Genomic DNA, 56,029 nt, shown 5'->3' with positions numbered 1-56,029 from the left:
CAGCAGGGTCACGTGAGCGACGATACCGGCCAGGTCGATGGCAGCCTCGACACCGGAGTTACCGCCGCCGATCACCGCCACGCGCTTGCCCTTGAACAGCGGACCGTCGCAGTGCGGGCAGAAGCACACACCCTTGGCCTTGTATTCCTGCTCGCCCGGCACCCCCATTTCGCGCCAGCGGGCGCCGGTGGCCAGAATCACGGTCTTGGCCTTGAGCGAAGCGCCGCTCTCGAACTTGACCTCGTGCAGACCGCCTTCGGCAGCCGCCGGCACCAGGGCCGAGGCGCGTTGCAGGTTCATGATGTCGACTTCGTATTCCTTGACGTGCTCTTCGAGGGCACGCACCAGTTTCGGGCCTTCAGTCTCCTTGACGGAGATGAAGTTCTCGATGGCCATGGTGTCGAGCACCTGACCGCCGAAGCGCTCGGCGGCAACACCGGTACGGATGCCCTTGCGCGCAGCGTAGATCGCAGCAGCAGCACCCGCCGGGCCACCACCGACCACCAGCACGTCGAAGGCGTCTTTGGCGCTCATCTTCTCGGCGTCGCGGTTGGCGGCACCGGTATCGATCTTGGCGAGGATTTCCTTCACCTCCATACGGCCGGAGGCGAACACCTCACCATTCAGGTAGATACTCGGCACGGCCATGATCTGGCGACGCTCGACTTCTTCCTGGAACAGCGCGCCGTCGATGGAGACGTTGCGGATATTGGGATTGAGCACTGCCATCAGGTTCAGTGCCTGCACCACGTCCGGGCAGTTCTGGCAGCTCAGCGAGAAGTAGGTCTCGAACTCGAACTTGCCTTCGATGCTCTTGATCTGCGCAATGGTGTCGGCGTCCAGCTTGGACGGGTGGCCGCCCACTTGCAGCAACGCCAGTACCAGCGAGGTGAACTCATGGCCCATGGGGATGCCGGCGAACGTCAGGCCGATATCCGCACCAGGGCGATTCAGCGAGAACGACGGACGACGGGCGTCGTTGCCATCGGTCTTCAGGGTGATCTTGTCGGTCAGGCCGACGATGTCTTGCAGCAGCCCGAGCAGCTCCTGGGATTTCGCGCCGTCATCGAGGGACGCAACGATCTCGAACGGCAGGGTGACCTTTTCCAGGTAGGCCTTCAACTGGGCTTTAAGATTGGCGTCCAACATGGCGGAAATTCCTCAAATACAAAAATTCGGGCAATAAAATGCCCGGACGGATCGCGCCCGGGCATCGGGCACCACAAGGGCCGGTTGATGGCCCAAACAGCGCAGGTAGCAATTGCAAAACGGATTTCAGAGCGTCGCGAGCGACGGCTAGACAAGGCGTAATCTGCTGAGGGCCAAGCCCTAGTCTGATTACAACGCTGCCTAGCCGAGCGCAGCAGCTCTGAAGCCGTTTTTAGATCTTGCCAACCAGATCCAGCGAAGGAGCCAGAGTGGCTTCGCCTTCTTTCCACTTGGCCGGGCAGACTTGACCCGGGTTAGCGGCGGTGTACTGAGCGGCCTTCAGCTTGCGCAGGGTCTCGGAAACGTCACGAGCGATTTCGTTCGAGTGGATTTCCAGAGTCTTGATCACGCCTTCCGGGTTGATCACGAAGGTGCCACGCAGTGCCAGACCTTCTTCCGGAATGTGCACGCCGAAAGCGTTGGTCAGCTGGTGGGTCGGGTCACCGATCAGCGGGAACTGGGCTTTGCCAACGGCAGGCGAAGTTTCGTGCCATACCTTGTGCGAGAAGTGGGTGTCGGTGGTCACGATGTAGACCTCGGCACCGGCCTTCTGGAACTCGGCATAGTTGTTGGCAGCGTCTTCGATCTCAGTCGGGCAGTTGAAGGTAAAGGCAGCCGGCATGAAGATCAGCACGGACCACTTGCCCAGCAGGGACTGCTCGGTGAGCTCGACGAACTCGCCAGCGTGGAAAGCGTTGACCTTGAACGGTTGCACTTGAGTGTTGATGAGGGACATTGCTGACTCCTTCTGAGGTTTCTGTGAGGGGTTGAAAATCTACAGGTGCTATCTTAGCTACCTAACAGAAAAATGCTTATTGATTACGGCCATGATATCGATTGAATACGCCAATCGATGGAAAAGCCCGCGCCAGACGCGGGCTGGAGACCTGAATCAAACCTGATCGGCATCGATCAGCAGCGCCAGTTTACCTGCCACTTGGTTACCAGCGAGTGTCTCGAATGCCGCTTCACTGTCTTTGATCGCAAAACTGCGCTCCAGTTGCGGCTTTAATCGCCCCTCGGCGAACAGCGGCCAGACATGCTGCTGCAGATCGCGCAACAGATCGGCCTTGAACTGGTCATCACGATTGCGCAGGGTCGAGCCGATCAGCTGAATGCGCTTGCCCAATACCTGCGCCAGATCCAGCGTGGCTTCGCGGCCGCCCATCAGCCCGATGTTGATCCAACGCCCATCACGCGCCAGCAGTTCGAGGTTGAGCTGCGCATATTGCCCACCTACCGGATCGAGAATCACGTCGAAGGGGCCGAAGTCGCGCAGGCTTTGCAGATCCTCGCCACGCAGCGCGCCACCCTGGGCACCGAGCGCCTCGCAGTAAGCCAGACGTTCGGCCGAACCGACGCTGACCCAGCACGGGCTGCCGAATGCCTTGCACAATTGAATACCAGCAGAGCCGACGCCGCTGGCTCCGGCATGCAACAACACCTTCTCACCTGGCCGCAGGCCGCCGAGCTGGAACAGGTTGAGCCAGGCGGTGGCATAGACCTCCGGCAATACAGCCGCCTCCACCAGGCTGACACCTTCGGGCACCGGCAATGCATGGCGTGCATCGAGCACCACCTCTTCGGCCATGCCGCCGCCAGCCAGCAAACAACAGACCTGATCGCCAACCTGCCAGGCACTACCGGCGCCAACTTCGATGACCACACCGGAGCATTCCAACCCAAGCGCCTGGCTGGCACCTGGCGGTGGTGGATACAGGCCGGCGCGCTGCAGAAGGTCGGCGCGGTTGAGCCCAGCGGCGGCCACCTTGACCCTGATCTGCCCCGCATCACATGCCAGTGCCGGTTGCTCCAGCCATTCCGCACGCCCTTCGACGCCTTGCAATGCCTTCATGCTGCCTCCATAGTGCAAGTGAACGAGCCCGACGCTGACCGTCGGGCTTTCGCTTAGCGCCAACGGAACCTGGCGCCCTCAATTACGGCCTAATATGCGTTATCACTTGCCACTACGTCGAATCAGCATGAAGCGCTCTCTCGCAAGCACCGCCCTCGCCCTTGTCCTTGGCCTCAGCGCTCTACCGCTGGCCGCCAAGACCACCACTGCCGCCAGCTGGGAATATCTGCAGCCAGATCGCGAGCAGGTGATTGCCAGCCTCAACGTGGTGGAGCTGCTGCGGCGGCATCACTACAACAAGCCGCCGCTGAACGACGAACGCTCGATCCAGATCTACGACAACTACCTGAAGTTGCTCGATCCGACGCGCAGCTATTTCACCGCGGCCGACATCGCCGAATTCAACCAGTGGCGCACCAAGTTCGATGACCTGCTGAAAAGCGGCGACCTCGAACCCGGTTTCGCCATCTATCGCCGTCACCTGACGCGCCTGCAGGAGCGGATCGACTTCGCCCTGGCAGAGCTCGCCAAGGGCGTCGACAAGATCGACTTCAGCATCGACGAAACCTTGGAAGTGGATCGCGAGAAAGCGCCCTGGGCGAAAAACCGCGCCGAACTCGATGACCTGTGGCGCAAACGCGTCAAGGACGAAGTACTGCGCCTGAAGATCGCCGGCAAGGACACCAAGGATATTCAGGAACTGCTGACCAAGCGCTACAAGAATCAGGCAGCGCGCCTCAAGCAGACCCGTGGCGAAGATGTGTTCCAGGCCTACATCAACGCCTTCGCCACCACCTACGACCCGCACACCACCTACCTCTCGCCGGACAACGCGGAAAACTTCGATATCAACATGAGCCTGTCGCTCGAAGGTATCGGCGCCGTTCTGCAGAGTGACAACGAGCACGTCAAGGTCGTACGCCTGGTGCCAGCTGGCCCGGCTGAAAAGAGCAAGCAGATCGCCCCGGCCGACAAGATCGTCGGCGTCGCTCAGGGTACTGGTGAAATGGTCGACGTGATCGGCTGGCGCCTGGATGAAGTGGTCAAACTTATCCGTGGCCCGAAAGGTTCGACCGTGCGCCTGGAAGTGATCCCGGCGAGCAATCCGCCCAGTGACCAGACCAGCAAGGTCGTCACCATCACCCGTGAAGCGGTCAAGCTGGAAGAGCAGGCTGCCAAGAAGAAGGTGCTGAACCTGCAGCACGATGGTCGTGACTACAAGCTCGGCGTGATCGAACTGCCGGCCTTCTACCTCGACTTCAAGGCCTTCCGTGCCGGCGATCCGAACTACAAGAGCACCACCCGCGACGTCAAACGCCTGCTCGACGAACTGCAGGCCGAGAAAGTCGATGGCGTGGTCATCGACCTGCGCAACAACGGCGGCGGCTCCCTGCAGGAGGCCACCGAACTGACCAGCCTGTTCATCGAACAAGGCCCAACCGTACTGGTGCGCAACGCCGACGGCCGTGTCGATGTGCTCGCCGACGAGAACAAGGGCATCTACTACAATGGCCCACTCGCCGTTCTGGTGAACCGCCTGTCCGCCTCCGCCTCGGAGATTTTCGCAGGCGCCATGCAGGACTATCACCGTGCGCTGATCCTCGGCGGTCAGACCTTCGGTAAAGGCACCGTGCAGACCATCCAGCCGCTCAACCATGGCGAGCTGAAGCTGACCCTGGCCAAGTTCTACCGCGTTTCCGGCCAGAGCACCCAGCACCAGGGCGTGATCCCCGACATCCTCTACCCGGATGTCATGGACACCAAGGACATCGGCGAAAGCGCCCTGCCCGCCGCCCTGCCCTGGGACAGCATTCGCCCGGCCATCACGCCCGAGCTGGATCCGATCAAGCCGTTCCTCAGCGAGCTCAAGGCGCGCCATGACCAGCGCACCGCCAAGGATCCGGACTTCGTCTTCACCCGTGACCGCCTGACCCTGGCCAAGAAGCTGATGGCCGAAACCACCGTCAGCCTCAACGAGAAGACGCGCCGTGCGCGCCAGGCGGAAGTCGAGGCCAAGCAATTGGCACTGGAGAACAACCGTCGCGAGGCCAAGGGCGAAGAACCGCTCAAGGAACTGGCGAAAGAAGACGAGGATGCACTGCCAGTCGCCGACGAGAAGAGCACACCGGAAGACGACGCCTACCTGGCCGAGTCCGGCCGTATCCTGCTCGACTACCTGGGGTTGAACCCGTCGCTGGCGCTGCACTGACAGGCAAGTAGTCTAACGTCATCAAATCGTCATCGAACTGTCGTGAAATGCAGGGGCCGGCCAAAAACCGGCCCCTTCGTTTTCCGGCAGATCGAGAACACCATGACCGTCACCGAGCAGTTGAGCGCACTGGGTAACATCCTCGCTCACGGCGACCTCAGCAGCCTGTTCCAGCCCATCGTTTCGCTTTCCGAGCAACGCATTCTCGGCTATGAAGCCTTGACTCGCGGCCCCTCGAACAGTCCGCTGCACTCACCGCTGACGCTGTTCGCCGTGGCCCGCCACGCCGGGCGCCTGAGCGAACTGGAAATGGCCTGTCGCAAGAGCGCCTGCAGAGGCTTCAGCGCCCAGGGCCTGGACGGCAAGCTGTTTCTCAACGTCTCGCCAGAGTCGTTGCTCGACCCCAGCCACCAGCCGGGACGCACCCTGAAACTGCTGCAGGCCTTCGGCATCCCGCCCAGCCAGGTGGTGATCGAACTCACCGAGCAATCGCCCACCGAAGACTTCGGCCTGCTCGACAACGCCCTGCACCACTACCGCGCCATGGGATTTTCCATCGCCCTCGATGATCTCGGCGCCGGTTATTCCAGCCTGCGTCTGTGGTCGGAACTGCGCCCAGACTACGTGAAAATCGATCGCCATTTCATCGATGGCATCCACCTGGACGCAGTGAAGCGCGAATTCGTCGGCTCCATCCTGAAAATGGCCGCGGCCTCTCGCGCCCAGGTGATCGCCGAAGGTATCGAGCAAGCTGAAGAACTGGCGGTACTGGCGGAAATGGGCGTTGACCTGGTGCAGGGTTATCTACTCAGCAGGCCGCAGGAAAAGCCGCCGCGTGACGCCCGGCAACTGCTACCGAGACTGCAAAGCAGCCAGACCAGCCTCGGCGAGGAAAGTCACGACCTCAGTGCCCTGCTCAACGAGCAGCCTGCGGTCGACCAGCACACGGCCATCGCCGAGGTGTTGGACGCATTCCGCGCTCAGGCCAATCTCAACTCGTTGGCGGTGCTGGATCAGCATAACCAGCCAGTCGGTATCGTCCACCGTCACTCGCTCTCCGAAGCCCTGCTCAAACCCTTCGCCACCGACCTGTTCGCCCGCAAGCCGATCAGCCGCCTGATGAGCCAGGACTTTCTCGCCGTGGAGCTGACGCAATCGCTGCAGAAGGTCAGCCGCCTGCTCACCAGCCGAGCGCGCCAGCGCATCGAAGAAGACTTCATCATCATCCAGGGCGGGCGCTACCGGGGCCTGGGCCGCGTCATCGATGTGCTCAAGCTAATCACCGAGCAAAAACTGCAACAGGCGCGCCACGCCAACCCACTGACCTTGCTACCGGGCAACGTACCGATCCAGCAGTGCCTCACTCGCCTGCTGCAACAACAGCGCGAGGCGGCGGTGTGTTACGTCGATATCGACAGCTTCAAACCCTTCAACGATATCTATGGCTATGCCAAGGGCGACGAGGTGCTGCTGTGCCTGGCCCAGTGCCTGAACGACAAGGTGGATCCCGCGCGTGACTTCGTCGGCCATATCGGCGGCGACGACTTCATGCTGGTGCTCGGTACCAGCGATTGGCGCGACAAGCTTGGCCGTCTGATCGAGGATTTCCAGGGTCAGTGCCGGCGGTTCTATCGGGAAGAACACCTGCAGGCCGGCTGCTTCAGCGCACACAATCGACAGGGCCAGCGCCAGGAGTATGCGCTGCTGTCACTCTCCATCGGTGTGGTCTACCTGCACAGCGATGATTGCGCGCAACTGGACGCCTCGAGGTTGGCGGAGCTTGCCTCCGAAGCCAAGCGTCATGCCAAGGCGATACCGGGTTACAGCCTGCATATTCTCGATGGATCAGTGGCCTGAACGAGATACATCGTCCGCTTGCGCCGCATAACGCTCGGCCACTGTGGGATCGGCCGCAACACCGGGCGCACCGTCACGGTACAGCTGACTGAGACGACTGGCAGCGAGCGGGTGCCCGGCCGCCAGCGCTTGCGTCCAGTAGCGCACAGCCTCCTGGCCATCCGGTGCCTGTCGGGTGTTGCCTTGCAGGGCCTGAACCCCCAACTGGTAGGCAGCCTTGCCATCACCCCCGGCAGCAGCCAGGCGCAGCAGACGCAGCCCCTCCTCGCGCGCGCCCAGCCCTTGCCCGCGAAACAGCAGGATATGGCCATAAAAACTCTGCGCCGAAGTGTCGCCCAGGTTGGCCATGCGTCCGTACTGGCCCTGCATCCACTGCCAGGCACGCGGCTGACGCATCACCCATGGCCAATGGAACAGCCGTCGGGCCAACCAGTAACCCAGCCGAGCGCGTAGCCGCCAGAGCAGCCTAGACATCGGCGGGATAATCGAATTCGAACACACGCACCACCTCTGCTGCGTGCCAGGACGCCGCAGCGACACCATCGGAAGCGCCACTGAAACGCCCCAGACGCGTTACGCAGTCGAAGAAACCGGTACGTGGCAAACGGCTGGCCCCCTGACTGATCACCAACGCGCTGCGCAGGGGACGCTCGGCACGGGCATCGAGCGCAGCCAGATGTTCAAGTGCCGCAGTGAGGGTCTGCATGGCCGGCGTCGGGAGATCGAGGCGCTCGATCAGCGCACGATAGGTCAGCAGATGACGTTGGCGGCGGGCATCATCCAACTCTGCGAGCAGGGCCTGCCAGTGCTGGCGACTGATGCGCACGCTCAAGACCAGCCCTCCAGGCCCAGCTCCCAAGCCAACGAACGCAGGATTGCGGCATCGGGTTGGCGCTCACCGCTTTCGATCATGGCCAGATAGTGGGGGCTGATGCCCACACTGCGGGCCAGTGCTTCCGGGCTCAAGCCCTTGGCCTCACGCAGCGTTTGCAGTTGTTCCAGAGGCGCACGCTTGGCTGTCGGAGCAGGCGTGGGGGCCGCGGTTACGGCAGGTTCCTGGCGCCCTGCCGCCTTCAACAAGGCCTGGTAATCGGCCCAGGGCAGTACGGCGTATTCCGGTTCACCGTCGCGGGCAATGATTTGCACAGTCATGGAGCTCTCCATCTCAATAACGCCGTTGGAAAGCAGGATCGACGATCTCGGCACCTTCCTTGCGAACTGCCATCTTAACAGGCACCCGCCCAGCAGAGCGTGCTCAATAGCACTGAGCGCGATGCATAACCACAGGCATCGCTCCCGCTGCGCACTGCGTCTCTAAGAGCGCGCTCAAAGTCTGCTGCGCGTCGGCCATGCAGCGTTGAAATCAAGCTGGAACGCCAGCCCGGTCAGAATGCTCATTTAAAGCTCGTAAAGTCGAACGCGACTCCGAGCGTTCTTCGCTCGATTCGCGGGGCCGCCATCGGTATTGCCTGGCTCTAGCTCGCGAGACTTTGAATAGGCTCTAAGGGTGAACCGTCTGCTCGTCAGCCGGCAAATGTTCGATAAGCGCCAGACGCTCCGGGCTCTGCCTGTCGCGCCAGGCCTTGAAGGCCTCCAGTTCGGCGTGCCAGGTGCGCATCACCCAGGCCAGAACGGCCAGATCATCGACGAAGCCGACGCCCACCAACCAGTCAGGGATCGCATCCAGCGGGCTCAGGAAGTACAGAAGCGCCGCCACCACCATTAGCAAGGCCTGGCTGCTGATCTGCCGATACTCACCTTTGAACCAGGCCAGGCAGAGTGCGCGCAGCAGACGCAGATCCTCTTTGAGCGCTGCGAAACGCTCGCCCTGCGGCGTACGCTTGTCACCCAACGCACGGAGCAATTCCGGTAGACGTCCCTCACGCAGGAAGCGCGCCGCCAGGGGCAGGTAACCGGTCAGTTTCCATGGAGCTTTCATCGGCCCTCCTCGGCAAGCCAGGCAGTATCTGGGCTTGCCTCGCTTATCCACCGAAGCTGTGGATAACTCTGTGAAAATACCTTCAACAAGCTTACCAAAGCCCCGTGGCATGGGGCCTTCGCTCAGATCGGGCATTTTTTATACAGCACATAAAACTCATGAAAATCAATAAGTTGCTGATTGACACAAGCCGGCTGCAGATGTAGCCGGTACTTATTGGGAATGCTTCCCATAATGTGCATAAGCGTAACACTCAAGCACCAGCGCGATACCCGATACCCTCCAGAAACGACAACGCCCCGTCAAGACGGGGCGTTGTGCTGACACGCGAAAGTGTTACTCGGCAGCCGGCTCGGCGGCCTTCTGATCCTTGATGCCGATCAGCTCCAGATCGAACACCAGTACCGAGTTGGCCGGAATCGCCGGAGACGGGCTCTGCTCGCCGTAAGCCAATTCGCTGGGGATGTACAGCTTGTACTTCTCGCCAACGTGCATCAGTTGCAGACCTTCGACCCAACCCGGAATCACGCCGCCAACCGGCAGATCGATGGGGCTGCCACGGGCGACGGAGCTGTCAAATACGGTGCCATCGGTCAGCTTGCCTTCGTAGTGAACGGTCACTACGTCGCTTTCTTTCGGCTGTGCGCCGTCAGCCTTCTTCACCACTTCGTACTGCAGACCGGACTCGGTGGTCACGACGCCTTCACGCTTGCCGTTCTCTTCGAGGAATTTCTTGCCAGCTTCGGCCGCTTCCTTGTTCAGTGCAACCATGCGCTCTTCGGCACGCGTCTGCAGGAAGGAGAAGGCCTCGATCATGTCTTCGTCCTTGATGCGTGGCTCCTTCTTCGCCAGCGCGTCTTCGATACCCTGGGCGACGGCCTTGGAATCCAGATCGTCCATGCCTTCTTCGGACAGGCTGCGGCCCATGTTCAGGCCAATGCCATAGGAGGCTTTCTGCGCCGGGCTCTTGAGTTCGACTTCGCTGGTTTGCGAATCGCAACCGGCTAGCACCAGACCCACCAGGGCAACTGCCGCCGCCAAACGATGCTGTTTCATGCTTGTTCCTTGTAGATGCGCCCGAAGGCCGTCGTGTGAAAGCGCGAGCTTAGCAGTCCGCCACGATAACTGGCTACGGCATAGGAGCCGAGCAGTGCGCATAAGTTCAAGCAAACAAAGGAATTTTCTGGAGTTTTCGGCGAATGCCGGAGGATTGTCACAGGAGGGGATGAAGCGAGTAGAGAAATGGCGCAGCGGACGGGACTCGAACCCGCGACCCCCGGCGTGACAGGCCGGTATTCTAACCGACTGAACTACCGCTGCGCGTAACTGCGAGATTGGTGGGTGATGACGGGATCGAACCGCCGACCCTCTGCTTGTAAGGCAGATGCTCTCCCGGCTGAGCTAATCACCCTTCACTCTCGAAGTGGGGCGCATTCTAGAGAGCGATCCGGGCCTTGGCAAGCCCCTCATGCAAAAAAATTCATCGGCCCAGCAAGAACTTAGGCGATACCGGCGAATTTTCTCACAGGCTCGTGGTCAGGGTTGGCCTGAGCTCGCCAGCGGAGAATAATGCGCGCTCTGTGCCGATGGACGAATCGCGATAGCGCAAACTGTCCACTCCCTTACATCCGTCGCAGCCCCCGCCCTTTCCAAGCGAGAAAGCCCAGGAAGACGCTGTCTGCGACCTCAATACCAATGGAGAGTCACCCGCTCATGTGGTTCCGTAACCTGCTGGTCTACCGCCTCACTCAGGACATTCCCTTCGACGCCGAAGCACTGGAGACCGCACTGGCCAGCAAGCCGGCCCGCCCCTGCGCTACCCAAGAGCTGACCACCTATGGTTTCACCGCCCCCTTCGGCAAAGGCGCCGACGCACCTCTGGTGCACGTCAGCGGCGACTTCCTGCTGATTGGCACGCGCAAGGAAGAGCGCATCCTGCCGGGCTCGGTAGTACGCGACGCACTGAAGGAGAAGGTCGACGAGATCGAGAACACCCAGATGCGCAAGGTGTACAAGAAAGAGCGCGACCAGATCAAAGACGAGATCGTGCAGGCATTCCTGCCGCGCGCCTTCATTCGCAAATCCGGCACCTTCGCCGCCATCGCGCCGAAGCAGGGCCTGATCCTGGTGGACAGCGCCAGCGCCAAGAAAGCCGAAGACCTGCTCTCCACCCTGCGCGAAGCCATGGGCTCGCTGCCGGTGCGCCCGCTGTCGGTGAAGATCGCGCCGACTGCCACGCTGACCGACTGGCTGAAAACCCAGAAAGCCGCCGAAGGCTTCTTCGTTCTGGACGAATGCGAGCTGCGCGACACTCATGAAGACGGTGGCGTGGTGCGCTGCAAGCGCCAGGATCTGACCAGTGAGGAAATCCAGTTGCACCTGTCCACCGGCAAGCAGGTCACCCAGCTGTCGCTGGCCTGGCAGGACAAATTGTCTTTCGTGCTCGACGACAAGCTGACCATCAAACGCCTGCGCTTCGAAGACGTTCTGCAGGAACAGGCCGAACAGGACGGTGGCGACGATGCGCTGGCCCAGCAGGATGCCAGCTTCATCCTGATGATGATGACCCTGGTGGAGTTCCTGCCGGAGCTGTTCACCGCTCTGGGCGGCGAAGAGATCCCACAGGGAATCTGAGTGCAGGACGGATGCAACTCGCCAGAGGGCTTGGCGGGTTGCACCCGCCCTACAGGCCCAACCGAACTGCGCCGGGCCTCAGGTCAACGATTCAAGACTGGCGGTAAAGGCACTGGCGCCCCGCTCCGCCGTGCTGAAGTTGTGACGCATGAAGGCGAACAACTCGCGCCCACAGCCTATGGCCGGGGCCGGCGCCTCGGCCAACTCGCGTGACGCCAGCTCGTTCTCGTCAACCCTCAGCAGCAGTTCCCCGCTCTGGCCGTCCACGCGCAGCAGGTCGCCGTCGCGTACCCGCGCCAACGGCCCACCATCGAAAGCCTCGGGGCAGACATGGATGGCAGCCGGAATCTTGCCGGAAGCACCGGACATACGCCCGTCGGTCACCAGCGCCACCTTGAAGCCACGATCCTGCAGCACCCCGAGATAAGGCGTCATCTTGTGCAGCTCGGGCATACCATTGCTGCGCGGCCCCTGAAAACGCACCACGGCAACGAAATCGCGCTCCAGCTTGCCAGCCTTGAACGCCTCGACCAGCTCCAGCTGATCTTCGAAAACCAGCGCAGGCGCCTCCACTACCTGGTGCTCCGGCGCCACGGCTGAGACCTTCATCACTCCGCGCCCGAGATTGCCTTGCATCAAGCGCAGGCCGCCCTCTGCCGAGAATGGCCGGGCAACGGGGCGCAATACGCTTTCCTCCAGGCTTTCGCGCGGGCCGTCGCGCCACACCAGCTTGCCGCCATCAAGGAAGGGTTCACGGGTATAGCGCGACAGACCATGTCCCGCCACGGTGTTGACATCTTCGTGCAGCAGACCCGCTTCGAGCAGCTCGCGAATCAGCAGCGCCATACCGCCAGCAGCCTGGAAGTGATTGATATCGGCCTTGCCGTTGGGATAGACGTGGGCCAAGGTCGGCACCACCTCGGACAGATCGGCCATGTCTTGCCAGGTCAGCAGAATACCGGCCGCACGGGCAATGGCCGGCATGTGCAGGGTGTGATTGGTCGAGCCACCCGTGGCATGCAGGGCGACGATGGAGTTGACCAGGCAACGCTCGTCGACGATCTCACCAACGGGCATGAACTGGCCGCTCTGCTTGGTCAGGCGGGTGACCTGCTGCGCGGCTTCACGGGTCAATGCATCGCGCAGCGGCGTCCCCGGATTGATGAACGAGGCACCCGGCAGGTGCAGCCCCATCACTTCCATCAACAGCTGGTTGGTATTGGCGGTGCCATAGAACGTACAGGTGCCAGGGCCGTGATAGGCGGCCATTTCGGCAGCCAGCAACTCTTCGCGCGAGGCCTTGCCTTCCGCGTAGCGCTGGCGCACATCGGCCTTTTCCTTGTTCGACAACCCCGAAGTCATCGGCCCCGCCGGCACGAACAACGAAGGCAGATGACCGAAGCGCAGCGCCCCCATCAGCAGGCCCGGCACGATCTTGTCGCATACGCCCAGGTACAGCGCGGCATCGAACATGTTGTGCGACAGCGCCACCGCAGTGGACATGGCGATCACCTCACGACTGGCGATGCCCAGCTCCATACCCGGCTCGCCCTGGGTGACGCCGTCGCACATGGCTGGCACACCACCGGCGAACTGCCCCACCGAACCCAGCTCACGCAGCGCCTGCTTGATCTGCTCGGGGAAGGCTTCATAAGGCTGGTGAGCCGACAGCATGTCGTTATAAGCAGAAACGATGGCGACGTTGGCAGCATCCATCAGGCGTAGCGTCTGCTTGTCGTGCCCGCTGCAACCGGCCACGCCATGAGCGAAGTTGGCGCACTGCAACTTGCCACGTTGCGGCCCTTCGCTGGCGGCCGCACGAATCATCGCCAGGTAGCGCTGGCGCGTGGCACGACTGCGCTCGATCAGACGGTCAGTGACTTCTACGACGCGGGGATGCATGGGCTTCTCCAGGCTTGCGACTAACATTTATTTGCTTTTACAACAAAACACTGCCAGTCGCTGAATTTGATTTCTAGATTAATCGGCATAATCTTGTAATTAAAACAACAAAAGTACAGGAACCTCACCATGACACTACGAATTGCCATCAATGGCTTTGGCCGTATCGGCCGCAACGTGCTACGCGCACTCTATACCCAGAATTATCGCCAACATCTGCAGGTCGTGGCGATCAACGATCTGGGCGATAGCGCGATCAATGCCCACCTTCTGCAATATGACAGCGTGCACGGCCACTTTGCCGAAACGGTCAAGGTCGACGGCGAAAGCCTATGGGTCAGGGACGATAAAATCGCCGTCAGCGCCATTCGCAACCCAGCCGAATTGCCGTGGAAAACTCATCAGGTCGACGTGGTGCTGGAATGCACCGGGCTGTTCACCGAACGCGACAAGGCAGCCGCCCATCTCACGGCAGGTGCCCGCAAGGTACTGATCTCAGCCCCCGCCAAAGGCGCCGATGCCACACTGGTATTCGGCGTCAACGAGCACGTGCTGACGCCGGACATGCAGATACTCTCCAACGCCTCCTGCACGACCAACTGCCTGGCTCCAGTCGCTCAGGTTCTGCATCGCGAGCTGGGCATCGAGCAAGGGCTGATGACCACCATCCACGCCTATACCAACGACCAGAATCTCTCCGACGTGTACCACAGCGACCCGTACCGCGCGCGCTCGGCCACCCAATCGATGATCCCGACCAAAACCGGCGCCGCTGAGGCCGTCGGCCTGGTGCTGCCGGAACTGGCCGGAAAGCTTACGGGCATGGCGGTACGGGTACCGGTGATCAACGTGTCATTGGTCGACCTGACACTGCAACTCCAGCGCGAGACCGATGCGGCAGAGGTCAACGCCCTGCTCAAGGCTGCCAGCGAGCAGTCGCCGGTGCTGGGTTACAACGCCCTGCCGCTGGTGTCCTGCGATTTCAACCACAACCCGCTGTCGTCGATCTTCGATGCCAACCACACCAAGGCCAGCGGCAAGCTGCTCAAGGTCATGGCCTGGTACGACAACGAGTGGGGCTTTTCCAACCGCATGCTGGACAACTGCCTGATCCTGGCGCGTATGGCCTGAATGAGGAGGCTCGGTGAGCCGCAACCGCATGAAGGCGCTGCTGCGCGTGGCTGCGGTATGGAACATCCCGGCGGCCTGCAACGAGAGCAGAGCCGACTATCAGGCCTAGCTGGCCGGATGCGGGTAGAGTGTCACGGGGCCGCCTAGGCCGCGCGTAGCAGAGAACAGCATCGATCACCCAGGTGCGCACGGCGCACCCTACAGCCGCCGGCAACTGACTGCTGACACACCACTAGAAGTCCACCTTGCCCCTTCCCGCCTTGATCGCCCCGCGTTTGCTCTTGCCGTCGAGACGACGTGTTTTCGAGCCCAGGGTCGGCTTGGTTGGACGGCGCTTCTTCTCCACCTTGCCCGCGCTGCGAATCAGCTCAGCCAGCCGCTCCAGGGCGTCGGCGCGATTCTGATCCTGAGTGCGATACTGCTGCGCCTTGATGATCACCACCCCGTCGCTGGTAATGCGACTATCGGAAAGCGCCAGCAGGCGCTCCTTGTAGAACGGCGGCAGAGACGAGGCCTGACTGTCGAAACGCAGGTGCACCGCACTGGACACCTTGTTGACGTTCTGCCCACCAGCGCCCTGGGCGCGTATGGCAGTCAGCTCGATTTCATCATCCGGCAAGTGGACGCTGTTGGAGACGATTAGCATGGGCATGGTTTCGTATGGGTCATGACCATCAGGATACCCGCCGAAGCTGTAATCTTTGCTTGAAATTTCCCCACGGCATTCGCCCAGCGCCTCGGCTAACGTAGCGGCCTGTATTTTTTCGGAAGCACTAGATGGACTCCATAACCCAGGCGGTACTCGGCGCCAGCATCCAGGGCGCGCTGCTCGGTCGCTGGCAAGGGCGTAAGGCGCTGCTCTATGGCGCCATGCTCGCCACCGTTCCCGATCTGGACGTGGTCATCGAGTACGGCGACGCCGTCGCCAACATGACCTACCACCGCGGCTTCAGCCATTCGCTGTTCGTGCTCAGCGGTTTCGCCCTGCTGCTGACCTGGCTGGCCAGGCGTTTTCGCCCACATCCAGGCTATTCGGCCAATCGCTTGATGCTCACGCTCTGGCTGGTGCTGATCACCCACCCGCTGCTGGACGCCTTCACCAGCTACGGCACCCAGCTGTTCTGGCCACTGATGCCAACACCCACGGCCTGGTCGAGCCTGTTCATCATCGATCCGCTGTACACCGTGCCGTTGATAGTCGCCGTGGCCGTCAGCCTGTTCACCGGCCTGCGCGAACAGACCTGGCGAGTTCCCGCTGCGGCCCTGGCGCTGTCGACGCTGTATATCGGTTTCAGCCTGGCCGGCAAGTTCATGGCCGAGCAGCGTGTAGAGCGCGAACTGGCGCGCCAGGGCATCCAGGCCGAACAGCTGTTCACCACTCCCACGCCATTCAACACCCTGCTGTGGCGCGTGATCGTGCTCGACGGCGAGGACTACCACGAGGCCCTGGTCGGCTGGTTCGATACGGCACCACCACAATTGCAGCGTCTGCCACGCGGCACCGAACTGCGCAAACAGCTGACCGACTCCCCCATGCATGAACGGCTGGACTGGTTCACCGGTGGCGTGCTGCGTTACGACCAGGTCGATGAGCGCCTGATCGTCACGGATCTACGCCTGGGCATGACCGGCTTCCACCCCTTCCGCTTCGACTTCGCCCATCTGCAGGATGGCCAGTGGCGGGTACATGAATACATCGATCGCCTGCCCTTCGAGCGCGGCGAAGTCGAGCACCTGGTTCTGCTGCTCAAGCGCATCTGGCAACCGGATCTGCAAATCCCTCTGCTGGCCTGGGCTGGCGAACTGCAAAAACCGCTTTTAACTGAGACCCGCTCGCACTAGGGAGGTTACTATCGGCGTCCCTTCCCACGAGGCAGGACGCCTGCAATGTTGTTTCGCCGCTTCGAATCCCTGATCGACGTCTTCAAACCCAGCCCGGACGTCGCCCCACCAGCCGGCATGCTGCGCTTCTATGGCCACTACCTGAAACAGGTATGGCCACTGATGATCGCGGTATTGATCATCGGCTTCTTCGCCGCCGTGATCGAAGTGGCGCTGTTCAGCTTCCTCGGCCAGTTGATCGACATGGCCCAGGCCAGCACAGATGCCAGCAGTTTCTTTACCGAGCATCAGAACGCGCTGCTGTGGATGCTACTGGTGGCACTGATCATCCGCCCCATCGTGTTCGGCCTGCACAACCTGCTTACGCACCAGGCGATCAACCCGGGGCTGACCAACCTGGTTCGCTGGCAGAATCACCGCTACGTGCTCAAACAGAGCCTGAGTTTCTTCCAGAACGACTTTGCCGGCCGCATCGCCCAGCGCGTGATGCAGACCGGCCCCTCGCTGCGCGACTCGGCCATGCAGGTGATCGATGCACTCTGGCACGTGGTGGTCTATGCCGGCAGCGCCTTGTATCTGTTCGCCGCCGCCGACCTGCGCCTCGTCGTGCCGCTGGCCCTGTGGATCGTCGGGTACAGCGCCGCGCTGTGGTACTTCGTGCCGCGCATCAAGGCACGCTCCGCTGCGGCATCCTCCGCACGCTCGAAAGTCATGGGCCGGGTGGTCGACGGCTACAGCAACATCGCCACGCTCAAGCTGTTCGCTCATTCGCAGGAGGAGGAAAGCTACGCCCGCGAAGCCATGCAGGATCTGCTCGACAAGTTCCGCCTGCAGTCGCGCACCATCACCGCGCTGGACTTTCTGATCACCTGCCTGAACGGCGTGCTGATCGTCGGCACTGGCGCGCTGGCACTGTGGCTGTGGAGCCAGTCGCTGATCACCACCGGCGCCATCGCCCTGGCCCTCGGCCTGGTGATCCGCATCAACAACATGGCCGAGTGGATCATGTGGGTGGTCAACGGCATCTTCGAAAACGTCGGCACCGTGCAGGATGGCATGCAGACCATCGTCCAGCCGCGCCAGGTACTCGACCACGACGGCGCCAAGCCGATCCAGGTGCCGCAGGGCGCCGTGCGTTTCGAGGACATCCACTTCCATTACGGCAAGAAAGGCGGCGTGATTGCCGGCCTCAGCCTCGACATCCGCCCAGGCGAGAAGATCGGCCTGGTCGGCCCGTCCGGCGCCGGCAAATCGACCCTGGTCAACCTGTTGCTGCGCCTCTACGACCTGGAGAGCGGCCGCATCCTGGTCGACGGCCAGGACATCGCCACGGTGACCCAGGAAAGCTTGCGGGCTCATATCGGTGTGGTGACGCAAGACACCTCGCTGCTGCACCGCTCGATCCGCGACAACCTGCGTTACGGCAACCCCGGCGCCAGCGATGGGCAGCTCTGGGAAGCGGTGCGCAAGGCTCGTGCCGACGCCTTCATCCCCACCCTCGACGATAGCCAGGGCGGCCATGGCATGGATGCTCAGGTTGGTGAACGCGGAGTGAAACTGTCCGGCGGCCAGCGCCAGCGTATCGCCATCGCCCGCGTCCTGCTCAAGGACGCACCGATCCTGGTGCTGGACGAAGCCACCTCGGCACTGGACTCGGAAGTCGAAGCGGCGATTCAGGAAAGCCTGGATAGCCTGATGGAAGGCAAGACGGTGATCGCCATCGCCCACCGCCTGTCGACCATCGCGCGGATGGATCGCCTGGTGGTGATCGACCAGGGCCAGCTCATCGAAACCGGCACCCACGCCGAACTGATCGCCCATGGCGGCTTGTATGCGCGCCTGTGGCAACACCAGACCGGTGGTTTCGTCGGGGTGGATTGAGGGCCCCCCCTCTCCGCTTGCGGGAGAGGGGGCAGACTGTGCATAAACGAAGCTATTTAGCCCAGTAGGTCAGATCACTCCGCCGCTGGCTTCTTGCGTTTGAGCGGCGCACTGCCATCTTCGCTGACCAGCGACGAGGGCTTGCCGGCTGGGCGCGGGCCGGTCTTGCGCTTGGGAGCGGCGGCTTTCTTCGGATCTTTCTTGTCGGTCTTTTTCTTCTTGCTGCCGGCGGCCTTGCCCGAGGCCTTGAGGTTCTTCGGCCCCTGGTAGACGCCTTTCAGTTCCTTGATGGTGCGACGTTCGAAGCGCTGCTTGAGGTAGCGCTCGATGCTCGACATCAGGTTCCAGTCAGTATGGCAGATCAACGATACCGCCAGGCCTTCGCCCCCGGCGCGGCCGGTACGCCCAATGCGGTGCACGTACTCATCGCCGGAACGCGGCATATCGAAGTTGATCACCAGATCCAGGCCTTCGACGTCCAGGCCGCGCGCCGCCACGTCGGTGGCCACCAGCACCTTGACCGCGCCCTGACGCAGACGCTCGATGGCCAGCTTGCGGTCCTTCTGATCCTTCTCGCCGTGCAACACGAACGTCTTGACCCCTGCCGCCACCAGCTTGCCGTAGAGACGATCAGCCTGGACGCGGGTGTTGGTGAAGACGATGGCCTTGTCGTAGGTCTCGTTGGCCAACAACCAGTCCACAAGCTGTTCCTTGTGGTAGTTGTGGTCGGCCGTGATGATTTGCTGGCGAGTGCCCTCGTTGAGCTGGCTGACGCTGTTGAGCATCAGGTGCTGCGGCTCCTTGAGCACCTTGGCGACCATCTCGCGCAGGCCATTGCCGCCGGTGGTGGCGGAAAACAGCAGCGTCTGGTGCGGGCCACAGGCCTCGGCCAGGCGCTGGGCGTCCTCGGCAAAGCCCATGTCGAGCATACGGTCGGCTTCGTCGAACACCAGCACCTCGACCTCATCCAGCGGCAGATTACCGGCGTTGGCATGCTCGATCAGCCGGCCCGGCGTACCGATCAGAATGTCGATCTTGCGCATCATCGCGGCCTGCACCTTGAAGTCCTCACCACCGGTGACCAGACCGGCTTTGAGGAAGGTGAACTGGGCGAAGCGCTCGACTTCCTTGAGCGTCTGCTGCGCCAGTTCACGGGTCGGTAGCAGAATCAGCGCGCGAATGCTCAAGCGTTGCTTGGAGTTGCCGTCGCCAAGCAGCCGATTGAGCAGAGGCAGCACGAAAGCAGCGGTCTTGCCGCTGCCGGTCTGGGCAATCACCCGCAGATCCTTGCCCTCCAGCGCGGGCGGAATCGCTGCCGCCTGCACCGGAGTCGGCTCGACGAAATTAAGCTCGGCCACGGCTTTCAGCAGGCGTTCATGCAGGGCGAATTGGGCAAACACGGGGGCACTACCTCGAAAAATCGACAAAACGGTGCATAGCCTAACGGTTTCCGGCGTCGGAACCGAGTTTCTTTGCATTACACCGGCATTCGGGCAGCGAAGGACGTTCACCTGAAGGCACCATCGCACACCGGCGGCCGGGAACCGAAACGGCTGAATGGCGATCCTATTTGCATCACCACCCAAGGAGTGCTGCGCCATGCTCAACAAATCCCAGGCGCCCCTCAGCATCGGCCTGTGCATCCTGCTGGCGGCAGCGCCAGTGTTCGCCAACCCGCCTGCCGGTAAAGGCAAACCGAACCATCATGAGGGCGGCGTACAGATCGACATGCGCGGCCCGACCGTGGACATCGGCCAGGTGCGCATCATCCTGGGCGACAACCGCCAGTTGATCGGCCCGACCTCAGCCCTGCCACCCGGCATCGCCAAGAACCTGGCTCGTGGCAAGCCGTTGCCACCGGGCATCGCAAAGAATTTCGACAACCGCCTGAATACGCGCCTGCCGTACTACGATGGCTATGAATGGAAACAGGTCGGCCGCGATGTGGTACTGGTCGCCATTGCCACGGGAATCGTCTACGAAATTCTGCGCAACGTGCTGGACTGACCCTCCACAGGGCGCAATCCGACCGGTGGCATCGCACCGGGCGAACTTGTCAGCGGCGCAGTGCTCTATCTGTCAGATAAGCCGCATGCGGAGGCACCATGAACGCTTCGCTGATTTACCACGTCACTTCAAGTCTGGATGGGTATATCGCTCGCCCTGACGGCCGACTCGACTGGTTCGATTCACTCCGTCAGGCGGATGAGGAATACAGCTTCCAGTATTTCTACTCGGGCATCGACGCCCTGCTGATGGGCCGTGGCACCTATGAGGCCCTGCTGGCGCGTGGCGGTTCCTGGCCTTATCCCGGCAAGCCTTGTGTGGTACTCACACGCCTCGCGCTACCACGCGCCGCCGATGAAATACAGCTCACCCATTGCACGCCCGCCCAGGCAGTGGCCGCACTCGAAGAGGCCGGCTTTCATCGCATCTGGCTGGTGGGCGGCAGTCTGCTGGCTGGCAACTGCTACACCGCCGGACTGATCGATGAAGTGATCATCAATCTGGCACCCCACCTGCTCGGCGCTGGCGTCCCAATGCTGGCTACGGGGATGGAACGCGGCCTGACGCTGAACGAGCAGCGACGCTTCAACAGCGGCACGCTGCAGTTGCACTATCAGGTGCAGAAACAGGCCAGCCAGCCCACGCAGATTCCGTCTCCACGCGTCAACGCGGCCTGATCAACGCTCGCGCTGTTGCTTGCGCAACAGCCGGGCGCTGTCCCACCCCACCAGCAGCACCGCCAGCCAGATTGGCAGGTAGGTCAGCCATTGCCCAGCATCGAAGCTCTCGCCCAACACCAGCAAGGCCACGGCGAACAACAGCACTGGCTCGACATAGCTGAGAATGCCGAATAGCCCCAGCGGCAGCAGCCGGCTGGAGGCCATATAGGCAGCAAACGCCAGCGTACCGATCAACGCCATACCCGGTACCAGCAGCCAGAGCGCAGGACGCCCATCGAACGCACCAGCCGGCCCGTAAGCGACGATCAGCCAGATCGCCAATGGCGCCAGCATCAGCATTTCCAGTACGAACCCGGACAACGCATCCAGGCGCATCCAGCGGCGCAGCATGAAATAAGGCGGATAGCCCAATGCCGTGATCAACGTCAGCCAGGAAAACGCCTGGGTGCGCCATAACTCGTGCAATACCCCAAGCATGGCGCAAGTCACCGCCAATCGCTGCAACGGACGCAGACGCTCGCCATAGAACAAGCGCCCAGTCAGCACCATCGCCAGCGGCAGCAGGAAGTACCCCATGGACACCTCCAGCATGTGCCCTGCCAGCGGCGCCCAGAGAAAGATCCCCCACTGCAGGCCGATCAGCGCTGCTGCCAACGGGCAGGTCGCCAAAAGAAGCGGCTCGCGACGCAGGCGCATGAAGCTCTCCCGCAGCAACCCGGTCTGCCGAGCCAACACCACCAGCAGCAATACCAGCGGAATCGACCAGAGCACTCGCTGGGCGAAAATCTGCACGCCATCCAGCGGCGCGAGCCACTGCACGTAACCGGGCAGCACCGCGAACAACACCGACGCTCCTACCGACAACGCTACCCCACGCCCCGACAGCTGCATCAGACAGCCCTCCCTTGCACTTGCCGCGTCCGTCCAAGCCTCACCAGTGGCAATGACGCAACGATCACCGCACCGCCCAGCGCCAGGCGTAGCAGATTCGCGTCGTGATTCCAGATCAACAGATTGACCAGCAGCCCCGCTGGCACCAGGGCATTGTTCATCACCGCCAGAGTGCCGCCATCGACCAGGCTGGCGCCCTTGTTCCACCAGTACAACCCCAGCCCCGAAGCGACCACGCCGAGCCAGCCGAGCACGCTCCACTGCAGCGCCGTGGCAGGCAAACGCTCGCCATTACCCAGCAGCAAGAAGGCCGGCAGCGCCACCAGCAGCGCCCCCAGATAGAAGAAGCCGAAGCGCTTGTATTGCGGCTCCGTCGACGGATGTTGACGCAGCAAGTGCTTGTACAGCACCTGCCCAGCGGCGAAGGTGAAGTTGGCGATTTGCAGCAGCACGAAGCCCAGCATGAAGCCGCTGCTGATGCCGTCATAGCGAATGATGCCGGCACCCAGTACCGCTACCACTGCTGCCACCAGGGCCCAGGGGTTGAAACGCCGATTGAGGGCATCCTCGATCAGCGTCACGTGCAGCGGCGTGAGGATGGTGAACAGCAGCACCTCCGGCACGGTCAGTACCGAGAAACTCAGGTACAGGCAGACGTAGGTGACCCCGAACTGCAGCGCCCCAATCAGCAACATGCCGCGTACGAAAGACGGTGCGTGGCCGCGCCAGCGGGTCAGAGGGACAAACAGCAGCCCGGCGATGACGATGCGCGTCAGCACTGCAAAATAGCTGTCGACCCGACCGGCCAGATATTCGCCGATCAGACTGAAGGAAAAAGCCCACAGCAGGGTCACGATCAACAGATAGCGCATGGTCACCTCAGGAACAGGCGGCGACCTTAGCGCGTTCATCGCAGGCGTACAATCGACGGCAGGCGAAGCCCGCCGGCCTCACGTGAAAGCCGTCGTCACCGGGCAAGAGCGCGTCGCTAGGTTCACGCAAAAAAGCCGGTCATTACTTGCGCAATGCCCGGCAGGAGCGCCCAGGAGCCCAGGCGCCAGGAGAGTTTCGGATCAGGCCACTTCAGCCAGCTTGGCCTTGGCCTGCGCCAGACCTTTTTCGCTGAACTCGGCGCCCATGTTCAGGCCCTCGGCATGGATGAACTGCACGTCGTGGATGCCGATAAATGCCAGTGCCTGACGCAGATAGGGTTCCTGATGATCCAGGCCGCTGCCGGCATAGATGCCACCACGGGCGGTGAGCACGAAGGCGCGCTTGCCAGTCAGCAGACCCTGCGGGCCGGTGTCGGTGTACTTGAACGTGACGCCAGCGCGCAGCACGTGATCCAACCAGGCCTTCAGGGTGCTGGGGATGGCGAAGTTGTACATCGGCGCAGCCAGTACCAGTACATCGGCGGCCAGCAACTCGTCGGTCAGTTGGTTGGAACGCGCCAGCGCGGCCTTCTCGGCCTCGCTCTGCTGCTCACTCGGCGTCATCCAGCCGCCCAGCAGGGTGGCATCCAGGTGTGGTACCGGATCGCTGGCGAGGTCGCGAACCTGAACCTGGTCAGCCGGATGGGCTGCCTGCCAGTTGGCGATGAATTGCTGGGTCAGGTCACGGGAAACCGAACCTTGTTGGCGGGCGCTGCTTTCGATAACCAGGACACGGGACATGTTTGAGACTCCATAGAAGTGGGTGAAGGTCGATGGAGCACAGACTAGATTCGCAACGATCGATTAAAAAGCGCAAATATCCGCTTACATATATCGACAAAGTTGATTTATGGAGACCCCGTGGCTAGGCTTTGCCTACTTGAGCCCGCAGGTCAGGCTGATTCGCAGGCGGATCACGCTACGCGTGAACTTGACGGTCATGTTGTTGCTGGCGCCAGGAGCCAGGACGGTGCGCCGGGTGCGCGGCGCCTCAGGACCATTGCGGAATACCGCTCTGCATTCGGCTTCGCTCTGACCGTAGTTGTAGAGCATCAACGCCGCCATGTTGTGGTCGATCTCTTGAGTGGTAGCAGAGACCTCGGCGCCGTTGAACTGCTTCTCCACCTCGATGGGATAGGCGTAGGCCCCCAGCGGCAGGCAAGTGAACAGCAGGCAGATTATTTTTTTCATAGGTGCTCTCCAACATGGGATCGCCAGTGTAAGTCGAGATCGTCGGCGATAACAGGTCGATACAGGCAGGATGATGTGATGAAAGCCCCCCGCGTAACCCTGGATCAATGGCGCACGCTGCAAGCCGTGGTGGATCAGGGCGGCTTCGCCCAGGCAGCCGAAGTGCTGCACCGTTCGCAGTCCTCGGTCAGCTATACCGTGGCGCGCATGCAGGAGCAGCTCGGCGTGCCACTGCTGCGCATCGACGGCCGCAAGGCCGTACTGACCGAAGCTGGCGACGTGCTGTTGCGGCGCTCGCGACAACTGGTCAAGCAGGCCAGCCAGCTGGAAGACCTAGCCCACCATATGGAACAGGGTTGGGAAGCCGAGGTGCGCCTGGTGGTGGATGCGGCCTACCCCACGGCCAATATCGTCCGTGCGCTGACCGCCTTCATGCCGCAAAGCCGCGGCTGTCGTGTACGCCTGCGTGAAGAGGTGCTGTCCGGCGTCGAGGAGGTGCTGCTCGAAGGTACCGCCGACCTGGCCATCAGCGCACTGAACATCACCGGCCATCTCGGTATCGAGCTCAATGAAGTGGAGTTCGTCGCCGTCGCCAACCCGGAACACCCGCTGCATCGCCTGCAACGCGAGCTGAGCTTCCAGGATCTGGAAGGCCAGATGCAGGTAGTGACGCGCGACAGTGGCCGTCTGCAGCCGCGTGATGCCGGCTGGCTGGGCGCGGAACAACGCTGGACGGTAGGCAGCCTGCCGACCGCGCGCACCTTCGTCAGCAGCGGCCTGGGCTTCGCCTGGCTGCCCCGCCACCTGATCACCCGCGAACTGCAGGAAGGTCAGCTCAAGCTTCTTCCGCTGACCCAGGGCGGCGTGCGCAAGCCCCGCTTCTTCCTCTACAGCAACAAGGATCGCGTGCTCGGCCCGGCGACACAGATCCTCATCGAACTGATCAAGAACTTCGATGCTGCGCCGCTGGACGCCGCCTTCGCCGCGCCACAGTCGCCCAACTGAGACCTGCCCATGCCCTACTTCGATAACGATGGCTGCCAACTGCATTACGAAGACTATGGCCATGGCACGCCACTGCTGCTGGTGCATGGTCTGGGCTCGAGCACGCGCGACTGGGAGTACCAGATCCCGGTGCTCAGCCAGCACTACCGGGTAATCGCGCTCGACGTGCGCGGCCACGGCCGCTCGGACAAACCCCGCGAGGCCTATCGCATTGCCGATTTTGCCAGTGATGTGGCCGCACTGATCGAGTACCTGCAGCTGCCGCCCGTGCATCTGGTGGGCATCTCCATGGGCGGCATGATCGGCTTTCAGCTCGGCGTCGACCGCCCCGAACTGCTGCGCAGCCTGACCATCGTCAACAGCGGCCCCGAAGTGAAGGCCAAGAGTGCACGGGACTGGCTGGAGATAGGCAAACGCTGGACGCTATCGCGCCTGCTCAGCCTGGAGACCATCGCCAAGGCGCTGGCCAAGCTGCTGTTCCCCAAACCAGAGCAGGCCGAATTGAGGCGCAAGGTCGAGGAACGCTGGCCGCAGAATGACAAGCGCGCCTACCTCGCCAGCCTCGACGCCATCATCGGCTGGGGCGTGCGGGAACGCCTCAATCGCATCACCTGTCCTACGCTGGTGATCACCGCGGATCGTGACTACACCCCGGTCGAACGCAAGCGCGAATACGTGGCAGAAATGTCCAACGCGCGCCTGCTGGTGATCGAAAATTCGCGCCACGCCACACCACTGGATCAACCGGAACACTTTAATAACGCCCTGCTCGCCTTCCTCGGCGAGACTGCCAACAAGGAAAACTGACCATCATGCTCAAGCAACTCGTTCTTGCCACTGGCGCCCTGCTGCTGTCGACCAGCCTGCTGGCCGCGGAAAACCCCAAGGTGCTGCTGACCACCAGCCTCGGCGAAGTGGAAATCGAACTGGCCGCCGACAAGGCGCCGATCAGCACGCAGAACTTCCTCAAGTACGTCGACAGCGGCTTCTATGCCGGCACCCAGTTCCATCGGGTAATCCCGGGCTTCATGGTTCAGGGTGGCGGCTTCGATGCCGAGATGCGCCAGAAGGACACCGATGCGCCGATCAAGAACGAGGCCGACAACGGCCTGCATAACGTTCGCGGCACCCTGGCCATGGCCCGCACCCAGGCTCGCGATTCGGCCACCAGCCAGTTCTTCATCAACCACAAGGACAACGCTTTCCTCGATCACGGCTCACGCGACTTCGGCTACGCCGTATTCGGCAAGGTCACCCGTGGCATGGACGTGGTCGACAAGATCGCCCAGGTGCCGACCGGCAACCGCGGCATGCACCAGAACGTACCGCGTGAGCCGGTGCTGATCATCGAAGCCAAGCGTCTGTAAGACACCACACAAAAGACAAAGCCGCCCATAGGGCGGCTTTCTTATTCGATCTTGCGAGCTAGAGCCTGTTTTTAACGCAGCAGGGCCGACGCGCAGCAGATCGACGGCTTACTTCTCGACGAAGGCACGCTCGATCAGGTAGTCACCCGGCTCACGCATACGCGGGGAAATCTTCAGACCGAAGCTGTCGAGCACTTCGCTGGTCTCGTCGAGCATGCTCGGGCTGCCGCAGATCATCGCGCGGTCGTCCTGCGGATTGATCGGTGGCAGACCGATGTCGGCGAACAGCTTGCCGCTGCGCATCAGGTCGGTCAGGCGACCCTGATTCTCGAACGGCTCGCGGGTTACGGTCGGGTAGTAGATCAGCTTGTTCTTCAGCGCATCGCCAAAGAATTCATTCTGCGGCAGGTGCTCGGTGATGAACTCGCGGTAGGCGACTTCGTTCACGTAACGCACACCGTGCACCAGGATGACCTTCTCGAAACGCTCGTAGGTTTCCGGATCCTGGATCACGCTCATGAACGGCGCCAGACCGGTACCGGTGCTGAGCAGGTACAGGTGCTTGCCAGGGTTGAGGTCATCGAGCACCAGAGTGCCGGTAGGCTTCTTGCTGATGATGATCTCGTCGCCTTCCTTGAGGTGCTGCAGCTGCGAGGTCAGCGGGCCGTCCGGTACCTTGATGCTGAAGAACTCCAGGTGCTCTTCCCAGTTCGGACTGGCGATGGAGTAGGCGCGCATCAGCGGGCGACCGTTGGGCTGTTGCAGACCGATCATCACGAACTGGCCATTCTCGAAGCGCAGACCCGGATCGCGGGTGCACTTGAAGCTGAAAAGGGTATCGTTCCAGTGGTGGACGCTGAGCACGCGCTCGACGTTCATGTTGCTCATGATGATTTCCTCGGAAAAGCTCGGGCACCAGGACGGCGCGATTGCGCGGCATTCTAATTGCGCCGAGAATATCTGTTAAGTGGGTTATTACGATATAGGTTATTGGTTATATCGATATGCGATTTACTCTCAGGCAACTCCAGGTTTTCGTTTCCGTCGCGCAGCACGAAAGCGTCTCGCGCGCCGCCGAATCCCTTGCTCTGTCGCAGTCGGCCACCAGTACCTCGCTGACCGAACTGGAACGGCAATCCGATTGCCAGCTGTTCGATCGCGTCGGCAAGCGCCTGAGCCTCAACGCCCTTGGCCATCAGCTGCTACCGCAGGCCGTGGCGCTGCTCGACCAGGCCAAGGAAATCGAGCGTCTGCTCAGCGGCAAGAGCAGCTTTGGCTCGCTGAACCTGGGCGCCACCCTGACTGTGGGCAACTACCTGGCCACGCTGCTGATCGGCAACTTCATGCAGAGCCACCCCGAATGCCGGGTCAGCCTGCATGTACGCAACACAGCGCATATCGTCCAACAGATCGCCCACTACGAACTTGATCTGGGTCTAATCGAAGGCGATTGCCAGCATCCGGACATCGAGGTTCAGCCCTGGGTGGAGGACGAACTGACGGTCTTCTGCGCGCCCCAGCACCCGCTGGCGAAACGTGGCAGCGCCACGCTGGAGCAGCTGACTCAGGAAGCCTGGATTCTTCGCGAGCAGGGTTCGGGCACCCGCCTGACCTTCGACCAGGCCATGCGTCATCACCCGCAAAGCCTGAACGTGCGCCTGGAGCTGGAACACACCGAGGCGATCAAACGCGCCGTGGAATCTGGCCTGGGGATCGGCTGCATCTCGCGCCTGGCTCTGCGCGATGCGTTCCGCCGCGGCAGCCTGGTGGCCGTGGACACACCCGAGCTGGATCTGCGTCGGCAGTTCTACTTCATCTGGCACAAGCAGAAGTACCAGACATCGGCGATGCGCGAGTTTCTCGAGCAATGCCAGGCGCTCACCGCCGGGGTCACACGTAGCGATGAGATCGTGCTGCCCCCCATCGTCTGAACTCAGCCCAGCAGGATCACCGCCCAGACCACCGCAATCATGCCGAGCGCGACGAACTGCGCGGCACTGCCCATGTCCTTGGCATTCTTGGAAAGTGGGTGACGTTCAAGGGAAATACGGTCGATTGCGGCTTCGATGGCCGAGTTGAGCAACTCGACGATCAGCGCCAGCAGACAGACCGCTACCATCAACGCCCGCTCGCCACGACTGACATCGAGCAGAAAAGCCGAGGGGATGAGCACACAGTTGAGCAGCGCCAGCTGACGAAACGCCGCCTCACCGAGAAAGGCGGCGCGTAAGCCGTCGAGCGAATAGCTGGCAGCGTTGAGGATACGTTTGAGGCCGGTCTGGCCCTTGAATGGCGACATGCAGCGCCCTGCCCCACGGAGGAAAGGCGCGCAGCTTACTGTATTGGCCGCCTTACTGCCCTGGAATCGATTCCAGCTGCTGCAACAGCAGGGCTGCCTGGGTACGAGTGCGCACGCCCAGCTTACGGAAAATGGCGGTGACATGAGCCTTGACGGTCGCCTCCGACACATTCAATTCATAGGCGATCTGCTTGTTCAACAGGCCTTCGCAGACCATGGTCAGCACACGAAACTGTTGTGGCGTGAGGCTGGCCAGACCGGCACTGGCAGCCTTGGCTTCAGCCGAGACTGGCGCGGCTTCCTCCGCCAGTTGCGGCCACCAGGTATCGCCGTCGAGCACCTGGCGAACGGCCTGCTGGATGATCTCCAGCGAACTGGACTTGGGGATGAAGCCACTGGCACCGAACTCGCGGGAACGATTGACCACCGAAGCCTCTTCCTGCGCGGAGATCATCACCACGGGAATCTGCGGGTATTGCCCTCTCAACAAGACCAAGCCGGAAAAACCGTAGGCACCCGGCATGTTCAGATCCAGCAGCACCAGATCCCAGTCGTTCTTCTCGGCCAGACAGGCCTCGAGCTCGGCGATGCTGGCAGCCTCCACCAACCGAACCTGAGGGCCCAGGCCCAGCGTCAGGGCTTGCTGCAACGCGCTGCGAAACAGCGGGTGATCATCGGCAATCAGGATTTCGTAGGCGGCCATTGACGGATCCTGTTCTTGTTATGGGTGGCACTGAAGTGAGTATGGCAGTGCTTTATTTGCCTGCTATCCGCTCAAGCCTGCGAATTTCAACGCGACAGGCTCCCCACACGGATCGACGGCGGCGCTCAGCATGCCGAGCGATGACGGGGTGGTCAAGCGCAATGCTTTGCGGCAGGATGCGCTGCTTTGTCCGCCGAGACTCCCAGATGCGAAGCCAAGCCCTGCGCGCCGACCTGTTGATGCTGATTACCGCGATGATCTGGGGAAGCGTGTTCGTCGCCCAGCAACTGGGTATGGAAAACATCGGCCCCTTCCTTTATTCCGGTCTGCGCTTCGTGCTCGCCAGCCTGGTGCTGATCCCGGTGATCCTCCTGATACAACGGCGCAGCCGGCAGCCGAGTCCGCCCCCTACTCGAGGGCTGCTGCTGGGCGGCGTCATCATGGGGCTGGCGCTGGCGATCGGTATCAACCTGCAGCAAGTGGGTCTGATGTTCACCACCGTGACCAACTCCGGCTTCATCACCGGCCTATATGTGATCGTGGTACCGCTGCTCGGTTTATTCATCGGCCAGAAAAGCAGCCTGGGCATCTGGCTGGGCGCCAGCCTGGCGGTCGTCGGCATGTTCCTGCTCAGCGTCGGCGAAGGTTTCACCGTGGCATCCGGCGACTGGCTGCAACTGGCTGGCGCCTTCGTCTGGGGCATCCATGTGCTGTTGGTGGGTTTCTTCGCCAGCCGTCACGATCCGCTGCGCCTGGCCCTGATCCAGTTCGCCACCTGCGCGGTGATCAGCCTGGCGCTGGCCCTGGTGTTCGAGACGGCAACGCTGGAGGGCATCCTCAAAGCCGGCCCGGCCATCCTCTACGGCGGCATTTTCGGTGTGGCGATCGGTTTCACCCTGCAGGTCATCGCCCAGCAGCACGCCATCGCCTCGCACGCTGCGATCATCCTCTCGCTGGAGGCCGTATTCGCCGCTATCGCCGGTGCCCTGCTGCTCGGTGAAATGCTGGAACTGCGCGGCTATCTGGGCTGCGCGCTGATGTTCGCCGGCATGCTTTTGGCCCAACTCTGGCCGAAACCACTGCCGATCGAACTCAGCGATACGCCTGCAAACGCTGGTGCAAAGAATCGTTGAGATCCAGCGGCAGACGTCGTTTGGCCGCCAGATAATGCTGGCTGAAAGCATCCAGGTAATCGTCCAGCGCCTCACAGGCGCGCAGGTCGCCGGCCAGCTCCAGGCACATGGCAGCCACCTCGGCAGTGCACAGGTGCTCGCCACGGGTGGAACGCCGCAGGCGATAGCGCGATAACTGTGCAGGCGTCAGGCTGAGCACCGGTAGCGCATCCAGATACGGGCTCTTGCGAAACATCTTGCGCGCCTCGGTCCAGGTGGCATCGAGCAGCACGAACAAGGGTCGTTTGCCGGGAGCCAGATTCACCTCCTCGACGACTCGCTGCGGCGCGACATATTCCCCCGGGAAGACCAGAAACGGTTGCCATTGCGGATCGGCCAGCAACGCCAGCAGCCCCGGTTCCACAGCCGTGCGCGTCCAGCCGAATGCATGGGTTTCGGGCACCACATCGGCGATCAGCCAGCCGGTGTTGCTCGGCTTGAGCGCCTCAATGTCATGCATCACCAGGCACATCCCGGCATTGGACTGTACCTGCGGACGCCAAGCGCACAGGCAATGGGTTGGCTGCACCCGGCAATTCGGGCAGCGCTCGGCGCGTGAGCCGCGGGCAACGAAGGGTTTCAGGCTGCGCGCCAGGCGTTCTGCGCGCAAACGGGCAACGGCATGTGGGGCTGGTTGAGTCATGGGAGGGGCGACAGCGAACGGGGGCGCGATTCTAGCACCCCCGCTCGCCACTCAGGCGGATCAGAACGTATGGTTCAGCGCCAGGCCGATGAAATGGATACGGGTCTCGTACTCGCCCTTGAAGTTGCCGCCATTGCCAGTGCAGCGCACGCCGCTGTCCTGATAAAGGCCACCGGAGCCCGGCACCCAGCCGGCCGGTGAACAACCATCCTGATAATCCATCTTGCCACTGGAGAACTGCACGTAGCTGTAGGCGAGGTCCACCGACGTATCGCGAGTGACCTTGTAGTTGGCCCCTAGCGACAGCCAGTAGCGATCCGCATCGGGAAAGGCCGGGTGGCGTAACTGTGGTGAATTGACCGGTGAGCGGTCATAGGCCACACCAGTACGCAGCAGCAGGTCATCGCTGTACTGGTAGTTCATGCCCAGGGAGATCTTGTAGCTGTCCTTCCAGTCCTGCTTGACGCTCAGATCGCCCTCGGTCACACCGTTGAAATAGGGATAGCCCGCGACCTGATCGATACCGATGCGCACTTCGTCGAGCCGCGAATGCCGGGTGAACGTCAGATCCGCCATCAGCGCCACCTTGTCGTTCAACTGGTGGAAGGCGTTGAACGAGAGCATCTCCGGCGTATCGATGGCAGTCTTGGCCTTGGAGTTGGGGTGCAGCCTGGAGCCGGCGAAATCGCCGGGGTTGATCCAGTTGTCCGGGTCAAGTATCTGGGCAAGATCATCTCGACTCGGCAGCAAACCACCGCCTAGATCAGTGTCAGGTGAAGGAACGCTGCCAGACACGTCTGCAAAACTCCATTTGGTCTCGCCTTCAAGAGTGTGGCGAATATTTGAACGGTACGACACACCAAAACGCGTCGACTCGGTCGGTTCCCACATATAGCCGATATTCCAGCCAAAACCCCAGTCGTCGCCCTTGACTCGAAAATAACCATCGCCCTCAACGTTGTCGGCAAAGTTCTGAGCCACACAATCGACGAAAGCATCACCAGACTGACCGTTACAGCTGGTGATCTCTCCAGGTACCGTCAGGCCACCATAAAGCAACGGGATGGTTATCTGTCCAATAGGCGAAGCGGCCAATTCCGTCAGACTCTGGTTCTCTTTGACGAACTGCCCGGCCAACTGCCGCGATGCACCTTTGACATCCGCCGCCCCGCGCTGGATCGACTTGATGTACTGCGCCGACACACCGAAGCCGATGCTGTGATGCTCATTGAAACGGAAGGAAATGCTCGGGTTGAAGGTCACGGTCTCCAGGCTTGCCGACTGGATGCCGTAACGTCCGGCCCAGTCCTCCTTGTAATCGAGTTTGGCACCGAACGGGGTGAAGATGCCAAGGCCGACCGTTATCTGGTCGTTGATCTCATGGGAGAAATAGAAATTGGGCGCGGCGGCGGCATCAGGCAGGAACTTGCCGGCATCCCCCGACACCGGATTGCCGAACACGTCGGTGCTACCCTTGTCCTCGTACTTGCCGTCCGGCAGCAAAATGCTCAAGCCGGAGGTCACCTGAGTGCCCTTGAGCCGGGCCAGGCCGGCCGGGTTGTAGAAAATGGTCGAGGGGTCGGCTGCCTCGGCGCCGTTGGCGTGCGCCGAACCCTGCGCCGCCACCGATTGCGAACCAAAGTGATAACCGGATGCCTGCACCTGCGCGACGGGCAAAACCAGTAAACTGCCGACCATCACACGCGATGGCCAGCGCCGAAAGAGTATTGTCATTGTTATTCTCCTGCACGCTGCTTCAACACCGCGCAGCGCAGCGATCACCCGCGACAGACTTCAGGCAGGTCTGCGCAGGCAACGTCCGACTGCAACGGCGGCTCAGTCTTGTGACGTGCAGGTTTGGCCGATGATCCCCGGCCTTTGGTCGTGGTGACGGACGGCGGCCAGAAGCCAGCATGTCCCTATCGGTAACACTTTGTTTCAGGCAGGCAACTGGCCATTAGCGCGAACATTCGCCCCGAAGCCCTGTCCAACCCTCGTCCACGCTTTCAGGAGTCACATTACATGCTGCGTTACATCCTCCCCGCTCTCGCGCTCAGCCTGATGCTTCCCACCGCCCAGGCAGCTTCGCTGAAGGAGATGGAACTGACTCGCACCCTGGAGCAAGTCGCTCGCCAGAGCAGCGAAGGCACGCCGCGGGCGATCAACGAGGACATTCTCGATCAGGGCTATACCGTGGAAGGCCACACCCTGATCAACCACCTCAGCGTGCGTGAGGCACATGCCGCAAAGATGCGCGGCAACCCCGACACCGTGCGTGCACAACTGGCAGCCAGCGTCTGCCGCAACCCGGGTTATCGCAACCTGCTGGCCAAAGGCGCACAGCTGCGCTACCAGTTCAGCGAATACCGCAGCAACCGCCCGGTTACCGTCGAAGTCTTCGACAAGAGCGACTGCGGCATTTGAAGTAACGCCCCGCTCAGTTCCTTTCCGCTCGCCGCTGCGCATCATCAGCGCGCAGTTCGGCGAGTAGCGCCTCCATATAGCGCGAACGACGCACGCCGCCCTCCAAGCGGCGCGTGCACTCATCCTGCAAGCTCAGTTGGTTGACCCGCGCTGCTTCTTGCAGCATGTGGTAAAGATCCGTATCGATCTCCAGCATCAGCTTGGGCATACCTGCCTCTCCCTTCACATTGCCCCATAAAACAGGCTCAGCGCAGAGAGCGAGGATCCCCCCTCCCTGCCAGAGCCGCCCGTTCCGCAGCCGTCAGCCAAGCATCGATCGATACGCCGAGTACCTCGGCGACGCTTTGCAACACATGCGCCCAACTGCAGCCATTGGCGAACAACATACCGGCATCGTCGAACGTGCCCCCCCGATTGCGGTAACCCAGTGCGCGACACGAAGCAGCATCACCCAACACCGTCGACAGATGCCCCAAGGCCACTTCCGGGCGCATGTGGCTGAGTAACACACGCCGCCGACAGGCCACGGGGAACAGCGCCTCACGCTGCGCAACACTGGCCAGGCTCGGTGCCTCCCAGGCATCACGCGGCGCACGAAAACGCCCCGGTTCCTGCAAGTAAATCAGACGCCAGGCCACAGCCTGCTCGCTCAGACGAACGGCAGCACGGCGCATCTCATTCAGTTGATAACTGCCACTGGCAATCAGCAGCACCGGCTCGCCTTCACCGTCGGCATCGACCAGTAGCGCACCATCGCGCGCCAGCTGCTTAGCCTGTTCGACCGTGAAGGTGCAGGGTTGTTCACGCTTGGCAACCACCAGGCAAGCCAGCCTGCCACGCTCCTGGTAGATCCCTGGCAGCAGCGCCAGCAAGGAATTGTGATCAGCCGGCAACAGCACACGCATGACATCGTGCATCTCGCCCAGCAGCGCCTCACAGAATGTGGTGTCCTGATGCGACTGCTGGTTCTTGCCGTTCTCCCAGGTGTGCGAAGTGGCCACCAGAGGCCAGCCCAGCCAGCCTGCCGGCCGCCCGGCCTCTTTCTGCTGGCGGGCGAAGATCAGGCTCTGGCGCACGGCACCGAGCATCTTCACGCAGAAGGCTTCGTAACTGGCCACCAGATTCAAGCCGCCCTGATTGGCCAGGCAGGCCGAAACCACAGCCTCTTCGTTGAGTGCGGTGATCACGGCGCCGTCGATCGCCTCCAGATCGTTCTCCGGCTGGCTGACACGGTGCTTGAGGGCCGCCAGCACGCCGCCCAGACGGTTGCTGGCCAACTCGTCCGGGTTGCCTACGCGCGGGCGCAACTGCGGGTTGAGGCGCACCAGATCGACGAAATAGCGATCCAGTGCGCTCATTGGCGAGCAAGCCTGGTCATGGAAGTGCAACGCAGGCTGCACGGGCAGCGCTGGATGACGCTGGGCCAGCGGGTTGTCACGTTCCAGCACGCGCCCATCCCGCGATGCGAACAGACTGCAGGCCTCGGACAGCGCCTGCGGCTCCACCCACAACGCCGCAGCATGCTTGTTGAACAATGCGCGCGCGTGCTCATCCTGTGCCGGACTGGCCGGCAAAGGCAGGTTGTGCGCAGCGTTGCTGCCGGCGCCAAAGAAGCCGTAGCCCTTGGTGGTTTCAGCGATGCCATAGGGCATCGGCAGGGGGTAGCCGATCAACTCGTTGTTCAACTCACCCACTCGGTGCGCCAGACGCTGCTCCATCTCCCATAAGGCGCAGACGAAAGCCGCTGGATCACGACCATCGAAGCTCAGAGGATCGAAACCACAGCCACGCAGATGCCGCCGAAAACCATCCAGCCCCTCCAGCGTCCCCAACTCGGTACGCTGCTCGATGCGGCGGCCGTTGGCGATCATCACCGGCAACGCCACACCACAGTCCTCGGCACGCCACCAGCGTGGCATCCAGTCACTGCCGCGCTGCTCCTCGGCTGCCCCATCGGAGAGAAACGCCACCAGCTTCTCGCCAGGCAAAGGCAGGTGGGCGTACTGCAATTCGGCAAAGCCCAGGTATCCGCCCTCGGCGATGCCGCCTGCGGTGTGTGGGTTGACGTGACTCCCCAGCGGTACACCAGCGCTGCCGTCCGAAGCCTGGGCATAGCTGTAGAAGTCGGCGGCTAGGCGGCTCATACCGGCTTCATCGCAGCCGTAACGAGCGGCCTGCTCTGGATGCTGATTAGCGGTCAGCAGGTTCAGCGCCTCGATCGCCGCCACGCAATGCCCCTGCCCCATCAGCCAGCCGCGGGTCTCGCCAGTCAGCGCATTGAGCGCCAGATAGCCTGCATAGGCCGGCACCATGTTCAGCGCGCCGCCCGTATGCCCTTCCGGCACAGACTTGAAGTCATCGGCTTGCAGCGGCTGGCCGTCGAGCCGAACGCGCCGGGCATAGGTCATGTGTACCACCAGCCACATTCCAGCCGCGGTCAACGCATCCAGCGCCAGCATGCGTCGGTAGACGCTGGGCAGGTCAGGCTGTGCACCGCTCTGCACCAGTTGATGAGCGAGTCGAAAGACCGCCGCGCAAGTCTGCGGACTATGCTGAATAGGCCCATGGCCTTTGCGCCAGCGCGCGAAGTCGGGATAGCGCTGGGCATGCCCAGCCAGAGTGGCCGCGTCGGGGAGTAACTGAGTCATCGGTGCGCTCCTGAAGGTTCGCCGCCAGTCTAGGCACCTGGGAAATGCGCCGGCTGATCTGCATCAAGGCCTGCCGTGGAGAGATGCGGCAGACTCGTTTCATTACCACGACAAGGATAGACCCATGGCCCTGCTCACCTTCATCGGCGCGATCCAGCAAGTCACCGGCTCCTGCTACCTCGTGGAAAGCCGCGACGGAGCCAAGGTGCTACTCGAATGCGGCATGCACCAGGGCCGTCGTCAGGAAGAGGATCAGAACCGCAGCAGCTTTCCCTTCGACCCAAGCAGCCTGGATGCCGTGGTCATCTCCCATGCGCATCTGGATCACAGCGGCCTGCTACCGCGTCTTGTGGCTGAGGGTTATCGCGGCCCGATCCATGCCACCGACGCCAGCTGCGAACTGCTCGAACTGATGCTGCTGGATTCTGCCTTCCTGCAGGAGAAGGACGCCGAGTGGGAAAACCGCTGGCGAGCGCGCCAGGGCAAACCGGCGGTTCAACCGCTATACACCATCGCCAATGCCGAGCAGGCACTCAGCCAGCGCCGACCACATGCCTATGGTGAGCCGGTGGAAGTGGCCAAGGGCGTGCAGGTCACCTTCCATAATGCCGGCCATATCCTGGGGTCGGCTATCGTCGAGATGCAGGTGGAGGATCACCACCTGCGCCGCCATCTGGTGTTCTCCGGCGACCTGGGCAATACCTGCTCGCCGCTTATGCAGCCGCCTGTACAGCTGAGGCAGGCGGACGTGCTGCTGATGGAGTCGACCTATGGCGACCGGGATCATCGCCGCAGCGACGAAACCCTGGAAGAGCTGGCGGATATCCTTCAACAGGCCCACAGGGAAGGTGGCAACGTGCTGATTCCGTCGTTCGCCGTCGGTCGCACCCAGGATCTGATCTACTACCTCGGCCGCTTCTACCAGGAAGGCCGACTGCCGCAACAGGCGGTGTTCCTCGACAGCCCCATGGCCATCCGCGCCAACGCCATCTACAGCCGCTTCCACGAACAGTTCGCCGCCGCCGATCGCGCGGCGCTGGCAGCCAAAGGGGTCAAGCGCGTCGAAGACTGGCTACCGATACTGCGCTGCACACCAACGGCCGATGAGTCGATGGCGATCAACCGGATCAAGAGCGGCGCAATCATCATCGCCGGCGCCGGCATGTGCAACGGCGGGCGTATCGTCCATCACTTCAAGCACAACCTCTGGCGCGAGAACTGCCACCTGGTGTTCCCCGGCTTCCAGGCCAAGGGCACGCTCGGCCGCCTCATCGTCGACGGAGCCGAAACGGTCAAGGTGCTGCACCAGCGCATCGCGGTGAAAGCCAAGGTGCACACCCTCGGTGGGTTTTCCGCACATGCAGGCCAATCGCAGTTGCTGGACTGGGCCAGCCAGTTCGAGCATCACCCCGAGCTGTATCTGGTGCATGGCGAGCTGGAAAAAATGCAGGCTCTGCAGGAGGCACTGCGCGAGCGCCTGAACTGGATCGCCAACATTCCCGAGCCGGGTGAGCAGATCGCCCTGTAATCGGCGCTTAGAATCTGTTCACGATCTTGCGAGCTAGAGTTATACAAGGCAAAAACAGGCGAGGACGCGCAGTTTACGAGTTGTAAATGAGCAGTCCGAGCCTGTTTTTAACGCAGTAGAACCGACGCGCAGCAGATCGTGAACAGGTTCTTACGAAAAGGTGGCAACGAAACGGCAGCCGGCTCTGTGGCAAGCTGCTTAACACTCCATAATCAAGGAACCGGCCAATGCGCGATGCCCTGAAGCGTCTCGCTGGCCAAGAAGAGGAGAGTTTCCATGCCCTATGAAGCGGACGACTACCTGTCGCGCCACGTACAAACCAGCGAAGTCGACCTGAGCAGCAAGGTGGACGAGTTGGTGGCACTGGCAGCGCCGGGCAACAGCCCCAACCTGCCGCTATACCGGGAAATGCTCAGCACCGTGATCCATATGGCCCAGGCGGATCGCAACCGCTGGGATGCCAAGATCATGATGCAGACCCTGCGTGAGATGGAGCATGCCTTCGGCGTGCTGGAACAGCTGAAGCGCCGCCGCAAGGTCACGGTATTCGGCTCGGCACGCACCCCCGCCGATCACCCGCTGTACCAGCAGGCTCGTGAACTTGGCGCATTACTGGCACGCCGCGACCTGATGGTGGTCACCGGCGCAGGCGGCGGCATCATGGCGGCCGCCCACGAGGGTGCTGGCACGGAAAACAGCCTGGGGTTCAATATCACCCTGCCCTTCGAACAAGCCGCCAACGCCACAATGCGCGGCAGTCACCATCTGCTGTCGTTCCACTTCTTCTTTCTGCGCAAACTGTTCTTCGTCAAGGAAGCCGATGGCCTGGTGCTCTGCCCCGGTGGCTTCGGTACCCTCGACGAGGCACTGGAAGTACTCACCCTGATCCAGACCGGCAAGAGTCCGCTGGTGCCAGTGGTATTGCTTGATCAGCCAGGCGGCAGCTACTGGGAAGATGCCCTGGGCTTCATTCGCCGGCAGCTTGGCGACAACGGTTACATCCTGCCCACCGATCTCAACCTGATGCACCTGGTCTATAGCGCCGAGGAAGCGGTGGATGAAATTGCTCGTTTCTATCGCAATTTCCACTCCAGCCGCTGGCTAAAGGATCGCTTCGTGATTCGTCTCAACCACCCGCTGAACGACGCGGGCCTGGCGAAACTGCACAGCGACTTCGCCATGCTGTGCAAGGAAGGCGGCTTCACTCAGCAAGCGCTTTGCGAACAGGAGCGCGACGAGCCTGAGCTGAGCAACCTCACCCGCCTGGCTTTCGCCTTCAATGGTCGCGACTACGGACGCCTGCGTGCGCTGCTCAATGCGGTCAACGAACCGGAGAATTGGGCGAGCTGAACCAGCACACGTAGCGTAGCCCGGATGCAATCCGGGAATGGTGGACAGGCACTGCCCCATTTAGAGCAAGAAGCCCAGCATTGGCTGGGCTTCTTTTTGATGGCTAGCGTCAGGCGTTACCGGCGACTTTCATCCTAGCCGCCTGGGTAAAATCGAGCATGCGCTTGAGCGGTTTGACCGCCCTGGGAATCAGCGCCGGGTCGACGTGTATTTCACCCGTGCCCTCACGCAAACCGGCCAGCACGCGTTCCAGCGTGTTCATCGCCATCCACGGGCAATGCGCGCAGCTGCGGCAGGCAGCGCCATTGCCAGCAGTCGGCGCCTCGATGAAGGTCTTGTCCGGGCACAGCTGCTGCATCTTGTAGAAGATGCCGCGATCCGTGGCGACGATGAACGTGGAATTCGGCAGGGTCTGCGCCGCCTTGATCAGCTGACTTGTGGAACCAACGGCATCTGCCAGCTCAACCACGTTCTGTGGCGACTCGGGGTGTACCAGGATGGCGGCATCCGGGTACAGCGCTTTCATATCCAGCAACTGCTTGGATTTGAACTCTTCATGAACGATGCAGGCGCCGTCCCACAGCAACATGTCGGCACCGGTCTCGCGCTGAATATAGTTGCCCAGGTGCTTGTCCGGTGCCCAGAGAATGGTCTCGCCGTTGTCCATCAGACTCTCGACGATCTCCAGCGCGCAGCTGGAGGTCACCACCCAGTCGGCACGCGCTTTTACCGCGGCCGAGGTATTGGCATAAACCACCACGGTACGCTCCGGGTGCTGATCGCAGAAAGCCGAGAATTCATCGACCGGACAGCCCAGATCCAGCGAGCAGGTCGCCTCCAGCGTCGGCATCAGCACACGCTTTTCCGGGTTGAGAATCTTCGCCGTCTCGCCCATGAATTTGACCCCGGCCACCACCACGGTCTGTGCCGGGTGCTGGTTACCGAAGCGGGCCATTTCCAGAGAGTCGGAGACGCAGCCACCGGTTTCCTCGGCGAGCGCCTGGATTACCGGATCACAATAATAGTGCGCCACCAAAACGGCGTTCTGCTTCTTCAGTTCGGCGGCAATTTCGCGACGGTAGAAGGCTTCCTCCTCGATCGTCAGCGGCTTGGGCTGCTTGGCATCGAGGTGGGCTTGAACGAGGAGTCGTTCGGAAATTTGCGTCATATCATCAGGCTCTGATTATTTTTTCAGCGCGTGAAGTATACCGCCCATCCCCACGGCACAGTTAGATGACGAGATGCCGGCTCCGGCCATTATCCAGACCCGCATCATTTCGCGAAACGCAGAAACGAAAAAACCCACCATGAAGGTGGGCTTTGGAAGGTTGGTGGGTCGTGTAGGATTCGAACCTACGACCAATTGGTTAAAAGCCAACTGCTCTACCAACTGAGCTAACGACCCAACGCGAGGCGCATGATACTGATTTAATTCAGGAAATCAACACTTCGCAAAATTTTTTTCAGAAGTAGCGGGTGGCATCAGGCACACCAGCGGCGATGAAACCAGCCGCACGCAGGCGGCAACTGTCGCACTTGCCGCAGGCTCGGCCGTCGTCGTCAGCCTGGTAGCAGGAGACAGTCAGCGCATAATCCACGCCCAGGCGCATCCCTGTTTCGATGATCTCGCCCTTGCTCATCTGCTGCAGCGGCGCGCGAATGGTAAAGCCCTGCCCCTCCACGCCAGCCCTGGTCGCCAGATTGGCCATACGCTCGAAGGCGTCGACGAACTCCGGACGGCAATCGGGATAACCCGAGTAATCCACGGCATTGACGCCGATGAAGATCTCTCGTGCCTCCAGCACCTCGGCCCAGCCCAGCGCGAGCGCCAGAAACACCGTGTTGCGTGCTGGCACGTAAGTCGAAGGAATGCCCTCGGTGGGTGATTCAGGTACTGCGATACTGCTGTCGGTCAGTGCCGAGCCGCCAATACCATTGAGATTCAGGCCGATCACCTTGTGCTCGACCACACCCAGTTGCTTCGCCACGCGCTCGGCCGCCTGCAACTCGGCGCGATGGCGCTGCCCGTAATCGAAACTCATGCTGTAGCAGCTGTAGCCTTCAGCCTTGGCCATCGCTACCACGGTGGCCGAATCCAGACCGCCGGAAAGGAGGATTACCGCTTTTTTCTCGCTCATGCTCAATGTCCCGGCTCGTCGTTCCAGAGAATCTTGTGTAGCTGCAGTTGCAGGCGTACTGGCAGGTTGTCCGCGATGATCCAGTCGGCCAGTGCACGGGCATCGACCTGCTGGTGGCTGGGCGAGAACAGCACCTCGCCGGCACGCGCGGCCAAGTCATGCTCGATCAGCTTGGATATTGCCCAGTCATAATCCTCACGCGAGCAGATGACGAACTTGACCTGGTCATTACGAGTCAGCCACTGAATATTCTCGTAGCGGTTACGCTGCACTTCGGCCGAACCAGGTGTCTTCAGATCGAGCACCTTGCTGACCCGCGAATCGACCGCCGACACATCAAGCGCGCCACTGGTTTCCAGCGACACCTCGAAGCCGGCATCGCACAGACGCGCAAGCAGGGGAATGCAGTTGGGTTGAGCCAGCGGTTCACCGCCGGTAACGCAGACGTAGCGTGGCCTGTAGGCGGCCACCTGGTCGACGATGCTGTCCAGGGTGACGATTTCACCACCGCTGAAGGCATAGGCAGTGTCACAGTACTGACAGCGCAGGGGGCAGCCGGTAAGGCGTACGAATACCGTCGGCAAGCCGGCGGTACGCGTTTCCCCCTGCAACGAGTAGAAAATCTCGGTGATGCGCAGGGTTTCTTGCATGGTAGCCACGGGCGTGATGACGAAACAGGCCATCCGCCTCCGTTGCGTTAAAAGACAGGAACACAGGCCTGAGCCCGCATTCGACAAGACGTGTAGGCAAGGACATCAGCCGAGCTGAAACCGCGCCCGCCACGCGAACAGACATTCTAATTGAAGTAACCGAATGGCGGATAAGAAAAACCCGCGACAAGCGCGGGTTCGTTCTTCGAGTCAGGGCTTACAGGCGCTGTAGATCACGCTGCGCCAACTGGGCGGCCGAGCTACCCGGATACTGCGCGATAACCTGCTGAAGAATACCGCGCGCCTTGTCGTTGTGACCCAGACGACGCTCTACATCAGCCAGCTTGAACAGCGAATCCGGCACCTTGGCGTGGCTCGGATAACCTTGGCTGACCTTGGCAAACGCTTGACCAGCCGCTTGCAGATCACCTTTGGCCAGGTTCACTTCGCCCAACCAATACTGCGCGTTGCCGGCGTACTGACTATTGGGATAGCGGTTGAGAAAGGCGGTGAATGCCTGCGACGCCTTATCGAAATCCTTGGCCTTGATCAGGTCAAAGGCGGCGTCGTAATAGAGTTTTTCCTTGGCCGGATCACCCGGCTCGGCGCTGGCCTGCTGCTGCGCGGCAGGCGGCGTCGGAGTGCCACTGGCGTTTATCGCGCCATCGGCTGAATTCTGTGCGGGAGCTCCACCGACGGCGGCACCGGAAGAAATACGTTGATCCAGATCCTGGTAACGCTCCAGGCCTTCCTGCTTGAGGCGCTGGATTTCATTTTGCTGCTCTTCAACCATGCCACGCAGTTGCGCAATTTCCTGCTGCATCTGCTCGAGCTGGTTGAACAACATACCCTGCGCAGAAGCGGGCGCTTGCGCACCCGCTCCGGCGTAGGAGCCGGCCGTACCATAACCTGCCGGTGGATAGCTGCTGCCCTGTTGCATGGAGCTGCTTTCCAGTACGGGAACCTCCGCCATTGCCGCGAGCGGCAAGGCGAGCGTCAGAAGGGTCAGGATACGGCGGCAATCACGCATGGCAGCTTACTTACGCAGCTCTACGCGACGGTTCTGGGCCCAGGACTGCTCGTCGTGGCCAGTGGCAACCGGACGCTCTTCGCCGTAGGAAACCAGTTCCAGCTGAGCCGGGGAAACGCCCTGCAGAACCAGGTAGCGTTGAACGGCCTTGGCACGACGCTCGCCCAGAGCCATGTTGTACTCACGGGTACCGCGCTCGTCAGCGTGGCCTTCCAGGACGACGCGAGCGCCGTTGCCTTTCAGATCCTTGGCGTGTACGTCCAGAGCGCGCATGGCTTCGGCTTTCAGGTCGGAGCTGTCGTACTCGAAGTAGAAGGTGGTGATAGCGCGCAGAGCAGCTTCTTCGCTCAGGCTGCCGTCAACAGCGCCAGTGTTGGCACCGTAGCCAGCGTTCGGGTCGACAGCGCCTTCGCCAGCAGCGTCGCCGCCTTTGGAGGAGCAACCTACGGCAACGGCGAGAGCCAGGGACAGTGCAGCGAACTTACCGAATTTCAGCATTTCCATCATGTAACTCCTAATGAACCCCAGTTGTGTTAAGCAAAAATGGTGTAGCGCCGCATCAGTTCAGGTAAGGGGACCAAGAAGGCTCTCGAACTTCGCCTTGAGCGGTAGGAAGAGGGAGCCTTACGCGACCATTGGTGGACGCCAACATCAAGACTCCCCGACCCTGATGGCGGGTGGCGTAGATTAGCATGGTGCCATTGGGCGCAACAGTGGGCGACTCATCCAAACTTGTGTCTGAAAGTATGCGCAGACGGTTGGTTTCCAGATCCTGGGCAGCCACCTTGAACACGGTGAAACCGTCCTGGCGATGAATCATCACCAGCGTCTTCTCGTCAGCCGACAGTTTCGGGTTGGCGTTGTAGTTACCGACGAAGGTCACTCGCTCCACTGCCCCGCTATTGATGTTGGTCTTGTAGATCTGCGGCTTGCCCGCACGATCCGAGGTGAAGTACAGCGTCTGACCATCCTTGCCCCAGAAGGGTTCGGTATCAATGGCGTAATGGTTGGTGATGCGACGAGTCTGTCGGCTACCCATGTCCATCACATAGATTTCCGGGTTTCCGTCTTTGGACAGTACGAATGCCAGGCGGCTGCCATCCGGCGACCAGGCCGGAGCGCCGTTGAGGCCTTCGAAGTTGGTGATCTGCTCGCGACGGCCAGTATCGATGTGCTGCACGAAGATACGCGGACGACGCTGCTCGAAGGAGACGTAGGCGATGCGACGGCCATCAGGGGCGAAGGACGGCGACAGAATCGGTTCACGCGACTGCAGCAGGGTCACCGCACGGGCACCATCGTAATCGGAGCGCTGCAAGGTGTAACGGGTGTTGTTGACGCCCATACGCTCGGCCGTGACGTAAAGCAGGCGCGTTGAGAATGCCCCCTTCACGCCAGTCAGCTTCTCGAACGACTGGTCGGCGATGTGGTGAGCCATGTCACGCAGTTGATCAGTGCCACCACCGACGTTGCCGGTCATGACCTGCTGCTCGGTGTTGACGTTGAACAGCGCGTATTGCACTTGCAGACGACCACCGTTGGGCACCATGTTGCCCACCAGCACGTACTGAGCGCCGAGCGCTTTCCAGTCGCGGTAGATCACTTCGCTGGCCTGGCTCGGCAAGCTGATCATGTTCTGCCGTGGAATGGGCTCGAAGTAACCGGAGTTGCGCAGGTCATTGCCGATGATTTCGGCCATGTCCTCGGGCAGCACCGAGCCGCCCTGCCAGCCGAACGGCACGACGGCGATCGGGGTAGCGCGGTCAGCACCTTGGGAAATCACCAGCGGGTCGGCCGCCTGGACGCTACCGACCAGCATCACCAACCCCAGCAGGGCGGTACGAATCAGGGTATTCACAGAGCTCAATCCTCCGGTTTGAAAATGACGCGACGCTGCCTGTACATACGGTCGAAGGTAGCGCGATCCAATTGTTGCATCTCGGGAATACGCCCGACGTTACGTACTGCGGCGACGGCGGAATTGTCGAACGGCGCATCGCCACTGGAGCGCGATACGCTGGCGTTGGTCACGGTGCCGTCGGGCAACATCTGAATCAGCAACTCGACGCTCATGCCCCGACGCGCCGACATCGGCCGCTGCCAGTTCTCGGTGATCAGCTTGATGATCAGATCGTCGAGGTTACCCGCCACCTGATCGCCATGCGTCTCGGCCAGCGCCTGCTGGTTCTGCACGTTGTCCGACAGCAGCTCAGCCAGCGCTGCCGCCTTCTGATCCTCGGCTGCCTTGCGCCGTGCATCTTCAGCCTTGCGCTTGGCGTCTTCGGCAGCTTTCTTCTTCGCTGCCTCGGCGGCTGCCGCTTTCTTCTTCGCCTCTTCTGCAGCGGCCTTTTTCTTGGCCTCTTCAGCGGCTTTCTTCTTCGCCTCTTCCTCGGCGCGCTTCTTGGCGATATCGGCCTGACGCTTCTGCTCGGCAGCTTTCTCTGCCTCGGCTTTCTTCGCGGCTTCAGCCTTGGCTGCCTCGGCCTTTCGAGCCTCCTCGGCACGCTTTTGTTCCGCAGCCTTGGCTGCTGCTACCTTCTGCTCTTCGGCCTGGGCCAGCTTCTGTTCTTCGGCCTTTTTCTGTTCCAGTCGCTCGGTTTCGAACTGCGGCGCCGAGGTTTTCTGCGCCTCACCCGCCACCTTCTGCGTGGTCTGGGTGGTGGCCTGGCTCTGCGATTGCAGTTGGTACAGCGTAGCCTGTACCACCGGGCGCGCCGGAGGCAGTTCGGGCGTGAAGGCGAAACTGACGAACAACATGGCGAACATCAGAACGTGCAGGCCCACGGCCCAAACGATGGGCCAGAAGTAGCTTTCCGATTGCGAACGCTCGGTCTGCTGCATCAGGGAGCCTCGGTAATCAATCCGACGTTACCCACGTCGGCCTGTTGCAGACCACCCATGGCCGCCATCACGGTGCCGTAGTCGACCGACTTGTCGCCACGCACGAACACCTGCACCTGCTTACCCTGACGGCGGTTCTCGGCAATGATCGCCGTTACCGCCTGAGTCATCTGCGGCAGCGTGGAGGCACGCTCCTGCTCGGTGTCGACGTCGACCTCGCTGCCCATGTTCCAGTAGTAGGTCTTGTCGGCCTTGATGGAAATGGTCAGTACCTGGGCGTCATTGTCCTGCGGCAGCGCTTCGCTGCTGACCTTGGGCAGGTCGACCTTGACCCCCTGGTTGAGCATCGGTGCGGTGACCATGAAGATGACCAGCAGTACCAACATCACGTCGATGTAAGGCACCACGTTCATCTCGGCTACCGGCTTACGTCTTTTGCGAATTCTCGCCATGGCTAGAACCTATCCTCTTCGCGCGTCTTATTCTTCCGAGGTATGCACTTTGCGGTGCAGGATGGCCTGGAACTCGTCGGCAAAGGTGTAGTAACGACCGATCAGCATCTCGCCACGGGCAGAGAAACGGTTGTAGGCGATGACCGCCGGAATGGCGGCGAACAGACCGATGGCCGTGGCGATCAGCGCCTCGGCGATACCCGGCGCTACGGTGGCCAGGGTTGCCTGCTGTACCTGAGCCAGACCACGGAAGGAGTTCATGATGCCCCAGACGGTACCGAAGAGACCGATATAGGGGCTGGTGGAGCCGACGGTCGCCAGGAACGGCAATGCGGTTTCCAGTTTTTCCTCCTCGCGGGAGATGGCTACACGCATGGCGCGCGACACGCCATCCATCACTGCGTCAGGATCGACGCCCTGCTGCTGACGCAGACGGGAGAACTCCTTGAAACCGGCACGGAAGATCTGCTCCAGACCCGAATCCGGATCCGGGTTGCTGCCCGCCTGGCGATACAGCTTGGACAGATCGATACCGGACCAGAAGCGATCCTCGAAGTTGTCCAGGGCACGCTTTGCTGCACGCAGTGCATTACTGCGCTGGAAGATCATCACCCAGGAAATGACCGAGGCGGCCACCAGGGTCAGCATCACCAGTTGCACCAGCAAGCTGGCGTTACTGATCAGACTCCACATCGACATATGGTCAACGGCGTTGGCGTTGGCTTCCACGCTTACTCTCCTGCTTCAGATAGACCCGCGCCCAAGGGCTCGGCAAAGGCTGCGCGCAATGTTTGCGGCATGGCCCGGGGTTTCAAATTTTCGGCGCCGACACAGGCCACCAGGAACTGCCCTTCACAGAGCAGTTGATTATCCGCAGCCCGCCTGACCTGTTGACGAAAACGCAGGCTGGCACGGTTCAATTCGATCACATCGGCGCTGATCACCAGCTCGTCGTCCAATCGCGCCGGCGCGTGGTAGCGCGCCTCGGCCGAATGCACAACGAACAACAGGCCCTCACCCGCGAGCGTCGACTGGGCATAACCCAGCTCACGCAGGCGCTCGGTGCGAGCCCGCTCCATAAATTTGAGGTAATTGACGTAGTAGACGATGCCACCCGCATCGGTGTCTTCGTAGTAGACCCGGCAATGATGGCTGAACGGCTGGACTCCGTTTTGCGCGCGCATACTCTAGTCCCCGGCCTGTCGCTTGCCAATCCGGCCTGGTAACAATTTTTTCGTCATTCATCACCTGCTGAAAAAAGATCGGCATTGGGCTGCTCACCCAAGCGCTTCGGCGTGTTCAGGCCAAAGTGCAGATAGGCATGACGCGTGACCACTCGCCCGCGAGGTGTGCGCATCATGTAGCCCTGCTGGATCAGGTAGGGCTCGAGCACGTCCTCGATGGTATGACGCTCCTCGCTGATGGCTGCCGCCAGGCTGTCGACACCGACCGGCCCACCGTCGAACTTCTCGATCATGGCCAGCAATAGACGACGGTCGGAGTGATCGAAGCCACGTTCGTCGACATCCAGCAGATTCAGAGCCAGGTCGGCGATTTCGCGGGTTATGTGCCCACGCCCACGAACCTCAGCGAAATCACGCACGCGGCGCAACAGGCGGTTGGCGATACGCGGCGTGCCGCGCGCGCGACGGGCGATCTCGTAAGCACCCTGATCCTCAATGGGCAGGCCGAGGATTCCGGCAGAACGCGTGACGATGGTCGCTAGGTCGTCGATACCGTAGAACTCCAGGCGCTGCACGATGCCGAAACGATCCCGCAGCGGGTTGGTCAGCATACCGGCGCGAGTGGTGGCGCCAACCAGGGTGAAGGGCGGCAAATCCAGCTTGATCGAGCGGGCCGCCGGGCCTTCGCCGATCATGATGTCGAGCTGGAAGTCTTCCATGGCCGGGTACAGCACCTCTTCGACGATGGGCGAGAGGCGATGGATTTCGTCGACGAACAACACGTCGCCGGATTCCAGATTGGTCAGCAGCGCAGCCAGATCACCAGGGCGCTCCAGCACCGGACCGGAGGTGCTCTTGATCGAAACGCCCATTTCCTGGGCGATGATATTGGCCAGCGTGGTCTTGCCGAGACCGGGCGGGCCGAAGATCAGCGTATGGTCAAGCGACTCCTTGCGACCACGAGCAGCCTGGATGAACAGCTCCATCTGCTCACGCACGCTCGGCTGGCCGATGTATTCGGCCAGCTTCAGGGGGCGAATGGCCCTGTCCTGTTGCTCCTCGCGCTCACGCGGGCTGGCGGTAATCAGGCGATCGGCTTCGATCATCGCAATACTTCCATCGACCTTGTCACGCCATGCCGCGCAACGCGCGACGTATCAAATCTTCACTGCTCAAACCATCTTCCTTGATTGCAGCCACGGCCCGGCTGGCCTCCTGGGGCTTGTATCCCAGGGAAATCAGCGCGCTCACGGCATCATTCTCCGCGCTTGAGACTGCCAGGGCAGACTGAGGTTCAACCACCAACGGTGCAATGGACGGTATCGACTCCCAGGCCTTGAACCTGTCCTTGAGCTCGACCAGCAAACGCTCGGCGGTTTTCTTGCCCACACCAGGCACCTTGACCAGCGCAGCGGTATCTTGAGCCTGCACGCAACGTACCAGCTCATCGACCTCCAACCCCGACATCAAGGCCAGAGCCAGTTTCGGCCCCACCCCGTTGAGCCGAATCAGTTCGCGGAACAGCTCACGCTCGCGCTTTTCGAAGAAGCCATAGAGCAGATGCGCGTCCTCGCGCACCACCAGATGGGTATGCAGGGTTACCGGCTCACCCACCGAGGGCAGACGATAAAGGGTGGTCATCGGCACTTCCAGCTCATAACCGACGCCATTTACATCCAGAAGCAAATGCGGAGGCTGCTTCTCCGCCAGATTACCGCGCAAACGTCCGATCACCGGCTTGTTCCTTCACTTGCTTTATAAACGGAGACGACCGCCGCGCCGCTTGGCGCCGGCCAACCCATGGGGGATCAGACTCTGTCGGTGGTGCGCATGGCACAAGGCGATACCCAGGGCGTCGGAGGCATCGATCTGCGGTTTCTGCACCAACTTGAGCAGGTGCATGACCATCATCTGCACCTGCTGCTTGTCCGCTGCACCGGTGCCGACCACTGCCTGCTTGACCTGCGTGGCGGTGTACTCGCTGACTTCCAGGCCCGCCTCTACTGCCGCAACGATTGCCGCGCCGCGAGCCTGACCAAGTTTCAACGCCGAGTCAGCATTGCGTGCCATGAACACCTGCTCGATGCCCATGGTTACCGGCCCATGCGTACGAATCACCTCGCTGACACCACGAAAAACGATCTGCAGGCGCTCGGCCAACGGCCCGTTGCCGGTGCGAATGCAGCCCGATGCCACGTATTCGCAGCCACGCCCGGTATCGCGCACCACACCGTAACCGGTGATACGCGAGCCTGGGTCGATTCCGAGGATCAAGGTCATATCAGCAACTGTCTATTTATCCAGTTAGCGAGTATACGGGGCGCCCTGCACGCCGTCATCCGCCACACATGGTTAAAAGTCGCGCCGCACGACGAAAAAAACCGGAAACGCTGCACAGCGCTTCCGGCTTCTTCATTCATAACCCGAGCAACCCAGGGAATATGCCCCAATTGCATCCGGGCTAGGCTACCTCAGCCGAGCTGTTCCATGATCTCGTCGGAAACTTCGGCGTTGTGGTAGACGTTCTGCACGTCATCCAGATCTTCGAGCATATCGATCAGCTTGAAGACCTTCTGCGCGGTTTCCAGATCGGTGATCGGCGCACTGATCGACGGAATCATGGCGATCTCAGCCTCATCGCTCTTGAAGCCGGCCGCAGCCAAAGCCTCGATCACCGCGTGGAACTCGGTGAAGCTGGTCGACACCAGGGCAGCGCCCTCCTCGCCCATTTCCACGTCATCGGCACCCGCCTCAAGCGCCGCTTCCATCAATGCATCTTCGTCCACGGAAGCGAAGCTGATCTGCCCCTTGCGCTCGAACATGTAGGCGACCGAGCCGTCGGTACCCAGGTTGCCACCACACTTGGTGAAAGCATGACGCACTTCGGCGGCGGTACGGTTGCGGTTGTCGGTCATCACTTCGACGATGATCGCCACACCACTTGGCGCATAGCCCTCGTAGCTGAACTCGACGACATTGTCGGCTTCGTTGTTGCCGGCACCGCGGGCGATGGCGCGGTCGATCACGTCGCGGGACATGTTGTTGGTCAGCGCCTTGTCCACAGCCAGACGCAGACGCGGATTGTCCGCCGGGATCGGGCCACCGTGCTTGGCGGCGACCGTCAGCTCACGAATCAGCTTGGTGAAGATCTTGCCCCGCTTGGCGTCCTGACGCCCCTTGCGGTGCTTGATGTTGGCCCACTTGGAATGACCAGCCATAACTCACTCCGTTTTTTCCACTGATAAATGCCAGGGCATGGTCGTGCATGCCCCATAACGAAGAAGCCTGGAAATCCAGGCTTCTTCTACAGGCTTATTCGGCCTTGGGTTGCTCGCGCAGGCGGATATGTAGCTCGCGCAGCGACTTGCCGTCCACTACACCCGGCGCCTGGGTCATGACGCAGGCCGCACTCTGGGTTTTCGGGAAGGCGATCACTTCACGGATCGACTGAGCGCCCGTCATCAGCATCACCAGGCGATCCAGACCGAAGGCCAGACCACCATGGGGCGGCGCACCGTACTTCAGGGCGTCGAGCAGGAAACCGAACTTCTCCTGCTGCTCGTCTTCACTGATGCCGAGCACGCGGAACACGGTCTGCTGCATGGCCTTGTCGTGGATACGGATCGAACCGCCACCCAGCTCGGTGCCGTTGAGCACCATGTCGTAGGCACGCGACAGTGCGGCGGCTGGATTGGCCTCCAGCTCCTCGGGAGTGCACTTGGGCGAGGTGAACGGGTGGTGCATGGCGGTCAGGCTGCCGTCGTCGTTTTCCTCGAACATCGGGAAGTCGACGACCCACAGCGGCGCCCACTCGCAGGTCAGCAGGTTCAGGTCATGGCCGAGCTTAATGCGCAGCGCACCCAGGGCTTCGCTGACGATCTTGGCCTTGTCGGCGCCGAAGAACACGATGTCGCCATCGACAGCGCCAACGCGATCGAGGATGACATTGATGTTGTCCAGCGGGATGTTCTTGACGATCGGCGACTGCAAGCCTTCGACGCCGGCGGCGCGCTCGTTGACCTTGATATAGGCCAGCCCCTTGGCACCGTAGATACCGACGAACTTGGTGTAATCGTCGATCTGCTTACGCGGCATGCTCGCCCCGCCCGGTACACGCAGCGCGGTGACGCGGCATTTCGGGTCATTGGCTGGACCGGCGAAGACCTTGAACTCGACGTCCTTGAGCTGATCCTCGACATCCACCAGCTCCAGCGGGTTGCGCAGGTCAGGCTTGTCGGAACCGAAACGACGCATGGCTTCGGCCAGAGTCATGTGCGGAAGCTCGCCAAACTCGACGTCCAGCACTTCCTTGAACAGGTTGCGCACCATGGTCTCGGTGATATCCATGATGTCTTTTTCATCGAGGAAGCTGGTCTCGATGTCGATCTGGGTGAATTCCGGCTGACGGTCGGCACGCAGGTCTTCGTCACGGAAACACTTGGCGATCTGGTAGTAGCGGTCGAAGCCGGCGACCATCAACAGCTGCTTGAACAACTGCGGCGACTGCGGCAGGGCGAAGAAGCTGCCTGCGTGGGTACGGCTCGGCACCAGATAGTCACGCGCGCCTTCCGGGGTGGCACGGGTCAGGATCGGCGTTTCCACGTCGAGGAAACCGTTGTCGTCCAGATAGCGGCGGATGCTCGAGGTGATGCGTGAACGCAGCTTGAGCTTTTCGGCCATTTCCGGACGGCGCAGGTCGATAAAGCGATAGCGCAGACGGGTTTCTTCGCCGACATCGGTGTATTCGTTGAGCGGGAACGGTGGGGTTTCCGCTTCGTTGAGTACTTCCAGCTCGTAACCCAGCACCTCGATGGCGCCAGACGCCATGTTCGGGTTGACCGCACCTGCCGGACGCAGACGCACCTTGCCGGTGATCTTGACTACGTACTCGCTGCGCACGCGGTCGGCTTTGGCAAAGGTGTCGGCACGATCCGGGTCGAACACCACCTGGGCCAGACCTTCACGATCGCGAATATCGAGGAAGATCACCCCGCCATGGTCGCGGCGACGGTGTACCCAGCCGCAAAGGGTGATTTCCTGGCCATCCAGGCTCTCGTTCAGTTGGCCGCAATAGTGGCTGCGCATCATGATCGTGTTTCGCTTCTCTAAAGGTCTTGGATTGGTCAGGCAGCCCCCAATGCACCGGGCAGAGGCCACACCGCGGCGCGTGTCCAACCGCGCGCCGCGCTTCGATAAAGAGCGGGATTATATAGGGTAAATCGCCGTGACGCAGCCGCCTGGCGGATGGCTTCTATAATGAAGAAGCCTCCATCAGGGAGAACCATCATGCCTTCACCCCGCTCTGCCGACCTCTCCAGCGATCTACTGGAGGACTTCCGCCTGGATGCAGCCGAGCAATTCCCACGTTGCGAACAATTATTGATCGAACTGGAGCGCGCACCGAAGAGCCGCGAGCGCCTGCGCGAACTCTTCCGCCTGGTTCACACGCTCAAGGGCAACCTCGGTTACATCGATCTCAATACCCTGATGCCCCTACCGCAAGCCATGGAGGATGTGCTCGAAGCACTTCGCAATGAGCAGTTGGAATTCGACAGCCTGCTCGGCGATATCCTGCTACTGAGCCTGGATCACCTGCGCGCACTGATTGATCGCGCACTGGGCAGAACGAACGCCCTCCCGAGCTCAATGCAGACCGAACAACTGTGCCAGGCGCTGCAGGCACTCGCCGTGGCACCAGCGGCGGAACAAGGGCACATTCGCCGCGAACTGCTGCAGCAGATGGATCCCAACACGCATCTGCAAGCCCCTCAAATCCCGACAGGGAGCCGAACCGACGCGCTGCTGGCCCGATACGGCATCGCTCCACACCCGGATCTGCAATTCTTCGCAGCCCTGACCGAAGCAGCAGAACAGCGCTCAAGCTACTGGCGCGGACGCAACCTGCGCCTGCTCGACCTGGCACTGAGCATCAACGCCCTGGGTGGCCAAGTCGAAAAACCGGAACAGCTGGCAGCCGCCGTTTGCCTGCATGACCTGGGAATGGCCTTCCTGCCGCTGGAGCTGTTACACAAGCAAGCTCATCTCAGCCGTGATGAGCGACGCCTGATGCAAGGTCACCCCCGCCTGGCAAGCGACCTGCTGAAACGCATGCCAGGCTGGGCACCCGCCATGGAGATCGTCCTGCAGCATCAGGAAAACGTCGACGGTAGCGGCTATCCCAAGGGGTTGCGCGAGCTGGAAATCACCCCTGGCGCACTCATCCTGCAGATCGTCGATACCTTCGACGCACGCACCCACGAACGCGCTCACCAGACCCTGAGCAAGCGCCCCCTGCTCCGCGCGATACTCGAAATCAACAACCTGGCCGGCCAGCAGTTCAGTGCTCACTGGGTCGAAATATTCAACCGCGCCCTGCAACAGAATCCGGATCTGGCGCACGGCCGAGGCCCGTATCACGACAGTCTCTAGAGCAAGCTACCGACGCGCTCACAGCCCGTGAAATTTCTTTATGGAAATGAACCGCGCACAGTTGATAGCTTCTAAACATCGCTTTCATTGATACAAGCCAGGATCATCCCGACTCCCTGCATGTTAGGCTTCTGCCAATATTGCGGGATAAAAACCCTGGCTCACCTGATAGGAGAAAAACCATGGAAATCAATATCGGAATCGCCGAACAGGATCGCGCCGCCATCGCCGAAGGCCTTTCGCGCCTGCTGGCCGATACCTACACGCTCTATCTGAAGACCCATAATTTCCACTGGAACGTCACCGGCCCGATGTTCAACACCCTGCACCTGATGTTCGAAGGGCAGTACACCGAGCTGGCACTGGCCGTCGATGCCATTGCCGAACGTATCCGCGCCCTCGGCTTCCCGGCACCAGGCACCTACGCTGCTTACGCACGCCTGTCGTCGATCAAGGAAGAGGAAGGCGTCCCCAGCGCCGAGGACATGATCAAGCAACTGGTTCAAGGCCAGGAAGCCGTGGTGCGCACGGCACGCGGTATCTTCCCGCTGCTGGACAAGGTCAGCGATGAGCCCACCGCCGACCTGCTGACCCAGCGCATGCAGGTACACGAAAAAACCGCCTGGATGCTACGCAGCCTGCTCGCCTCCTGATCCCGCTCAAGGCCCGGTCATCCGGGCCTTTTCATTAGGCAGGCACGCCCAGCCTGATCTATGCTCTGGCCATTCGCCAGCGAGTTTCCGAAGCACATGAGTCAGCCAGCCAAGCCCCCCAGCATCATCGAACTGTATCCGGAGGAAACCCGCGAGGCTGCGGCGCTGCTCAAGCAAGCCGTACCACTGATGATGCGCCACGACATCCCGCCCAACCCGGTGCATTACGCGCTCTGGTACACCTACAGCCGAGGCAGTGAACCGGAACTCAATCGTCGCCTGGACAAGGTCGTCGAGGATTTCGATGTATTCCCCCCTGAAACCGCCAGCAAGCTGTTTCGCGACTACATCATCCGCGGCGAACTGGAAGAGGCACGCGCAGGCCAACAGCAGGTGATCGAACTGGTCGACGACATCGAGGGCGATGTCTCACGCAACATGCTCGGCAGCAAGAATTACCAGCAAAGCCTCACGCAGGGGCTGAGCGCCCTGCAGGAACCGATCATCGACGACCTGCCCAGCGTGCTCAACGAACTGCAGGAAAGCACCCAGTTGATGCAGGATCAGCAGGAGAAATTCCTCTACCGCCTGCGCGCCGCCCAAGATGAAATCAAGCACCTGCGCAGCCAACTCGAACGCGCGCACCTGGCAGCGACACTGGATAGCCTGACGCGCGTGTTCAACCGCAACGCCTTCACCCGCCTGCTGGAGCAGGCACTGAAAGAGTCCTACCAGGGGCTCGCCCTGGTGATTCTCGATATCGACCATTTCAAGCAGTTCAACGACCAGTACGGCCATCCGCTCGGGGATCGCGTGCTGCAGCATGTTGGTCAATTGATGCGCGACCTGCTCCCGCCGCGCGCCTTCGCCGCGCGTTACGGCGGCGAAGAGTTCTGCGTCGTGCTACGCGACTGCCACAACCTGGCCGAAGTACTCGATTTCGCCGAGCAACTGCGCAACAAGATCCAGGCCCTAAGGGTCAAGGTTCGTCGTACCGACCAGGTACTGGATAGCATCACTGCCTCATTCGGCTGCGCCCTGGCCGAAGTGGACGACACCTTCGAATCACTGCTGACCCGGGCCGACGACGCCCTTTACCAAGCCAAACGTGGCGGGCGTAACCAGGTTCACCCGATCACCAGCGAAACCATGCTAAGCGCTTGATTTGAGAAGCCTCCTGCTTTGCTGTTAAATACGTCGCGCGCCACATTCATATCCTGAGGCGCAACGACGCAACACACCGGCACGCGCCATGACCGTCCATCTGGTCAACGACAAAGCGCGCTCGCCTCGCAAAGCCGTGAGTCATCATTCAATCAGTGAGTTCATCGAAGATGTTGAAGATTGCCCATC

At 61.4% G+C, this 56,029-nt stretch carries 56 protein-coding genes, 3 tRNA genes and 2 pseudogenes (2 of these 61 cut by a window edge); 21 read left to right on the top strand and 40 right to left on the bottom strand.

Features of this window, described 5'->3' with window-relative positions:
- The 3 genes from ahpF to HS968_RS07650 form a co-directional block, all read right to left on the bottom strand.
- Positions 1–1,149, bottom strand: partial view of an alkyl hydroperoxide reductase subunit F gene (gene ahpF, locus HS968_RS07660; protein ID WP_119693579.1) — the 5' portion only. The gene continues 408 nt to the left of window position 1, outside the view; only the first 1,149 of its 1,557 coding nucleotides appear in the window; its start codon is at positions 1,147–1,149; its stop codon lies beyond the left edge, outside the window.
- Positions 1,150–1,381: 232 nt separating this feature from the next.
- Positions 1,382–1,945, bottom strand: a complete 564-nt coding sequence (gene ahpC / locus HS968_RS07655) for an alkyl hydroperoxide reductase subunit C (RefSeq protein ID WP_106739378.1) — start codon at positions 1,943–1,945, stop codon at positions 1,382–1,384.
- A 156-nt stretch (positions 1,946–2,101) separates the two neighbouring features.
- The gene (locus HS968_RS07650; RefSeq protein WP_182370804.1) at positions 2,102–3,064 is read right to left on the bottom strand and encodes an NAD(P)H-quinone oxidoreductase; all 963 of its coding nucleotides are present in this window, start codon (positions 3,062–3,064) and stop codon (positions 2,102–2,104) included.
- Positions 3,065–3,191: 127 nt separating this feature from the next.
- On the opposite strand from HS968_RS07650, the gene HS968_RS07645 reads away from it, so the two are divergent.
- Positions 3,192–5,273: a carboxy terminal-processing peptidase gene (locus HS968_RS07645; protein ID WP_170965211.1), complete on the top strand. Its 2,082-nt coding sequence runs from the start codon at positions 3,192–3,194 to the stop codon at positions 5,271–5,273.
- Positions 5,274–5,375: 102 nt separating this feature from the next.
- Positions 5,376–7,130 carry a bifunctional diguanylate cyclase/phosphodiesterase gene (locus HS968_RS07640; RefSeq protein ID WP_182370802.1) on the top strand — a complete coding sequence of 585 codons (1,755 nt, stop codon included), beginning with the start codon at positions 5,376–5,378 and terminating at the stop codon, positions 7,128–7,130.
- On the opposite strand, the gene HS968_RS07635 is transcribed toward HS968_RS07640, so the two are convergent.
- The 7 genes from HS968_RS07635 to HS968_RS07605 form a co-directional block, all read right to left on the bottom strand.
- Positions 7,119–7,604 (bottom strand): SEL1-like repeat protein, encoded by a 486-nt coding sequence (locus HS968_RS07635; RefSeq protein WP_182370800.1) that lies wholly within the window; start codon positions 7,602–7,604, stop codon positions 7,119–7,121. The genes HS968_RS07640 and HS968_RS07635 overlap by 12 nt on opposite strands.
- On the bottom strand, positions 7,597–7,962 hold the full coding sequence (locus HS968_RS07630; protein WP_119693574.1) for a hypothetical protein: 366 nt from the start codon (positions 7,960–7,962) through the stop codon (positions 7,597–7,599). The genes HS968_RS07635 and HS968_RS07630 overlap by 8 nt, the downstream gene beginning before the upstream one ends.
- The gene (locus tag HS968_RS07625) at positions 7,959–8,282 is read right to left on the bottom strand and encodes a helix-turn-helix domain-containing protein (protein ID WP_182370799.1); all 324 of its coding nucleotides are present in this window, start codon (positions 8,280–8,282) and stop codon (positions 7,959–7,961) included. The genes HS968_RS07630 and HS968_RS07625 overlap by 4 nt, the downstream gene beginning before the upstream one ends.
- Positions 8,283–8,631: 349 nt before the next feature.
- Positions 8,632–9,069: a YkvA family protein gene (locus tag HS968_RS07620; RefSeq protein ID WP_182370797.1), complete on the bottom strand. Its 438-nt coding sequence runs from the start codon at positions 9,067–9,069 to the stop codon at positions 8,632–8,634.
- Positions 9,070–9,405: 336 nt separating this feature from the next.
- Complete coding sequence (locus HS968_RS07615) at positions 9,406–10,125, bottom strand: FKBP-type peptidyl-prolyl cis-trans isomerase (RefSeq protein ID WP_170965210.1); 720 nt, start codon at positions 10,123–10,125, stop codon at positions 9,406–9,408.
- A 187-nt stretch (positions 10,126–10,312) separates the two neighbouring features.
- Positions 10,313–10,389: transfer RNA gene (locus HS968_RS07610), tRNA-Asp, on the bottom strand.
- A 15-nt stretch (positions 10,390–10,404) separates the two neighbouring features.
- Positions 10,405–10,480: transfer RNA gene (locus HS968_RS07605), tRNA-Val, on the bottom strand.
- Positions 10,481–10,782: 302 nt separating this feature from the next.
- On the opposite strand from HS968_RS07605, the gene rdgC reads away from it, so the two are divergent.
- Positions 10,783–11,703 carry a recombination-associated protein RdgC gene (gene rdgC / locus HS968_RS07600; protein ID WP_106739369.1) on the top strand — a complete coding sequence of 307 codons (921 nt, stop codon included), beginning with the start codon at positions 10,783–10,785 and terminating at the stop codon, positions 11,701–11,703.
- Positions 11,704–11,781: 78 nt separating this feature from the next.
- Here the strand turns inward: rdgC and edd are convergent, their stop codons facing one another.
- On the bottom strand, positions 11,782–13,605 hold the full coding sequence (edd, locus tag HS968_RS07595) for a phosphogluconate dehydratase (protein ID WP_182370795.1): 1,824 nt from the start codon (positions 13,603–13,605) through the stop codon (positions 11,782–11,784).
- 129 nt (positions 13,606–13,734) lie between these two features.
- Here edd and gap point away from each other — a divergent pair, with 129 nt between their 5' ends.
- Together gap and HS968_RS07585 are read left to right on the top strand one after the other, a co-directional pair.
- Positions 13,735–14,736: a type I glyceraldehyde-3-phosphate dehydrogenase gene (gene gap / locus HS968_RS07590; RefSeq protein WP_182370793.1), complete on the top strand. Its 1,002-nt coding sequence runs from the start codon at positions 13,735–13,737 to the stop codon at positions 14,734–14,736.
- A 28-nt stretch (positions 14,737–14,764) separates the two neighbouring features.
- Positions 14,765–14,836, top strand: a pseudogene (locus tag HS968_RS07585) (methylglyoxal synthase); the annotation flags it as partial.
- 132 nt (positions 14,837–14,968) lie between these two features.
- On the opposite strand, the gene arfB reads toward HS968_RS07585, so the two are convergent.
- On the bottom strand, positions 14,969–15,382 hold the full coding sequence (arfB, locus tag HS968_RS07580; protein WP_119693568.1) for an alternative ribosome rescue aminoacyl-tRNA hydrolase ArfB: 414 nt from the start codon (positions 15,380–15,382) through the stop codon (positions 14,969–14,971).
- Positions 15,383–15,513: 131 nt separating this feature from the next.
- Between arfB and HS968_RS07575 the strand changes: the two genes are divergently transcribed.
- Positions 15,514–16,578, top strand: a complete 1,065-nt coding sequence (locus tag HS968_RS07575) for a metal-dependent hydrolase (protein WP_182370786.1) — start codon at positions 15,514–15,516, stop codon at positions 16,576–16,578.
- 45 nt (positions 16,579–16,623) lie between these two features.
- Positions 16,624–18,459 carry an ABC transporter ATP-binding protein gene (locus HS968_RS07570; RefSeq protein ID WP_182370784.1) on the top strand — a complete coding sequence of 612 codons (1,836 nt, stop codon included), beginning with the start codon at positions 16,624–16,626 and terminating at the stop codon, positions 18,457–18,459.
- 74 nt (positions 18,460–18,533) lie between these two features.
- On the opposite strand, the gene HS968_RS07565 is transcribed toward HS968_RS07570, so the two are convergent.
- Positions 18,534–19,859, bottom strand: coding sequence for a DEAD/DEAH box helicase (locus tag HS968_RS07565; RefSeq protein WP_179624238.1), 1,326 nt, complete (start codon positions 19,857–19,859; stop codon positions 18,534–18,536).
- Positions 19,860–20,058: 199 nt separating this feature from the next.
- On the opposite strand from HS968_RS07565, the gene HS968_RS07560 reads away from it, so the two are divergent.
- Positions 20,059–20,466: an anti-virulence regulator CigR family protein gene (locus HS968_RS07560; protein ID WP_119693564.1), complete on the top strand. Its 408-nt coding sequence runs from the start codon at positions 20,059–20,061 to the stop codon at positions 20,464–20,466.
- 98 nt (positions 20,467–20,564) lie between these two features.
- The gene (locus tag HS968_RS07555; RefSeq protein ID WP_182370782.1) at positions 20,565–21,143 is read left to right on the top strand and encodes a dihydrofolate reductase family protein; all 579 of its coding nucleotides are present in this window, start codon (positions 20,565–20,567) and stop codon (positions 21,141–21,143) included.
- Here the strand turns inward: HS968_RS07555 and rarD are convergent, their stop codons facing one another.
- The 4 genes from rarD to HS968_RS07535 form a co-directional block, all read right to left on the bottom strand.
- On the bottom strand, positions 21,144–22,037 hold the full coding sequence (gene rarD / locus HS968_RS07550; protein WP_182370780.1) for an EamA family transporter RarD: 894 nt from the start codon (positions 22,035–22,037) through the stop codon (positions 21,144–21,146).
- On the bottom strand, positions 22,037–22,909 hold the full coding sequence (locus tag HS968_RS07545) for a carboxylate/amino acid/amine transporter (protein ID WP_182370778.1): 873 nt from the start codon (positions 22,907–22,909) through the stop codon (positions 22,037–22,039). The genes rarD and HS968_RS07545 overlap by 1 nt, the downstream gene beginning before the upstream one ends.
- 201 nt (positions 22,910–23,110) lie before the next feature.
- Positions 23,111–23,710 carry an FMN-dependent NADH-azoreductase gene (locus tag HS968_RS07540; RefSeq protein ID WP_119693560.1) on the bottom strand — a complete coding sequence of 200 codons (600 nt, stop codon included), beginning with the start codon at positions 23,708–23,710 and terminating at the stop codon, positions 23,111–23,113.
- Between the two features lie 135 nt (positions 23,711–23,845).
- Complete coding sequence (locus HS968_RS07535; protein WP_106739358.1) at positions 23,846–24,160, bottom strand: 3-phosphoglycerate kinase; 315 nt, start codon at positions 24,158–24,160, stop codon at positions 23,846–23,848.
- A 78-nt stretch (positions 24,161–24,238) separates the two neighbouring features.
- Between HS968_RS07535 and HS968_RS07530 the strand changes: the two genes are divergently transcribed.
- The 3 genes from HS968_RS07530 to HS968_RS07520 are packed head-to-tail and all read left to right on the top strand — an operon-like array spanning position 24,239 to position 26,532.
- Positions 24,239–25,165 (top strand): LysR family transcriptional regulator, encoded by a 927-nt coding sequence (locus HS968_RS07530; protein ID WP_106739357.1) that lies wholly within the window; start codon positions 24,239–24,241, stop codon positions 25,163–25,165.
- A 9-nt stretch (positions 25,166–25,174) separates the two neighbouring features.
- Positions 25,175–25,972 (top strand): alpha/beta fold hydrolase, encoded by a 798-nt coding sequence (locus HS968_RS07525; protein ID WP_182370776.1) that lies wholly within the window; start codon positions 25,175–25,177, stop codon positions 25,970–25,972.
- 5 nt (positions 25,973–25,977) lie between these two features.
- The gene (locus HS968_RS07520) at positions 25,978–26,532 is read left to right on the top strand and encodes a peptidylprolyl isomerase (protein ID WP_182370774.1); all 555 of its coding nucleotides are present in this window, start codon (positions 25,978–25,980) and stop codon (positions 26,530–26,532) included.
- 108 nt (positions 26,533–26,640) lie between these two features.
- Here HS968_RS07520 and fpr read toward each other — a convergent pair whose 3' ends face one another.
- Positions 26,641–27,420 carry a ferredoxin-NADP reductase gene (fpr, locus tag HS968_RS07515; RefSeq protein WP_119693556.1) on the bottom strand — a complete coding sequence of 260 codons (780 nt, stop codon included), beginning with the start codon at positions 27,418–27,420 and terminating at the stop codon, positions 26,641–26,643.
- Positions 27,421–27,536: 116 nt separating this feature from the next.
- Between fpr and HS968_RS07510 the strand changes: the two genes are divergently transcribed.
- Complete coding sequence (locus HS968_RS07510) at positions 27,537–28,463, top strand: LysR family transcriptional regulator (RefSeq protein ID WP_119693555.1); 927 nt, start codon at positions 27,537–27,539, stop codon at positions 28,461–28,463.
- 2 nt (positions 28,464–28,465) lie between these two features.
- Here the strand turns inward: HS968_RS07510 and HS968_RS07505 are convergent, their stop codons facing one another.
- Positions 28,466–28,831 carry a diacylglycerol kinase gene (locus tag HS968_RS07505; protein ID WP_182370773.1) on the bottom strand — a complete coding sequence of 122 codons (366 nt, stop codon included), beginning with the start codon at positions 28,829–28,831 and terminating at the stop codon, positions 28,466–28,468.
- A gap of 52 nt (positions 28,832–28,883) precedes the next feature.
- Positions 28,884–29,534, bottom strand: a complete 651-nt coding sequence (erdR, locus tag HS968_RS07500; RefSeq protein WP_179624229.1) for a response regulator transcription factor ErdR — start codon at positions 29,532–29,534, stop codon at positions 28,884–28,886.
- Positions 29,535–29,740: 206 nt separating this feature from the next.
- Here erdR and HS968_RS07495 point away from each other — a divergent pair, with 206 nt between their 5' ends.
- Entirely contained in the window at positions 29,741–30,667 is a 927-nt protein-coding gene (locus tag HS968_RS07495) for a DMT family transporter (RefSeq protein ID WP_182370772.1), read from the top strand.
- On the opposite strand, the gene HS968_RS07490 is transcribed toward HS968_RS07495, so the two are convergent.
- The gene (locus tag HS968_RS07490; RefSeq protein WP_182370771.1) at positions 30,627–31,349 is read right to left on the bottom strand and encodes a tRNA-uridine aminocarboxypropyltransferase; all 723 of its coding nucleotides are present in this window, start codon (positions 31,347–31,349) and stop codon (positions 30,627–30,629) included. The genes HS968_RS07495 and HS968_RS07490 overlap by 41 nt on opposite strands.
- A gap of 60 nt (positions 31,350–31,409) precedes the next feature.
- Positions 31,410–33,083: an OmpP1/FadL family transporter gene (locus HS968_RS07485; protein ID WP_182370770.1), complete on the bottom strand. Its 1,674-nt coding sequence runs from the start codon at positions 33,081–33,083 to the stop codon at positions 31,410–31,412.
- 288 nt (positions 33,084–33,371) lie between these two features.
- Here HS968_RS07485 and HS968_RS07480 point away from each other — a divergent pair, with 288 nt between their 5' ends.
- Positions 33,372–33,773, top strand: a complete 402-nt coding sequence (locus HS968_RS07480; protein ID WP_119693549.1) for a quorum-sensing-regulated virulence factor family protein — start codon at positions 33,372–33,374, stop codon at positions 33,771–33,773.
- Positions 33,774–33,786: 13 nt separating this feature from the next.
- Here the strand turns inward: HS968_RS07480 and HS968_RS07475 are convergent, their stop codons facing one another.
- Both HS968_RS07475 and HS968_RS07470 read right to left on the bottom strand, forming a co-directional pair.
- Positions 33,787–33,981 carry a hypothetical protein gene (locus tag HS968_RS07475; protein WP_119693548.1) on the bottom strand — a complete coding sequence of 65 codons (195 nt, stop codon included), beginning with the start codon at positions 33,979–33,981 and terminating at the stop codon, positions 33,787–33,789.
- A 37-nt stretch (positions 33,982–34,018) separates the two neighbouring features.
- Complete coding sequence (locus HS968_RS07470; RefSeq protein ID WP_182370769.1) at positions 34,019–36,421, bottom strand: phosphoketolase family protein; 2,403 nt, start codon at positions 36,419–36,421, stop codon at positions 34,019–34,021.
- A gap of 124 nt (positions 36,422–36,545) precedes the next feature.
- Between HS968_RS07470 and HS968_RS07465 the strand changes: the two genes are divergently transcribed.
- On the top strand, positions 36,546–37,949 hold the full coding sequence (locus HS968_RS07465) for an MBL fold metallo-hydrolase RNA specificity domain-containing protein (protein WP_182370768.1): 1,404 nt from the start codon (positions 36,546–36,548) through the stop codon (positions 37,947–37,949).
- A gap of 276 nt (positions 37,950–38,225) precedes the next feature.
- The gene (locus HS968_RS07460) at positions 38,226–39,299 is read left to right on the top strand and encodes an LOG family protein (RefSeq protein WP_182370767.1); all 1,074 of its coding nucleotides are present in this window, start codon (positions 38,226–38,228) and stop codon (positions 39,297–39,299) included.
- Positions 39,300–39,408: 109 nt separating this feature from the next.
- Here HS968_RS07460 and nadA read toward each other — a convergent pair whose 3' ends face one another.
- From nadA to aspS, 16 genes are all read right to left on the bottom strand, one after another.
- On the bottom strand, positions 39,409–40,467 hold the full coding sequence (gene nadA, locus HS968_RS07455; protein ID WP_182370766.1) for a quinolinate synthase NadA: 1,059 nt from the start codon (positions 40,465–40,467) through the stop codon (positions 39,409–39,411).
- Positions 40,468–40,628: 161 nt separating this feature from the next.
- Positions 40,629–40,704, bottom strand: a tRNA-Lys gene (locus HS968_RS07450).
- Between the two features lie 58 nt (positions 40,705–40,762).
- On the bottom strand, positions 40,763–41,437 hold the full coding sequence (gene queC / locus HS968_RS07445) for a 7-cyano-7-deazaguanine synthase QueC (protein WP_182370765.1): 675 nt from the start codon (positions 41,435–41,437) through the stop codon (positions 40,763–40,765).
- A 2-nt stretch (positions 41,438–41,439) separates the two neighbouring features.
- The gene (queE, locus tag HS968_RS07440; RefSeq protein WP_182370764.1) at positions 41,440–42,087 is read right to left on the bottom strand and encodes a 7-carboxy-7-deazaguanine synthase QueE; all 648 of its coding nucleotides are present in this window, start codon (positions 42,085–42,087) and stop codon (positions 41,440–41,442) included.
- A gap of 217 nt (positions 42,088–42,304) precedes the next feature.
- The gene (ybgF, locus tag HS968_RS07435) at positions 42,305–43,117 is read right to left on the bottom strand and encodes a tol-pal system protein YbgF (RefSeq protein ID WP_182370763.1); all 813 of its coding nucleotides are present in this window, start codon (positions 43,115–43,117) and stop codon (positions 42,305–42,307) included.
- Between the two features lie 6 nt (positions 43,118–43,123).
- Positions 43,124–43,621 (bottom strand): peptidoglycan-associated lipoprotein Pal, encoded by a 498-nt coding sequence (gene pal, locus HS968_RS07430; RefSeq protein WP_182370762.1) that lies wholly within the window; start codon positions 43,619–43,621, stop codon positions 43,124–43,126.
- Positions 43,622–43,676: 55 nt separating this feature from the next.
- Positions 43,677–44,975, bottom strand: a complete 1,299-nt coding sequence (gene tolB / locus HS968_RS07425) for a Tol-Pal system beta propeller repeat protein TolB (protein WP_182370761.1) — start codon at positions 44,973–44,975, stop codon at positions 43,677–43,679.
- A 5-nt stretch (positions 44,976–44,980) separates the two neighbouring features.
- A complete protein-coding gene (tolA, locus tag HS968_RS07420; RefSeq protein WP_182371583.1) occupies positions 44,981–45,961 on the bottom strand; it encodes a cell envelope integrity protein TolA in 981 nt (326 codons plus the stop codon).
- Positions 45,958–46,410 carry a protein TolR gene (gene tolR, locus HS968_RS07415; protein ID WP_106739337.1) on the bottom strand — a complete coding sequence of 151 codons (453 nt, stop codon included), beginning with the start codon at positions 46,408–46,410 and terminating at the stop codon, positions 45,958–45,960. Before tolR ends, tolA begins: the two co-directional genes overlap by 4 nt.
- A gap of 27 nt (positions 46,411–46,437) precedes the next feature.
- Positions 46,438–47,109 carry a protein TolQ gene (gene tolQ / locus HS968_RS07410; protein WP_119693931.1) on the bottom strand — a complete coding sequence of 224 codons (672 nt, stop codon included), beginning with the start codon at positions 47,107–47,109 and terminating at the stop codon, positions 46,438–46,440.
- 32 nt (positions 47,110–47,141) lie between these two features.
- Positions 47,142–47,594 carry a tol-pal system-associated acyl-CoA thioesterase gene (gene ybgC / locus HS968_RS07405; RefSeq protein WP_119693538.1) on the bottom strand — a complete coding sequence of 151 codons (453 nt, stop codon included), beginning with the start codon at positions 47,592–47,594 and terminating at the stop codon, positions 47,142–47,144.
- A 53-nt stretch (positions 47,595–47,647) separates the two neighbouring features.
- Positions 47,648–48,700 carry a Holliday junction branch migration DNA helicase RuvB gene (gene ruvB / locus HS968_RS07400; protein ID WP_106739334.1) on the bottom strand — a complete coding sequence of 351 codons (1,053 nt, stop codon included), beginning with the start codon at positions 48,698–48,700 and terminating at the stop codon, positions 47,648–47,650.
- Between the two features lie 22 nt (positions 48,701–48,722).
- Complete coding sequence (gene ruvA, locus HS968_RS07395; protein WP_106739333.1) at positions 48,723–49,328, bottom strand: Holliday junction branch migration protein RuvA; 606 nt, start codon at positions 49,326–49,328, stop codon at positions 48,723–48,725.
- Between the two features lie 21 nt (positions 49,329–49,349).
- Complete coding sequence (gene ruvC, locus HS968_RS07390) at positions 49,350–49,874, bottom strand: crossover junction endodeoxyribonuclease RuvC (RefSeq protein WP_017361755.1); 525 nt, start codon at positions 49,872–49,874, stop codon at positions 49,350–49,352.
- A 191-nt stretch (positions 49,875–50,065) separates the two neighbouring features.
- On the bottom strand, positions 50,066–50,812 hold the full coding sequence (locus HS968_RS07385) for a YebC/PmpR family DNA-binding transcriptional regulator (protein WP_179624216.1): 747 nt from the start codon (positions 50,810–50,812) through the stop codon (positions 50,066–50,068).
- 94 nt (positions 50,813–50,906) lie between these two features.
- Complete coding sequence (gene aspS / locus HS968_RS07380) at positions 50,907–52,682, bottom strand: aspartate--tRNA ligase (protein ID WP_106739330.1); 1,776 nt, start codon at positions 52,680–52,682, stop codon at positions 50,907–50,909.
- 198 nt (positions 52,683–52,880) lie between these two features.
- On the opposite strand from aspS, the gene HS968_RS07375 reads away from it, so the two are divergent.
- From HS968_RS07375 to HS968_RS26555, 4 genes and pseudogenes are all read left to right on the top strand, one after another.
- Positions 52,881–54,023: an HD domain-containing phosphohydrolase gene (locus HS968_RS07375; protein WP_182370760.1), complete on the top strand. Its 1,143-nt coding sequence runs from the start codon at positions 52,881–52,883 to the stop codon at positions 54,021–54,023.
- Between the two features lie 182 nt (positions 54,024–54,205).
- The gene (locus HS968_RS07370; RefSeq protein WP_119693535.1) at positions 54,206–54,676 is read left to right on the top strand and encodes a Dps family protein; all 471 of its coding nucleotides are present in this window, start codon (positions 54,206–54,208) and stop codon (positions 54,674–54,676) included.
- Between the two features lie 96 nt (positions 54,677–54,772).
- Positions 54,773–55,840, top strand: a complete 1,068-nt coding sequence (locus tag HS968_RS07365; RefSeq protein ID WP_182370759.1) for a GGDEF domain-containing protein — start codon at positions 54,773–54,775, stop codon at positions 55,838–55,840.
- Positions 55,841–56,010: 170 nt separating this feature from the next.
- Positions 56,011–56,029, top strand: a pseudogene (locus tag HS968_RS26555) (cold shock domain-containing protein membrane protein); its annotated part runs 245 nt beyond the window's last position; the annotation flags it as partial.

Source organism: Pseudomonas berkeleyensis (genome assembly GCF_014109765.1).
GTDB classification, from domain to species: domain Bacteria; phylum Pseudomonadota; class Gammaproteobacteria; order Pseudomonadales; family Pseudomonadaceae; genus Aquipseudomonas; species Aquipseudomonas berkeleyensis.
The sequence above is the reverse complement of the archived record's forward strand: the minus strand, read 5'-3'. Positions and strand labels throughout refer to the sequence as shown.

Coding starts and splice junctions, on each gene's coding strand:
- rdgC (WP_106739369.1), top strand. CDS start 10,783: ATGTGGTTCCGTAACCTGCTGGTCTACCGCCTCACTCAGGACATTCCC.
- HS968_RS07370 (WP_119693535.1), top strand. CDS start 54,206: ATGGAAATCAATATCGGAATCGCCGAACAGGATCGCGCCGCCATCGCC.
- HS968_RS07470 (WP_182370769.1), bottom strand. CDS start 36,421: ATGACTCAGTTACTCCCCGACGCGGCCACTCTGGCTGGGCATGCCCAG.
- HS968_RS07650 (WP_182370804.1), bottom strand. CDS start 3,064: ATGAAGGCATTGCAAGGCGTCGAAGGGCGTGCGGAATGGCTGGAGCAA.
- queE (WP_182370764.1), bottom strand. CDS start 42,087: ATGCAAGAAACCCTGCGCATCACCGAGATTTTCTACTCGTTGCAGGGG.
- HS968_RS07545 (WP_182370778.1), bottom strand. CDS start 22,909: ATGCGCTATCTGTTGATCGTGACCCTGCTGTGGGCTTTTTCCTTCAGT.
- HS968_RS07485 (WP_182370770.1), bottom strand. CDS start 33,083: ATGACAATACTCTTTCGGCGCTGGCCATCGCGTGTGATGGTCGGCAGT.
- HS968_RS07510 (WP_119693555.1), top strand. CDS start 27,537: ATGCGATTTACTCTCAGGCAACTCCAGGTTTTCGTTTCCGTCGCGCAG.
- HS968_RS07520 (WP_182370774.1), top strand. CDS start 25,978: ATGCTCAAGCAACTCGTTCTTGCCACTGGCGCCCTGCTGCTGTCGACC.
- erdR (WP_179624229.1), bottom strand. CDS start 29,534: ATGGCCGCCTACGAAATCCTGATTGCCGATGATCACCCGCTGTTTCGC.
- HS968_RS07540 (WP_119693560.1), bottom strand. CDS start 23,710: ATGTCCCGTGTCCTGGTTATCGAAAGCAGCGCCCGCCAACAAGGTTCG.
- ybgC (WP_119693538.1), bottom strand. CDS start 47,594: ATGCGCGCGCAAAACGGAGTCCAGCCGTTCAGCCATCATTGCCGGGTC.
- HS968_RS07375 (WP_182370760.1), top strand. CDS start 52,881: ATGCCTTCACCCCGCTCTGCCGACCTCTCCAGCGATCTACTGGAGGAC.
- HS968_RS07465 (WP_182370768.1), top strand. CDS start 36,546: ATGGCCCTGCTCACCTTCATCGGCGCGATCCAGCAAGTCACCGGCTCC.
- edd (WP_182370795.1), bottom strand. CDS start 13,605: ATGCATCCCCGCGTCGTAGAAGTCACTGACCGTCTGATCGAGCGCAGT.
- HS968_RS07635 (WP_182370800.1), bottom strand. CDS start 7,604: ATGTCTAGGCTGCTCTGGCGGCTACGCGCTCGGCTGGGTTACTGGTTG.
- HS968_RS07625 (WP_182370799.1), bottom strand. CDS start 8,282: ATGACTGTGCAAATCATTGCCCGCGACGGTGAACCGGAATACGCCGTA.
- HS968_RS07365 (WP_182370759.1), top strand. CDS start 54,773: ATGAGTCAGCCAGCCAAGCCCCCCAGCATCATCGAACTGTATCCGGAG.
- HS968_RS07555 (WP_182370782.1), top strand. CDS start 20,565: ATGAACGCTTCGCTGATTTACCACGTCACTTCAAGTCTGGATGGGTAT.
- HS968_RS07640 (WP_182370802.1), top strand. CDS start 5,376: ATGACCGTCACCGAGCAGTTGAGCGCACTGGGTAACATCCTCGCTCAC.
- arfB (WP_119693568.1), bottom strand. CDS start 15,382: ATGCTAATCGTCTCCAACAGCGTCCACTTGCCGGATGATGAAATCGAG.
- HS968_RS07570 (WP_182370784.1), top strand. CDS start 16,624: ATGTTGTTTCGCCGCTTCGAATCCCTGATCGACGTCTTCAAACCCAGC.
- HS968_RS07490 (WP_182370771.1), bottom strand. CDS start 31,349: ATGACTCAACCAGCCCCACATGCCGTTGCCCGTTTGCGCGCAGAACGC.
- HS968_RS07615 (WP_170965210.1), bottom strand. CDS start 10,125: ATGAAACAGCATCGTTTGGCGGCGGCAGTTGCCCTGGTGGGTCTGGTG.
- rarD (WP_182370780.1), bottom strand. CDS start 22,037: ATGCAGCTGTCGGGGCGTGGGGTAGCGTTGTCGGTAGGAGCGTCGGTG.
- HS968_RS07525 (WP_182370776.1), top strand. CDS start 25,175: ATGCCCTACTTCGATAACGATGGCTGCCAACTGCATTACGAAGACTAT.
- ruvC (WP_017361755.1), bottom strand. CDS start 49,874: ATGACCTTGATCCTCGGAATCGACCCAGGCTCGCGTATCACCGGTTAC.
- HS968_RS07495 (WP_182370772.1), top strand. CDS start 29,741: ATGCGAAGCCAAGCCCTGCGCGCCGACCTGTTGATGCTGATTACCGCG.
- pal (WP_182370762.1), bottom strand. CDS start 43,621: ATGGAAATGCTGAAATTCGGTAAGTTCGCTGCACTGTCCCTGGCTCTC.
- aspS (WP_106739330.1), bottom strand. CDS start 52,682: ATGATGCGCAGCCACTATTGCGGCCAACTGAACGAGAGCCTGGATGGC.
- HS968_RS07460 (WP_182370767.1), top strand. CDS start 38,226: ATGCCCTATGAAGCGGACGACTACCTGTCGCGCCACGTACAAACCAGC.
- HS968_RS07560 (WP_119693564.1), top strand. CDS start 20,059: ATGCTCAACAAATCCCAGGCGCCCCTCAGCATCGGCCTGTGCATCCTG.
- queC (WP_182370765.1), bottom strand. CDS start 41,437: ATGAGCGAGAAAAAAGCGGTAATCCTCCTTTCCGGCGGTCTGGATTCG.
- HS968_RS07385 (WP_179624216.1), bottom strand. CDS start 50,812: ATGGCTGGTCATTCCAAGTGGGCCAACATCAAGCACCGCAAGGGGCGT.
- ybgF (WP_182370763.1), bottom strand. CDS start 43,117: ATGCGTGATTGCCGCCGTATCCTGACCCTTCTGACGCTCGCCTTGCCG.
- HS968_RS07575 (WP_182370786.1), top strand. CDS start 15,514: ATGGACTCCATAACCCAGGCGGTACTCGGCGCCAGCATCCAGGGCGCG.
- fpr (WP_119693556.1), bottom strand. CDS start 27,420: ATGAGCAACATGAACGTCGAGCGCGTGCTCAGCGTCCACCACTGGAAC.
- HS968_RS07645 (WP_170965211.1), top strand. CDS start 3,192: ATGAAGCGCTCTCTCGCAAGCACCGCCCTCGCCCTTGTCCTTGGCCTC.
- nadA (WP_182370766.1), bottom strand. CDS start 40,467: ATGACGCAAATTTCCGAACGACTCCTCGTTCAAGCCCACCTCGATGCC.
- ruvB (WP_106739334.1), bottom strand. CDS start 48,700: ATGATCGAAGCCGATCGCCTGATTACCGCCAGCCCGCGTGAGCGCGAG.
- HS968_RS07620 (WP_182370797.1), bottom strand. CDS start 9,069: ATGAAAGCTCCATGGAAACTGACCGGTTACCTGCCCCTGGCGGCGCGC.
- HS968_RS07535 (WP_106739358.1), bottom strand. CDS start 24,160: ATGAAAAAAATAATCTGCCTGCTGTTCACTTGCCTGCCGCTGGGGGCC.
- HS968_RS07475 (WP_119693548.1), bottom strand. CDS start 33,981: ATGCCCAAGCTGATGCTGGAGATCGATACGGATCTTTACCACATGCTG.
- tolQ (WP_119693931.1), bottom strand. CDS start 47,109: ATGTCGATGTGGAGTCTGATCAGTAACGCCAGCTTGCTGGTGCAACTG.
- HS968_RS07480 (WP_119693549.1), top strand. CDS start 33,372: ATGCTGCGTTACATCCTCCCCGCTCTCGCGCTCAGCCTGATGCTTCCC.
- HS968_RS07505 (WP_182370773.1), bottom strand. CDS start 28,831: ATGTCGCCATTCAAGGGCCAGACCGGCCTCAAACGTATCCTCAACGCT.
- tolR (WP_106739337.1), bottom strand. CDS start 46,410: ATGGCGAGAATTCGCAAAAGACGTAAGCCGGTAGCCGAGATGAACGTG.
- gap (WP_182370793.1), top strand. CDS start 13,735: ATGACACTACGAATTGCCATCAATGGCTTTGGCCGTATCGGCCGCAAC.
- HS968_RS07530 (WP_106739357.1), top strand. CDS start 24,239: ATGAAAGCCCCCCGCGTAACCCTGGATCAATGGCGCACGCTGCAAGCC.
- ahpC (WP_106739378.1), bottom strand. CDS start 1,945: ATGTCCCTCATCAACACTCAAGTGCAACCGTTCAAGGTCAACGCTTTC.